Source organism: Pseudarthrobacter raffinosi, assembly GCF_023913835.1.
In the GTDB taxonomy this organism is placed as follows: domain Bacteria; phylum Actinomycetota; class Actinomycetes; order Actinomycetales; family Micrococcaceae; genus Arthrobacter; species Arthrobacter raffinosi.
Map to the genome: position 1 here is coordinate 1 of NZ_JAMXBG010000025.1, position 54,879 is coordinate 54,879.

General features: G+C 66.2%; 49 protein-coding genes and 4 pseudogenes. 28 read left to right on the forward strand and 25 right to left on the reverse strand.

The features are described 5' to 3' along the window. From NG697_RS18700 to NG697_RS18730, 7 genes and pseudogenes are all read right to left on the reverse strand, one after another. A pseudogene (locus NG697_RS18700) lies at window positions 1-540 on the reverse strand (DUF222 domain-containing protein); the annotation flags it as partial. Between the two features lie 130 nt (window positions 541-670). Beyond that, the gene (locus NG697_RS18705) at window positions 671-1,987 is read right to left on the reverse strand and encodes an ATP-binding protein (RefSeq protein ID WP_252599605.1); all 1,317 of its coding nucleotides are present in this window, start codon (window positions 1,985-1,987) and stop codon (window positions 671-673) included. Window positions 1,988-2,194: 207 nt separating this feature from the next. Next, window positions 2,195-2,443: an SCO4226 family nickel-binding protein gene (locus NG697_RS18710; protein ID WP_252564463.1), complete on the reverse strand. Its 249-nt coding sequence runs from the start codon at window positions 2,441-2,443 to the stop codon at window positions 2,195-2,197. A gap of 180 nt (window positions 2,444-2,623) precedes the next feature. Further along, window positions 2,624-4,159, reverse strand: coding sequence for an amino acid permease (locus tag NG697_RS18715; RefSeq protein ID WP_252614927.1), 1,536 nt, complete (start codon window positions 4,157-4,159; stop codon window positions 2,624-2,626). A 39-nt stretch (window positions 4,160-4,198) separates the two neighbouring features. Then, a complete protein-coding gene (locus tag NG697_RS18720; RefSeq protein ID WP_252611120.1) occupies window positions 4,199-5,653 on the reverse strand; it encodes an aspartate ammonia-lyase in 1,455 nt (484 codons plus the stop codon). Window positions 5,654-5,661: 8 nt separating this feature from the next. After that, complete coding sequence (locus NG697_RS18725) at window positions 5,662-6,762, reverse strand: asparaginase (protein WP_374209952.1); 1,101 nt, start codon at window positions 6,760-6,762, stop codon at window positions 5,662-5,664. An 18-nt stretch (window positions 6,763-6,780) separates the two neighbouring features. After that, window positions 6,781-7,515, reverse strand: a complete 735-nt coding sequence (locus NG697_RS18730; RefSeq protein ID WP_252599602.1) for a FadR/GntR family transcriptional regulator — start codon at window positions 7,513-7,515, stop codon at window positions 6,781-6,783. Between the two features lie 285 nt (window positions 7,516-7,800). Between NG697_RS18730 and NG697_RS21430 the strand changes: the two are divergent. The 4 genes and pseudogenes from NG697_RS21430 to NG697_RS18745 all read left to right on the forward strand — a co-directional run. Then, window positions 7,801-8,124, forward strand: a pseudogene (locus NG697_RS21430) (PAS domain S-box protein); the annotation flags it as partial. 213 nt (window positions 8,125-8,337) lie between these two features. After that, window positions 8,338-10,557 (forward strand): PAS domain-containing hybrid sensor histidine kinase/response regulator, encoded by a 2,220-nt coding sequence (locus NG697_RS18735; RefSeq protein ID WP_374209953.1) that lies wholly within the window; start codon window positions 8,338-8,340, stop codon window positions 10,555-10,557. 146 nt (window positions 10,558-10,703) lie between these two features. Continuing rightward, window positions 10,704-10,970: a helix-turn-helix transcriptional regulator gene (locus NG697_RS18740; RefSeq protein ID WP_252599601.1), complete on the forward strand. Its 267-nt coding sequence runs from the start codon at window positions 10,704-10,706 to the stop codon at window positions 10,968-10,970. After that, window positions 10,967-12,211 carry a type II toxin-antitoxin system HipA family toxin gene (locus NG697_RS18745; protein ID WP_252614928.1) on the forward strand — a complete coding sequence of 415 codons (1,245 nt, stop codon included), beginning with the start codon at window positions 10,967-10,969 and terminating at the stop codon, window positions 12,209-12,211. The genes NG697_RS18740 and NG697_RS18745 overlap by 4 nt, the downstream gene beginning before the upstream one ends. Before the next feature lie 34 nt (window positions 12,212-12,245). On the opposite strand, the gene NG697_RS18750 is transcribed toward NG697_RS18745, so the two are convergent. Beyond that, the gene (locus NG697_RS18750) at window positions 12,246-12,863 is read right to left on the reverse strand and encodes a uracil-DNA glycosylase family protein (protein WP_056342023.1); all 618 of its coding nucleotides are present in this window, start codon (window positions 12,861-12,863) and stop codon (window positions 12,246-12,248) included. Between the two features lie 118 nt (window positions 12,864-12,981). On the opposite strand from NG697_RS18750, the gene NG697_RS18755 reads away from it, so the two are divergent. Then, window positions 12,982-13,488, forward strand: coding sequence for a hypothetical protein (locus NG697_RS18755; protein WP_252599599.1), 507 nt, complete (start codon window positions 12,982-12,984; stop codon window positions 13,486-13,488). On the opposite strand, the gene NG697_RS18760 is transcribed toward NG697_RS18755, so the two are convergent. The 6 genes from NG697_RS18760 to NG697_RS18785 all read right to left on the reverse strand — a co-directional run bounded on the left by NG697_RS18760 (window position 13,485) and on the right by NG697_RS18785 (window position 19,572). Beyond that, window positions 13,485-14,948 carry an amidohydrolase gene (locus tag NG697_RS18760; protein ID WP_252614929.1) on the reverse strand — a complete coding sequence of 488 codons (1,464 nt, stop codon included), beginning with the start codon at window positions 14,946-14,948 and terminating at the stop codon, window positions 13,485-13,487. The two genes, NG697_RS18755 and NG697_RS18760, sit on opposite strands and share 4 nt — an antisense overlap. A 109-nt stretch (window positions 14,949-15,057) precedes the next feature. Continuing rightward, window positions 15,058-15,444, reverse strand: a complete 387-nt coding sequence (locus NG697_RS18765; protein ID WP_056342031.1) for an RNA-binding S4 domain-containing protein — start codon at window positions 15,442-15,444, stop codon at window positions 15,058-15,060. 99 nt (window positions 15,445-15,543) lie between these two features. Next, a complete protein-coding gene (locus NG697_RS18770) occupies window positions 15,544-16,197 on the reverse strand; it encodes a GntR family transcriptional regulator (protein ID WP_252599698.1) in 654 nt (217 codons plus the stop codon). Between the two features lie 116 nt (window positions 16,198-16,313). Further along, entirely contained in the window at window positions 16,314-17,321 is a 1,008-nt protein-coding gene (locus NG697_RS18775) for a transketolase family protein (RefSeq protein WP_252599597.1), read from the reverse strand. Continuing rightward, window positions 17,318-18,184: a transketolase gene (locus NG697_RS18780; RefSeq protein ID WP_252614930.1), complete on the reverse strand. Its 867-nt coding sequence runs from the start codon at window positions 18,182-18,184 to the stop codon at window positions 17,318-17,320. The genes NG697_RS18775 and NG697_RS18780 overlap by 4 nt, the downstream gene beginning before the upstream one ends. A gap of 50 nt (window positions 18,185-18,234) precedes the next feature. Then, a complete protein-coding gene (locus tag NG697_RS18785) occupies window positions 18,235-19,572 on the reverse strand; it encodes an MFS transporter (RefSeq protein WP_252614931.1) in 1,338 nt (445 codons plus the stop codon). Between the two features lie 187 nt (window positions 19,573-19,759). Between NG697_RS18785 and NG697_RS18790 the strand changes: the two genes are divergently transcribed. The 4 genes and pseudogenes from NG697_RS18790 to NG697_RS18805 all read left to right on the forward strand — a co-directional run bounded on the left by NG697_RS18790 (window position 19,760) and on the right by NG697_RS18805 (window position 23,681). Then, a complete protein-coding gene (locus tag NG697_RS18790; RefSeq protein ID WP_252614932.1) occupies window positions 19,760-20,584 on the forward strand; it encodes a sugar phosphate isomerase/epimerase family protein in 825 nt (274 codons plus the stop codon). Between the two features lie 25 nt (window positions 20,585-20,609). After that, the gene (locus NG697_RS18795; protein WP_252599593.1) at window positions 20,610-21,386 is read left to right on the forward strand and encodes an SDR family NAD(P)-dependent oxidoreductase; all 777 of its coding nucleotides are present in this window, start codon (window positions 20,610-20,612) and stop codon (window positions 21,384-21,386) included. Between the two features lie 44 nt (window positions 21,387-21,430). Then, window positions 21,431-23,175 (forward strand): annotated as a pseudogene (locus NG697_RS18800) (dihydroxyacetone kinase family protein). Beyond that, window positions 23,172-23,681 (forward strand): RpiB/LacA/LacB family sugar-phosphate isomerase, encoded by a 510-nt coding sequence (locus NG697_RS18805; RefSeq protein WP_305884358.1) that lies wholly within the window; start codon window positions 23,172-23,174, stop codon window positions 23,679-23,681. Before NG697_RS18800 ends, NG697_RS18805 begins: the two are co-directional and overlap by 4 nt. Here the strand turns inward: NG697_RS18805 and NG697_RS18810 are convergent. The 3 genes and pseudogenes from NG697_RS18810 to NG697_RS18820 all read right to left on the reverse strand — a co-directional run bounded on the left by NG697_RS18810 (window position 23,678) and on the right by NG697_RS18820 (window position 26,667). After that, window positions 23,678-24,682, reverse strand: a complete 1,005-nt coding sequence (locus NG697_RS18810; RefSeq protein ID WP_252599592.1) for an aldo/keto reductase family protein — start codon at window positions 24,680-24,682, stop codon at window positions 23,678-23,680. The two genes, NG697_RS18805 and NG697_RS18810, sit on opposite strands and share 4 nt — an antisense overlap. 81 nt (window positions 24,683-24,763) lie before the next feature. Then, a pseudogene (locus NG697_RS18815) lies at window positions 24,764-25,608 on the reverse strand (aldo/keto reductase). A gap of 171 nt (window positions 25,609-25,779) precedes the next feature. Then, the gene (locus NG697_RS18820; RefSeq protein ID WP_252599590.1) at window positions 25,780-26,667 is read right to left on the reverse strand and encodes a hypothetical protein; all 888 of its coding nucleotides are present in this window, start codon (window positions 26,665-26,667) and stop codon (window positions 25,780-25,782) included. Between the two features lie 230 nt (window positions 26,668-26,897). On the opposite strand from NG697_RS18820, the gene NG697_RS18825 reads away from it, so the two are divergent. Then, the gene (locus NG697_RS18825) at window positions 26,898-27,299 is read left to right on the forward strand and encodes a YchJ family protein (RefSeq protein WP_252599589.1); all 402 of its coding nucleotides are present in this window, start codon (window positions 26,898-26,900) and stop codon (window positions 27,297-27,299) included. Here NG697_RS18825 and NG697_RS18830 read toward each other — a convergent pair. From NG697_RS18830 to NG697_RS18845, 4 genes are all read right to left on the reverse strand, one after another. Continuing rightward, entirely contained in the window at window positions 27,296-28,102 is an 807-nt protein-coding gene (locus NG697_RS18830; protein WP_252599588.1) for a M48 family metalloprotease, read from the reverse strand. The genes NG697_RS18825 and NG697_RS18830 overlap by 4 nt on opposite strands. Window positions 28,103-28,153: 51 nt before the next feature. Beyond that, window positions 28,154-30,184, reverse strand: a complete 2,031-nt coding sequence (locus NG697_RS18835; RefSeq protein ID WP_252599587.1) for an acyl-CoA dehydrogenase family protein — start codon at window positions 30,182-30,184, stop codon at window positions 28,154-28,156. Window positions 30,185-30,247: 63 nt separating this feature from the next. Further along, entirely contained in the window at window positions 30,248-30,547 is a 300-nt protein-coding gene (locus NG697_RS18840) for a hypothetical protein (RefSeq protein WP_252599586.1), read from the reverse strand. Between the two features lie 172 nt (window positions 30,548-30,719). Continuing rightward, window positions 30,720-31,124 (reverse strand): PepSY domain-containing protein, encoded by a 405-nt coding sequence (locus tag NG697_RS18845; RefSeq protein ID WP_252599585.1) that lies wholly within the window; start codon window positions 31,122-31,124, stop codon window positions 30,720-30,722. A 150-nt stretch (window positions 31,125-31,274) separates the two neighbouring features. Between NG697_RS18845 and NG697_RS18850 the strand changes: the two genes are divergently transcribed. The 3 genes from NG697_RS18850 to NG697_RS18860 are packed head-to-tail and all read left to right on the forward strand — an operon-like array spanning window position 31,275 to window position 37,173. Beyond that, window positions 31,275-32,735 (forward strand): DUF3375 family protein, encoded by a 1,461-nt coding sequence (locus tag NG697_RS18850; protein WP_252599584.1) that lies wholly within the window; start codon window positions 31,275-31,277, stop codon window positions 32,733-32,735. 2 nt (window positions 32,736-32,737) lie between these two features. Then, complete coding sequence (locus tag NG697_RS18855; RefSeq protein ID WP_252599583.1) at window positions 32,738-33,697, forward strand: DUF4194 domain-containing protein; 960 nt, start codon at window positions 32,738-32,740, stop codon at window positions 33,695-33,697. Next, window positions 33,694-37,173 carry an ATP-binding protein gene (locus tag NG697_RS18860; RefSeq protein WP_252614933.1) on the forward strand — a complete coding sequence of 1,160 codons (3,480 nt, stop codon included), beginning with the start codon at window positions 33,694-33,696 and terminating at the stop codon, window positions 37,171-37,173. The genes NG697_RS18855 and NG697_RS18860 overlap by 4 nt, the downstream gene beginning before the upstream one ends. Before the next feature lie 107 nt (window positions 37,174-37,280). Here NG697_RS18860 and NG697_RS18865 read toward each other — a convergent pair whose 3' ends face one another. Next, window positions 37,281-37,820, reverse strand: coding sequence for a TetR/AcrR family transcriptional regulator (locus tag NG697_RS18865; protein WP_252614934.1), 540 nt, complete (start codon window positions 37,818-37,820; stop codon window positions 37,281-37,283). Beyond that, a complete protein-coding gene (locus NG697_RS18870; RefSeq protein ID WP_252614935.1) occupies window positions 37,817-39,802 on the reverse strand; it encodes an MFS transporter in 1,986 nt (661 codons plus the stop codon). Before NG697_RS18870 ends, NG697_RS18865 begins: the two co-directional genes overlap by 4 nt. Before the next feature lie 208 nt (window positions 39,803-40,010). On the opposite strand from NG697_RS18870, the gene NG697_RS18875 reads away from it, so the two are divergent. From NG697_RS18875 to NG697_RS18895, 5 genes are read left to right on the forward strand one after another with little or no spacing between them, the layout of a single operon-like run. After that, a complete protein-coding gene (locus NG697_RS18875) occupies window positions 40,011-41,108 on the forward strand; it encodes an iron-siderophore ABC transporter substrate-binding protein (RefSeq protein WP_252614936.1) in 1,098 nt (365 codons plus the stop codon). 10 nt (window positions 41,109-41,118) lie between these two features. After that, window positions 41,119-42,258 carry a FecCD family ABC transporter permease gene (locus tag NG697_RS18880; RefSeq protein WP_252614937.1) on the forward strand — a complete coding sequence of 380 codons (1,140 nt, stop codon included), beginning with the start codon at window positions 41,119-41,121 and terminating at the stop codon, window positions 42,256-42,258. 23 nt (window positions 42,259-42,281) lie between these two features. Next, complete coding sequence (locus NG697_RS18885; RefSeq protein ID WP_256473088.1) at window positions 42,282-43,361, forward strand: FecCD family ABC transporter permease; 1,080 nt, start codon at window positions 42,282-42,284, stop codon at window positions 43,359-43,361. 1 nt (window position 43,362) lies between these two features. Then, window positions 43,363-44,178, forward strand: a complete 816-nt coding sequence (locus NG697_RS18890) for an ABC transporter ATP-binding protein (RefSeq protein ID WP_104063674.1) — start codon at window positions 43,363-43,365, stop codon at window positions 44,176-44,178. Beyond that, window positions 44,175-45,215, forward strand: coding sequence for a siderophore-interacting protein (locus tag NG697_RS18895; protein WP_252614939.1), 1,041 nt, complete (start codon window positions 44,175-44,177; stop codon window positions 45,213-45,215). The genes NG697_RS18890 and NG697_RS18895 overlap by 4 nt, the downstream gene beginning before the upstream one ends. Window positions 45,216-45,476: 261 nt before the next feature. Here the strand turns inward: NG697_RS18895 and NG697_RS21215 are convergent, their stop codons facing one another. Beyond that, on the reverse strand, window positions 45,477-46,391 hold the full coding sequence (locus NG697_RS21215; protein WP_308293048.1) for a glycoside hydrolase family 16 protein: 915 nt from the start codon (window positions 46,389-46,391) through the stop codon (window positions 45,477-45,479). A 404-nt stretch (window positions 46,392-46,795) separates the two neighbouring features. On the opposite strand from NG697_RS21215, the gene NG697_RS18905 reads away from it, so the two are divergent. The 5 genes from NG697_RS18905 to NG697_RS18925 all read left to right on the forward strand — a co-directional run bounded on the left by NG697_RS18905 (window position 46,796) and on the right by NG697_RS18925 (window position 51,802). Further along, the gene (locus tag NG697_RS18905; RefSeq protein WP_252614940.1) at window positions 46,796-47,659 is read left to right on the forward strand and encodes an SGNH/GDSL hydrolase family protein; all 864 of its coding nucleotides are present in this window, start codon (window positions 46,796-46,798) and stop codon (window positions 47,657-47,659) included. 220 nt (window positions 47,660-47,879) lie between these two features. Then, entirely contained in the window at window positions 47,880-48,971 is a 1,092-nt protein-coding gene (locus NG697_RS18910) for an extracellular solute-binding protein (RefSeq protein WP_252614941.1), read from the forward strand. Window position 48,972: 1 nt separating this feature from the next. Next, entirely contained in the window at window positions 48,973-49,857 is an 885-nt protein-coding gene (locus NG697_RS18915) for an ABC transporter permease (RefSeq protein WP_252599573.1), read from the forward strand. Beyond that, on the forward strand, window positions 49,844-50,671 hold the full coding sequence (locus NG697_RS18920) for an ABC transporter permease (RefSeq protein ID WP_252614942.1): 828 nt from the start codon (window positions 49,844-49,846) through the stop codon (window positions 50,669-50,671). The genes NG697_RS18915 and NG697_RS18920 overlap by 14 nt, the downstream gene beginning before the upstream one ends. Before the next feature lie 9 nt (window positions 50,672-50,680). Next, complete coding sequence (locus tag NG697_RS18925) at window positions 50,681-51,802, forward strand: ABC transporter ATP-binding protein (RefSeq protein ID WP_252614943.1); 1,122 nt, start codon at window positions 50,681-50,683, stop codon at window positions 51,800-51,802. A gap of 69 nt (window positions 51,803-51,871) precedes the next feature. On the opposite strand, the gene NG697_RS18930 is transcribed toward NG697_RS18925, so the two are convergent. Then, window positions 51,872-52,159, reverse strand: coding sequence for a YciI family protein (locus NG697_RS18930; protein WP_252614944.1), 288 nt, complete (start codon window positions 52,157-52,159; stop codon window positions 51,872-51,874). An 82-nt stretch (window positions 52,160-52,241) separates the two neighbouring features. Here NG697_RS18930 and NG697_RS18935 point away from each other — a divergent pair, with 82 nt between their 5' ends. The 5 genes from NG697_RS18935 to rpsN all read left to right on the forward strand — a co-directional run bounded on the left by NG697_RS18935 (window position 52,242) and on the right by rpsN (window position 54,536). Continuing rightward, window positions 52,242-52,733, forward strand: a complete 492-nt coding sequence (locus NG697_RS18935) for a MarR family winged helix-turn-helix transcriptional regulator (RefSeq protein ID WP_056342119.1) — start codon at window positions 52,242-52,244, stop codon at window positions 52,731-52,733. A 75-nt stretch (window positions 52,734-52,808) separates the two neighbouring features. Beyond that, window positions 52,809-53,570 carry an SGNH/GDSL hydrolase family protein gene (locus NG697_RS18940; protein ID WP_252599570.1) on the forward strand — a complete coding sequence of 254 codons (762 nt, stop codon included), beginning with the start codon at window positions 52,809-52,811 and terminating at the stop codon, window positions 53,568-53,570. A 252-nt stretch (window positions 53,571-53,822) separates the two neighbouring features. Next, window positions 53,823-54,059: a 50S ribosomal protein L28 gene (gene rpmB / locus NG697_RS18945; RefSeq protein WP_056342125.1), complete on the forward strand. Its 237-nt coding sequence runs from the start codon at window positions 53,823-53,825 to the stop codon at window positions 54,057-54,059. Beyond that, window positions 54,059-54,226 carry a 50S ribosomal protein L33 gene (gene rpmG, locus NG697_RS18950; protein WP_013602737.1) on the forward strand — a complete coding sequence of 56 codons (168 nt, stop codon included), beginning with the start codon at window positions 54,059-54,061 and terminating at the stop codon, window positions 54,224-54,226. Before rpmB ends, rpmG begins: the two co-directional genes overlap by 1 nt. A gap of 4 nt (window positions 54,227-54,230) precedes the next feature. Next, window positions 54,231-54,536, forward strand: coding sequence for a 30S ribosomal protein S14 (gene rpsN / locus NG697_RS18955; protein ID WP_026266887.1), 306 nt, complete (start codon window positions 54,231-54,233; stop codon window positions 54,534-54,536). Window positions 54,537-54,879: the final 343 nt, after the last annotated feature.

Genomic DNA, 54,879 nt, shown 5'->3' on the forward strand with positions numbered 1-54,879 from the left:
GATGAGCTCACCGGCGCGGCCACGTGCCGGATTCACGACGAAGGGGTCCAGGAAATGTGCCTCCAACGCCTGCGCCCCGGTGAGGTCAAGGTTGGTGGTTTCGGCGACCATGATCCGGGCGTGCTGCCACGAAATCGTCCCGGCCTGCAATGCCGCGAACGTCAGCGGCAAGGCCGTGGTCAGTACGTGGGATTCGGCGAGCAGGGCACCGGCACTGCGTTCACTCACCGTCAGGGCGCAAGCGACCTCAGCGACGACAGCCATCTCCTGACCTGTGTGGTCCTGCGGCGACTCGGCCGGACCCGCCAGGGCCTCGGCAGCGGCGCCGTAACCGGCAGCCAGCCAGGCCTTCAGGGCGGCACTTTTCGCGTCCAACCGCGAGATCTCGGCCAGCCCGTCCAGGAAACCACCCACCACCCGGCGCAACGGATCAGCCTCCCAGGGACCGGAGGCTTCGGCACCTTCACTGATCACAACAGCCAGCCCTGCGAAAGACGTCGAAAGGGCCTCCGCCGTCGCCACAGCTGCTCTGCTACCCATACTCAAAGCATCCCAGCAGGGTCTGACAAAGACCGCGCGGGTGAGTCCCTATGTGGAAAACTCCGCTGACATCATGTCCAACTGGCCACTCAAAAAAACACCCAAAATCACAAAGTAAATGGCATTGGGTCTAGACCCGCCCCAGTGCGTCGATGTCCTCGAGGAACTGCTCGTGGACCTCCTGGCTCACGGTGGTCCGGGTATCGCCGATCGCGTCGAGGTAGTCCTCGGTGCAAGGCCCCTTCCGGACCGCCTCGCGGACTGAAACGCTGCCCGCGGAAGCCGCGCCGCCGTCGTCGTACACTGCCTTTTCCAGCGCGCGCTGGGAGGCGCTGCGGGCGGCGTACTCAATGTCCGCTGGGGAGAAGCCCTCGGTCCGTTCCACCAGGAGCTCCACATCCACATCGTCCACCACGGCGGCCGGGATGAAGCGCTGCCACATGGCTTCGCGGGCCTGGCGGTCCGGGAGGCCGATGGGGATGACGTAGTCGAACCGGCCGTGGCGCAGGAAGGCGGTGTCCAGCGCGCGGATGAAGTTCGTGGCGCAAACCAGCAGGCGGCCGGGCTGTTCGCGGAACGCCGGGATGATCTTCAGGAGCTCGTTGGTGACGCCCTGCAGGGGCGACGGCGGTTCACCCGAGCGCTGGGAGGCGATCTCTTCCACCTCGTCGATGAACACCACGCAGTGCTCCAGCTCCGCGATCTCGAGGAATGTTTCGCGCAGGGCGCCGGCGAGGCCCTTGGGATCTGAGGCCAGACGGGACGGGAAAACCTCCACGAACGGCCACTCGAGCCGGGACGCGATGGCCTTCGCAAACGTGGTCTTGCCGGTGCCGGGAGGACCGAACAGCACCACGGCACGCGGCGGCACCACACCGTATTCATCGGCGAGGTCGGCCTCCGCGAGGGGCAGGACCAGCCGGCGCTCCAGGAGTTCCTTTTCCTTGCGCATGCCGGCCACGTTCTCCCACAAGTCCCGGGCTAGGATCCGGCCGCCCAACTGGCCCAACGCGCCGAGCTCCTGACGCTGGACGGGGATGGTCCGCTCGAAATAACGCAGGTTCTTCTTGAGCGCGAAGCCGCGGCTGAGGAACGCCTCCACCCGGGTCTCCGCTTCCGGCATCAGCGCGGAGAGCTTGTTGAGCCCATGCGGGGCCATGCGGTTTTCGACGGCGGCGAGCAGTGACGTGCCGATCCCGCGCCCGCGATATTCAGGGAGAGTGGCCAGGAAGACGATCCAGCCCTGGTCATGCGCGGCGCGTCCGACGGCGGCGCCCACCACCTGATCGCCCTGCACCGCCACCACCGCGTGGTCTTTCTCGCAGGATGCCAGCACCTCGGAGAGGGCATAGACGGGCTCCACATCAGTGGCCTTGAGCGACTCCCAGAGGTGCAGGATCCCGTCCAGGTCTGCTGAATGGAAATCCCTGATGCGCCAGTTGGTCATGCCGTGTCTCCCGGGTGGTTCGTCATTGAACGGGTCATTGAGCTTCGTCGTCGAACTGCAAAAGGCGCTGTGAGGCGCTCTGCTGAGCATAGGCGATCAGCCCTCGGCGAAGGGTTGCGGGAGCGTTGCATTACAAAAAGTACGACGGCGGCACCTGGGTTCCGTGTCCACAGAACCCAGGTGCCGCCGTCGTACTCTGCTGCCTGATCAGACCTTGATCGGAACGGGGTGGACCTCGTCGGCGGGGTGGCCCGCGCGCTCGTGGATACGCCGTACAGCTTCCTCTGAGGGGGCCTCGGACAGGCAGTAAACCAAACCTGACTCGGGATCTGCCCAGGCAGATTTGAAGTCAACGCTCTCGTCGCTTTGAATGGCGAGATCGGCGTCGTGGGCTGCTTGCAAAGCTTCCTGGGTGATTCCGACCATGTTGCGATGAACGTCCATGAATTCCGGCATGATACTGATGCTCCTTAACTGGGTTCGACGTTGAAACAGCAGGATGCGGCCGACGTTAGACCTGCGCCTGTCAGGCGTCAAGAGGACTGCGGAAGTGACGACGGCGGCGGCACCCGGGTTCCGTGGAAACAGAACCCAGGTGCCGCCGTCGGACGTCACGGCCAGCTGGCCGGCAGGGCGTTACTTCTTGAAGGTCTCCGCGGGCGGGTTGGCGATGACGGGGGCGGTGCCGGTGAAGCCTTCGCGGGTTTCGGCGATCTCACGGATTCGTTGGCGGCAGGCGTACCAGCCGACGACCATGAGTGCGGAGGCGATGGCGGTGACGAGCATGGTGAGGGGTGAGTCGATGAAGACCATCACCAGGACGCTGACGAGGAAGAGCAGTGAGAGGTAGCCGGTGTACGGGGCGCCGAACATCCGGAAGGAGGGGCGTTTGAGCCAGCCTTTGTTCGCCCAGCGTTGGAGCTGGATCTGGCAGAGCACAATGGTTGCCCAGGTCATGACGATGCCCACGGATGCGACGTTCAGCACGATTTCGAAGGCCTGTGCGGGGACGAGGTAGTTCAGCGGGACGCCGAGGAGGGAGACGCCGGCGGTGATGGCGATGCCGCCGTAGGGGACGCCGGCTTTGTTCATGCGGCCCGCGAATTTCGGGGCGGAGCCGTTGACGGACATGGACCGGAGTATGCGGCCGGTGGAGTATAGGCCGGCGTTGAGGGAGGAGAGCGCGGCGGTGAGGACCACCAGGTTCATGATGACGTCCACGCCCTGGATGCCGATGGAGCCGAAGAATGTCACGAACGGGCTGACGCCCTTTTCGTAGGAGGTGTAGGGCAGCAGGAGGGCGAGGAGGATGACGGAGCCGACGTAGAAGACCGCGATCCGGAAGACTACGGAGTTGATGGCCTTGGGCATGATCTTTTCCGGGTTTTCGGTTTCGCCGGCGGCGGTGCCGACGAGTTCGATGGAGGCGTAGGCGAACAGGACGCCTTGCATCAGGATGATCATGGGGAGCAGGCCGTTGGGGAAGATACCGCCGTTGTCCGAGAGGAGGCTGAGGCCCACGGGCTGGCCGTCGACGGGGGTGCCGAAGATGACGAAGTAGGTGCCCACCACGAGGAAGACCACGAGGGCGGCGACCTTGATGATGGCGAACCAGAATTCCATCTCGCCGAACACCTTGACGGAGACGAGGTTCAGGGCGAGGACCACCAGCAGGGCGATGAGGGCCCAGGCCCACTGCGGGACGGCGGCCATCCAGGGGATGTAGTTGCCGAAGAAGTTCATGTAGAGTGCGGCGGCGGTGATGTCCACGATGGTGGTGGTGGCCCAGTTGATCCAGTAGAACCAGCCGGAGACGAACGCGGCTTTCTCGCCGAAGAATTCGCGGGCGTAGGAGACGAACGAGCCCGACGACGGGCGGTGCAGGACCAGTTCGCCGAGGGCGCGCAGGATAAGGAACGCGAAGAAGCCGCAGACGGCGTAGGCGATGACGAGTGACGGGCCGGCGGCGTTGAGGCGGCCGCCGGCGCCGAGGAACAGGCCGGTGCCGATCGCGCCGCCGATGGCGATCATCTGGATCTGCCGCGGCTTGAGGTTCTTGTGGTAGCCCTTATCCTCCGCGTGCAGGGCCGATTCAGAGGCGTGCGCCTGGGGCGGCACCGTGTGGTCCGTGACGACCTGCTTTTGGGCAGTGTCCTGTTGGGGAGTTGTCATGCGGTGTCCTTTGGGGGTGGTTGGGCGGGCGGGTAGGGACTATTTGCTGAGATTCGCCAGGCGCTCAGGACTGAGGAGTTCCTGGAGCTGGGCGGCGGTTAGCAGGCCATGCTCGAGCACGAGTTCGGCCACACCCTTGCCGGTGGCGAGAGCCTCCTGGGCGATGGCGGTGGCGGTGGTGTAGCCGAGGTGGGGGTTGAGGGCTGTGACCAGGCCGATTGACTGTTCCACGGTGATGCGGAGGTGTTCGGTGTTGGCGGTGATGTCCCGGACGCAGCGTGCCGTGAGGGTGCGGCAGGCGGCTTCCAGGTGGGAGATGCTCTTGTGGAGGCTGTGGACGATGATGGGTTCGAAGGCGTTGAGTTGGAGCTGCCCGGCTTCGGCGGCCATGGTGATGGTGACGTCGTTGCCGATGACCTCGTAGGCCACCTGGCTGACCACTTCGGGGATTACCGGGTTGATCTTGCCGGGCATGATGGAGGAGCCGGACTGGACGGCCGGCAAATTGATCTCGCCGAAGCCGGCGCGCGGGCCGGAGGAGAGCAGGCGGAGGTCGTTGCAGATCTTGGAGAGTTTCACGGCCACGCGCTTGAGCACGCCGGAGAGGTGCACGAAGGCGCCCACGTCCTGGGTGGCTTCGATGAGGTCGACGGCGGTGACCAGGGGGAGGCCGGTGACCTCGGCCAGGTGCCGGCAGGCTGCCTCGGCATAGCCGGCGGGGGCGTTCAGGCCAGTGCCGATGGCGGTGGCGCCGAGGTTGATTTCGTGGATGAGCAGCTCCGCCTCGGCCAGGCGCAGCCGGTCCTCGCCGATGGTGATGGCGTAGGTGCCGAACTCCTGGCCCAGCGTCATGGGGACGGCGTCCTGCAGCTGGGTGCGGCCCATCTTCACCACGGTGCGGAATTCCAGTGCTTTGGCGGCGAAGGCCTCTTCGAGTTCGGCCAGTGCGTCCAGCAGTTCCCGGCCGGCGAAGATGGTGCCCAGTTTCACGGCGGTGGGGTAGACGTCGTTGGTGGACTGGCTGAGGTTGACGTGGTCGTTGGGGTGCAGGCGGGCGTATTCGCCTTTGGGGTGGCCGAGGATTTCGAGGGCGCGGTTGGCGATGACCTCGTTCGCGTTCATGTTCGACGACGTCCCGGCGCCGCCCTGGATCACGTCCACCACAAACTGGTCGCTGAGCTGGCCGTTCATCACGTCGGTGCACGCCTGCTCGATCGCCTGGCCGCGTTCGGCGTCCAGCAGTCCCAGTTCGCGGTTGGTGCGGGCGGCGGCAAGCTTCACGGCGGCCAGTCCCCGGACCAGGTGCATGTTGGAGGACAGCGGCTGCCCGGTGATGGGGAAGTTTTCCACGGCGCGGAGCGTGTGGACACCCCAGTAGGCTGCGGCGGGGAGGTCACGGTCGCCCAGCAGGTCATGCTCGGAGCGGGTTGCGGCCGAGGTGCCGGCCGCGTTGGTGCCGGCGGCTGACGTGGTGGCCTTGTTGGCAGTGGTCATGGGGGTCCTCACAGGGCTTCGTTGACGGGCGTGGACAGGAAATCGGTGGCCTGCAGCAGGCCGACCCGATGGCCGCCTCCCAGGACGGGCGCGGTGCCGATCCCTGCGAGCGGCGCGGTGTCCACGCCGAGCGCCTCCAGCATGCGGACGGTGACGGGCATCCTGGCGCGGTCGCCGCCGTCGGAGATCTTTACCGCGATGGCGCGGCCGTCCGGCAGGCCCACCAGCTGCACGCCTTCAAAGCCGTCCTTCGCCACTATGCCGGGGGACAGGCGCATCAGTTCGGTGACGTCCCGGCGCTCACCGGCCACCATGTCGGGGTGCTGCTGCATGGCCAGGCCGACGGCGGCTTCCGCGGTCAGTGGCGCGTGCCCGCCGCCGTCGGAGGTGCTGTTGGCGGTGTTGCCGGCGGCGCTGTTGCTGGCGGCGGCGATGCGCCCGAACGCGCGGGCCATGCCCCGGAGGGTCAGGGCGAAGAGCGGGGTGCCGCAGCCGTCCGTGCTGAGGGCCAGCGGCGCCTCGCCGGTCAGCTCGGCGACGGTGCTGGCGATCAGCTGCTGCAGCGGATGGGACGGGTCCAGGTAGCCCTTGACCGGCCAGCCGTTGATGACGCAGGTGGCGGCCATGGCGGCGTGCTTGCCGGAGCAGTTCTGCGTGAGCCGGGTGGCGTGCCCGCCGGAACGCAGCCATTCCTCGCGCTCGGTGGCGCCGTACGGGAGGTCGGTGCTGTTCTCCAGGTCGCTGGGGGCCAGGCCGTGGAGTTCAAGGATGCGCAGGGCCCCGTCGCGGTGCCTGGCGGCGCCGGAGTGGCTGGCCGCGGTCAGCGCCAGGAGGCCGGCCGGGAGGTCCAGGCCGGCACGGACCAGGGCCACGGCCTGCAGCGGCTTGAGCGAGGAGCGCGGGTAGAAGGGGGCCAGCGGATCGCCGGCCGCTGCCAGGGTGGAGCCGTCCGGCGCGGTGGCGATGACCGAGCCGTAGTGGATGCTCTCCACCAGGCGGTCGCGGGTGGCCACGGCCAGGGCGGCGTGCTGCGGGAGACCGCTGGATAACTGGCCGTCCATTGCGTCGAAGGGAGCCGGCAGGGCAGCGGGAATGGCAGGGGCTGGCATGGGGTCCTTGGGTGGCGGTTACTGGTTGAGGATGGAATCGAGCGCGACGCCCACGGCGTGCAGGTGCGCGGCCATGGCGGCGCTGGCTTCGTCCGCGGAGCCGGCCTCGATGGCGGCGAGGATCCGCTGGTGTTCCACGTCCGAGGCGTGCTGGCGGTCCGCTACCATGTTGAGCGTTTCGGACTGGTGCGCCAGGGCGCCCCGGATGTCCCCGACCACGCTGGCGAACACCCTGTTGCGGCTGGCGCGGGCGATGGCGGCGTGGAAGCTGGAGTCCAGGGAAACCCAGGATTCGGGGTCTGTTTCCGCGGTCATGGCGTCCACGATGTGCCGGAGCGTTTCCAGCTGTTCGTCGGTGCGGCGCTGGGCGGCGAGTCCGGCGGCGGGTACCTCGATGTGCGGCCGGGCTTCGGTGAGGTCCCGGGCGGAGTATTGGCCCAGCGTTAGGTCATTGGCCACCTTGTCGGCCACCACGAAGGTGCCCTTGCCGGTTTTGGTGACGGTGAGGCCCAGGGCGGTGCAGGAACGGAGGGCCTCGCGGATGACGGAGCGGCTGACCCCGTACTGCTGGGCGAGGGTGGCTTCGGAGCTGAGCTTGCCGCCCACGGCCGCCCTGCCGGACTCGATGTCGGCGCGGATGGCGTTGAACACCGCTTCGGCAGCGCTGAGCCGGGCCAAGGGCTGGGCTCGGAGGGACTGCTCGCCGGGGGATTCCGCAGGCTGTCCTGCTATCCGGCTGTCTGACAGGTTCATGCTTAAAATATGGCACGGGTCACACGGGCTGTCAATCGGGCACGGGACGGGGTTTCACGGCGCAGGCTGACTCCAGGATCAGGGGCCGCGGGAGCGACGTCGCTGTCCAGCCTCTAGGGCGCATCCGGGGCTGGCGGATAAGCTGTGTGTGGGGAGGCCCGTCCGGCCGACCGGGTGCGCGGCGGCGAAGGCCGTCGACGTTTGTTGGGGGCTGAAATGGAACAGGCAGTCAAGGGAAACGATCATGCGGATTTCTACCAGGAGCTGGTCTAGGCGGCGCCGGATGCACTGCTAAGGGTCGGTGCGGACGGTTCTATTGTCTTCGTCAATAACCAGACGGAACAGCTCTTTGGTTACCGGCGGGACGAGTTGCTGGACAGGCATTACGGGATGCTCCTGCCCCAGCAGTTCGAAGGCCAGTTTGCCGGCACCAGTGATGATTTCGCCTCCGGGCAGCGGATACTCCGGATGGGGACCGGCCTGGGCCTGTTCGGCGTGCACCGCGACGGGACCGAGTTCCCCATCGAAATCAGCGCCGCCGCTCTCGGGGACGGTCCGGGCGCGGACATCGTCGCCTCCGTCCGGGACGTGAGCGAACGCCGCCGCACCGACAGCGAGCTGCGGGATGCCCTTTCGCTGCTCGGCGCCACCCTGGAATCCACCGCCGACGGCATCCTGGTGGTGACTGCCGACGGGAGGATTGCCGGTTCCAATGAACGGTTCGCCGCGTTGTGGGGCATCCCGGCGGATCTGCTGGATTCCCATGACGACGGCAAACTGATCGGTTTCGTCCTGGACCAGCTCTCCGATCCGGGCAGCTTCATGCGCAAGGTCCAAGAGCTGTATGCCGATCCGGGAGCGGAGAGCCTGGATGTGCTGGAATTCCGTGATGGCCGGACGTTTGAGCGCTACTCCCGGCCCCAACGGGTGGGGGATGACATTGTCGGCCGGGTCTGGAGCTTCCGTGATATCACGGCCCGCCGGCGTGCACAGGACCGGGCCCGTGACGCCATCGCAGAGCTGGAGGGTCTCGGCGCGATCGTTAGTTCCTCTGTCGACGCGATCATCGGCATCACCCCGGAGGGTGTGATCACCAGCTGGAATCAGGGCGCCGAACGGCTGTACGGGTATGGTGCGGACGAGGTGGCAGGCCGGGACGTCCAGTTCCTGATTCCGGATCATCTCCGCCTGAGCGAGGAGGCGTTGCTCGCTGATGTCCGGGAGCGCGGTGTAGCGCGGAGTTTCGAGGCGGAGCGCGTGCGCAAAGACGGGACGACGGTCCCCGTTTCCGTGACTATTTCACCCATCCGGGCCGAAGGCGGGGGCGTGCGCGGGATGGCGCAGATTGTCCGCGACGTCACCGGACAACGGCTCGCAGCGGCAGAGCTCCTGGCTGCGCGGGAGGCGGCGCTTGAATCGAGCCGGTTGAAGTCCGAATTCCTGGCGACGATGAGCCATGAGATCCGGACACCGATGAACGGCGTCATCGGCCTGACCGCTTTGTTGCTGGAGACCCCGCTGGATGAGACGCAGCGCCGGTATGCCGAAGGGGTGAGGGGCGCGGGCGAGGTGCTGCTGGCCCTGATCAACGACATCTTGGATCTGTCCAAGCTGGAGGCCGGGAAGGTCGATCTGGACATCGCAGCCTTTGATCCGCGGCTTCTGGTGGAGGAGGTGGCGGGCCTGGTGAGCGAGTCCGCCCGCGCCAAAGGACTGGAACTCATCGCCTACTGCCGCCCGGAGGTGCCGGCGCAGCTGTCCGGAGACGTCGGACGCATCCGGCAGGTCCTGCTCAATCTTGCCTCCAACGCCGTAAAGTTCACGCCGACCGGGGAAGTGTCCGTTCGCGTGCAGCCCGTTGACCTTCATCCCCGTGGGCCTGCGGTGCGGTTTGAAGTCCGTGACACCGGGATCGGAGTTGAGCCAGAAGATCATCTGCGCCTGTTCGAGTCCTTTTCCCAGGCCGATTCCTCCACCACGCGCCGGTACGGCGGGAGCGGTTTGGGGCTGGCGATCTCGCGGCGGCTGACCGAAATGATGGGCGGGGAAATCGGGCTGACCAGCGCTCCAGGTGAGGGCAGCACCTTCTGGATTGTGCTCCCGTTGCAGCCCGCGGTGGACGCCGGGGGCATCGACGAGGCGGCGGTCCGCTTCCCGGATCTGCTGACCGGAGTCAGGGTCCTGGTTGTGGATGACAACGCGACCAACAGGCTGGTGCTGGAGTCCCAGCTCAGGACGTGGAACATGGACCCGGACACCGTCGGCGATGCGCGCGCTGCCCTGGACCGGTGCCGGGATGCGGCCTTCGCCGGACGGCCCTTCGACGTCGTCGTACTGGATATGTGCATGCCGGAGATGGACGGGCTGGAGCTGGCGCGGGCCATCAGCGCCGACGGAGTTCTGGCTCCTACCTCCCTGATTATGCTGACGTCAACGCCGCAGATGGATCCGGCTGAGCTGGCAGCTGCGGGTGTCCGTGAATGGTTGATGAAACCGGTGCGCAGTTCTGAACTCTACGACCGTCTTCTGCGGCTGAGGGGAGGAACGCAGGTGGCCGAACGGCTTTCGGCCCGTGGTGTGCCGGAGAAGCAGAGCATCCCTTCCCGGGGACGCGTACTGGTAGTGGAGGACAACGAGGTGAACCAGCTCGTTGCCCGGGAGATGGTGAAAAGACTGGGCTACCTGGTTGACGTTGTGCCCGACGGGGCGGAAGCCGTCTCGGCCATTGCAGCCGTCTCCTACGCGGCCGTGCTCATGGACTGCCACATGCCGGTGATGGACGGTATTGAGGCCACCAGGACCATCCGCAAGGGGGAGGTGACGGGGCATCTGCCCATCATTGCTATGACGGCAGGCGCCCTGGACGAAGACCGTGAGCGGTGCCTCGCTGCCGGCATGGACGACTACCTCACCAAACCCGTCGACTCCGCCGCCCTGGAGGCGACCCTCGACCGATGGGTTCCGCCGGCCCCGCGGCTGGCGGGGGAAGCGCCAGCGGTGGATCCGACGGCGCTAAACCAGGCACTTCCGCCGACACCGTAAAGTCCACGTCGTCGGAGCAGGGGAAGGTTCCCTCGTGATTATAGGCACGGTACGTTCGTTCCGATTTTTCTCTATGCTGGAGCGAGTTGCCGGTCTAGAATCAGAACACAGCTAGAACGGCACGATCGTACCTATTGGAGATGCCCATGGCGAATGCATTCGGGGACCGGCTCGCAGGTGAAGTCCGGACGCGCCGGGCAGCTTTAGGCCTCACGCAGCAGGATCTCGCCGACATGGCCGGGGTCTCCGAGCGCTTTGTCCGCTTCGTTGAGCAGGGCAAGCCCAGCATCCAGCTGGACTCACTCACCGCCGTGCTGGAAACCCTGGGCCTGGAGCTCCGGCTAGCCGCCCGGGCCAGCCGCGCCGCCCGCGCCCTTGCCGGCCACGGCAAGGCCCAAGAAACAAACCCATGAAGCACCGCGTCGCCGACATCTACAAGGCCGGGGTGCTGGCTGCCCGGCTCGAACGGCACGACGGCGGCACCCGGTTCAGCTATCTGCCGGCGTACCTCGCGTCCGGGGGACCCGCCGTCGCCAGTTCCCTGCCGCTCACCGCCGCGCCCGTCGATTCAGCGGCGGGGGCTGCACCGCCCTATTTCACCGGGCTGCTGCCGGAGGGCCGCCGGCTCAACGCCCTGCGGCGGTCCATCAAGACCAGCGCGGACGATGACCTGTCGCTGCTCATCGCGGCCGGCGGCAACTCGGTGGGCGACGTCCAGATCGTGGGGCACGGAGAGCCGCTGGATCCCGACGAGCATGCTGTCCAGCTGGACCCCAAGCTGCCGGTGGACTTCGACCACCTCCTGGGCGATCCGGACCTGATCGACCCCGTTGCGCTGGCGGGCGTGCAGGACAAACTCTCTGCCGGGATGATCTCACTGCCCGTGGCCAGCGCGGGCAAACGCTTCATCCTCAAACTCAACGCGCCCGAGTTCCCGCATGTGGTGGAAAACGAGCTGGTGATGTTCCGGTACGCGGCCAAATTGCGGATTCCGCTGAGCCGGGTCCAGCTGATCCGGGACATCGCGGGCCGGCCCGGGCTTCTGGTTGAACGTTTCGACAGGGTGCCCATCCCCGGCGGCGGAGCCGACGACGTCCAGCGGCTGTCGGTGGAGGACGGCGCCCAGGTGCTGAAGCTCTACCCGGCAGACAAGTACAACGTGGCTTATGGCCAGGTCTGCCACGCATTGGCAGACTACTGCTCGGCGCCGCTCCCGGCCCTCCGGAACCTGGCGGTCCAGGGGGCGTTTGCGTGGCTGAGCGGCAACGGGGACCTGCACGCCAAGAACGTTTCCATGGTCCAGCAGCCGCATGGCGAGTGGACCATCGCCCCGGTCTACGACATTCCCTCCACCGTGGTCTACGGGGACAAGACCCTTGCGCTGACGCTGAACGGGAAGCGGAGCGGGATCTCGCGCCGGCACTTTCTTGGCTGGGCCAAGGACCTGGGACTGAGTGACCGCACGGCAGCCCAGGTGATGGAGCTCGCCCTGAAGGCGTCAGGTCCGCTGATCGCCGACCTGGAGGCAGGTACCGCGTTCGCCGGGCTCGGAGGTCCGGAGAAGAACGACGACGGCGGCTCGCCGTTCCCGGGCATGGTCACCAGGGCGTGGGTGAAGGAGCTGAAACACCGGCGGAGGCTGCTGGAAGGCTGAGGCACCCGCGGTGACTGCCGCCGTCGTGCGTTGGTTAGAGGTGCTGGATGCCTGCCCGCTGCATGGCGTCCTTGTAGACGTCCACGCTTTTGGCGAGGAGATCCTCCTGTTTTGCTTCGGAAACAGCAAAGGCCCGCCCGCCGAGCGCGCTGGCCTTGTAGATCTTGATGCCGCTGTTCTTCAGGGAAGAATGGTAGGTCTTCTCGAAGAGGGTGAGGAACGTGGAAGCGTCCGTGCCGTGGGCGATGACTGCGGAGACACGGCGGTTGATCTTCAGGAACTGCCGAAAGGGCCGCAGGCCGTCAGTCTTCTCCTGGACGTTCAGCGCCGACGGAAGCTCCGGATCCCGCACCCACGGGTACGCGTTCCACGGCATCACATAGCGCGGATCAAGCTCGGCAAGTTCGTAAATCTGGGTGGCGCGGCGGGCGGCTTCGTCGTCGTTGAAATGGGAGACGAAGCCGGATTCGGTGCCCTTGCCCGGACTGACGTGGAGGCTGACGATCCGGCATTCGTCCTCGTCGTGCACGGGGTCGATGTAGGGGACGACGGACCCTGGCTTCTTTTCCATCAGTTCATCGCAGAGCTGCGTTACCGCCGCGATGTTTGGTTCCTGTAGCAGGGCCTTTTTTTCGTCCCAGTCAATCGTCACGATCTCTCCCTCAGCAGCACGGCGTCCAGAAACAGGCGTCTTAACCCACTCTACGCTTTTGGGCGTATGGGTGCGCAGTGCAAGTTTGCTCCGGACCGGCGCCTGGCCGGGTAACGTCATGATGATGAACAGGAAAACGCTCAAGTCCGACGGCTTTGCCGGCTTCCGGAGCTTCGACAGCCTTGAGATCATCAGGGTTCCGCAGGGCACCGGGGTGTTCGCCGTTCTTCGGCCGAATGAGTTCGAGCCGCACTTCCTGAAGATCAGCACCGCCGGGACCTTCAAGAAAAAGAATCCCACTCTGCCGGCGGACGCCATATGGGCGGAATGGGTGGACGGCGCCGACATTCTCTACCTTGGCAAAGCCGGGCCGGGAAGCAAGGGCAACCGCGGCCTTCGGAATCAGATCAAGGAGTTCCTGGATTTTGGGCGGGGCAGGCCGCCGGGGCATTGGGACGGCCGCCTCATCTGGCAGCTGATCCACACGGATGAACTCATCATGGCGTGGAAAGAGGTGCCCGCCGAAGAAGTAAACCAAGCCGAGGCCGCGTATCACGCAGCCTTTATTGCGGAGCATGGCCGGCTGCCGTTCGCGAATCTCGTGCAGGCCAAGGTGCGGAACTAAGCCAGGCCGCCGTCGTACGTGAAGCGGCCGGCCACCAGCGTTGCCGCAACCGGCATGGCGGCGAATTCCGGGTCCGGCGAGGCCAGCGGATCGGCGTCGAGCACCACCAGGTCCGCCGGGTCCCCGGCCCGGAGCCGGCTCCGGCCCCTAGCTGAAGCGGCAAGTGCCTGCCGTCGGCTGATGCATTCCTGGGGATGCCACGGCCCGCGGGTGTCCTGCCGGGACCGGGTGCTGGCCGCGGACATCGCAGCCCAAGGATCCAGCGGCGCAACCGGCGCGTCCGAACCCAGCGCCAACGTGGCTCCGGCGTTGAGCAGCGACCTCAGCGGAAACGCCCGCTGCGTGCGGCCGCCCCAGTTGGCCTCCGCGGCGTCGCGGTCATCCAGTGCATGCACCGGCTGCACGCTTGCCGTAACCCCCAGACGCCCAAAGCGGGCCAAATCCTCCGTCCGGACAAACTGCGCGTGTTCAATCCGGCCGCCGATCCCTGCTCGCTCGAAGGCATCCAGCGCCACCTGGTTGGCGCCATCCCCGATCGCATGGACCGCCGGGACAAAGCCGTACTCCCGCGCCCGGCTAAGCAGGGACAACAAGTCATCAACGTTGACAGTCAGCAGCCCGTAGCCGCCGTCGGGGTAGGGATCCACACAAAACGCCGTCCGGGTGTTCAGCGAACCGTCAACGAGCACCTTCAGCGGGCCGGCGCGCAGGAGCCCCTTGCCGCCGTCGAGCTCCAGGCCCGTGCGCATGCCGTCGTGGCGGGCCCGCTCCAGGTCCTCCGGGTAGACACCGGCGTCCACCCTCAGGCTGTTGAATCCACCGGCAAAGCGGCGCAGCCAGACGTCACGGTTCCAGGTCATTTCAAAATCAACGACGCCCACAATGCCCCGGGCGGATGCTGCTTCTGCGGCATCGCGGACCCAGCCGTCCACCACTGAGTCCGGAAGTTGGCCCAGCTCACGGGTCAGCGCAAAAGCAGGTTCCTCCCGCAGCAGGCCGCCGGCGTCAACCTCCACCCCAAACCGCCGGGCGGCAGCGCTGTTCAGCCAGACAGAATGCAGGTCGTGGCTGATCAGGGCGGTGGCCTGGCTGCCGGTGGCGGCGTCGAGCATTTCCAGGGTGGGGACGTCCGCCCACAGGGCGTCGCGGAAGCCCACCCCCACCGTGGTGACCGAAGGATCGGCGTCGCGAACAGAAAGTCCGACGTCGGCCGCCGCCTCTCGCGCGGATGCGGCGGCGGACAGGTCCAGCCTGCTTGAATGCAGCGCCCACTGGGTCATGTGGACGTGCTCGTCCCAGAGCCCCGGAATGACGTAGCGCCCGTCCAGGCTGACCACGCGGGCGTCGCCCGGGATCCCGGCGCCGGCACTGATCCGGGTCACCACGCCGTCAACGATGTAAAGGTCCGAGACTGTGTCCTCGCCGGGCTGTCGGACGGAGGTCAGGACGATGTTGTTCACAGTTTCAATTCTGATAGCTCAGTCGCGGAGCAGGACTCTGACCCGACGGGAACATTGATGAAGGGTTTCGCAGCAGTCTCCACGTACCGACGCTGCCGGCCTCGAGGGCCTAGGTTGCGGGGCCCTTGAGCCGTTCCATCTCGCGGCGGTCCTTCTTGGTGGGACGTCCCGCGCCACGGTCGCGCTGCGGGAGGCCCAGTGCCGGCGCCACCGGCCTTGGCGGCGTGTGGTCGGTGAAGCAGTGCGAAGCCACCTCTGCGCCGACGCGTTTGGCGATCAGGCGGCGGACTTCGAGGGTGCGTTCGAAGCCGGACATCCGCACGGTGACGGTGTCGCCCGTGACCAGAGTGGCCGAGGCTTTGGCCGGGCTTCCGTTCAGCCGCACGTGCCCGGCCCGGCACGACGCGGTGGCGGCAGAGCGTGTCTTGTAGGCGCGGATCGCCCACAGCCACGCATCAATGCGGACGCTGGCGGGGGAGGACGGAAGGATGGTCATGGCTGGCACCGAGTATACGGCGTCGGTCTCCTACGGTCCCTCCCGGAAAATACACAGCCGCGAGCGGCAGGCTGCCCGGGCTGTTCTAAGTCCGCTGCCCTACGCCACAAGGTTCGCGGCAGCGGTGTCCATGTGCTCGCGGATTGTGTTCCGGGCCAGCGAGGCGTCTCCGGTCTCGATGGCGGTGACGATGTCGTAGTGCCGGTCCACGCTCATGTTCTTCACACCCTTGTCCCGGCCCGCGAACATGATGGACATGCGGATGGACCCTTCCAGCGACTCCCAGGAATGCAGCAGGGTTTCGTTGCCGGTCAGGCGGCACAGGGTCCGATGGAATTCCAGATCCGATTCGATGCGTTCCTGCAGGCTGGCCTTCTCTGCGGCGGCCATGGCTTCGATGGCGGCCCGCAGCGAGGTGATGACGTGCTCCCGGTCCGGGAGTTCGCACAGGGTGCGGGCCGCCAGGGATTCAAGTGCTGCCCGGACGGAGTAGATGTCGCGGATTTCCTTCTCATCCAGGTGCCGGACGGAAAGCCGGCCCCGGGGCCCGGGGGAGAGGAGGCCTTCCTGTTCGAGTTGGCGCAGCGCTTCCCGCAACGTGCCGCGGCTGATCTGGAGCATTTCCGACAGCTCGGTTTCCACCAGATGCCGCCCCGGTTCCAGCTCGCCGCTGGTGATGGCGGCGCGCAGTGCCGAGAGGGCCTGCTCGCGAAGGCTCTTCTTTTGCAGTCCCAGCAGCGTTGCTCCGGCCATCATGGTACTTCCTCAATGTTAGTGGTCAACTGTCTACAGTCGATGTGTTAACTGTCGATGGTACGCCAGAAGCGCGGCGCCAGCTGGTGCGGCCCCGCGCTTCCGGCGAAACGCTTCTACTTCAGCTCGGCGAGCACTTTTGCCACGATCTTCTGGACCGTGAGTCCGTAGCGGTCGTGGAGCGTCGGGAGCGCGCCGGCGTCGAGGAACTGGTCCGGCAGCGCCACCGGCACCACGCGTTTGCCAAGTCCGGCGGTGACGATGGCGGACGCAACCGTTTCGAAGAGGCCTCCGATCACGCTGTGGTTTTCCAGCGTCACGGCGAGGCGGTCGGTGTTGATTTCGGCCAGGACGGTGGCGGCGTCGAACGGTTTGATGGTGGGTGTGTGGACGACGGCGACGTCCACGTTGTGTGCCGCGAGGGCTTTCGCTGCCTGCAGGGCGCGCATGGTCATCAGCCCGGAGGAGATGAAGACAACGTCGTTGCCGCCGCGCAAAACCTTGGCTTTGCCGAGCTCGAAGGTGTAGTCGTATTCGTCCAGGACCGTGGGCACGTTGCCGCGGAGCAGGCGCAGGTAGGTGGGTCCGTCGCTGGCGGCGAGTTGGGGGACGGCCTGTTCGATGTCGATCGAGTCGCAGGGGTCCACGATGGTTAGGTTGGGCATGCCGCGGAAGATGGCCATGTCCTCGGTGGCCTGATGGCTGGGTCCGTAGCCGGTGGTAAGGCCCGGGAGCCCGCCGACGATGTTGACATTCAGGTTGGGTTCGGCGCTGTCGAGGCAGAGGAAGTCGTAGGCGCGGCGTGCGGCGAACACGGAGTAGGTGGAGGCGAACGGGATGAGCCCGGTTTCGGCCATGCCTGCGGCGGCGCCGAAGAGGAGCTGTTCGGCCATGCCCATCTGGAAGAACCGTTCGGGGTACGCCTGGGCGAAGATGTGCATGTCGGTGTATTTGCCGAGGTCCGCCGTGAGGCCGACAATCTTGTCGTTCTCCTGCGCGGCTTTGACGAGCGCATGCCCGAACGGTGCGGAGGCAGTTTTCTGGCCGGGGTCGGCGAAGGACGCGATCATTGCCGACGTCTTCAATTTCGGTGCGGGTCCCGTGGAAACAGCTGCGGCGCTCATAGGGCGTCCTTTCCTTCGTAGCCGGCGGTCAGCTGTTCGCGGCACGTCTTCCATTCGTGTTCTTCGATGCGCATGAAGTGCGCCTTTTCGCGCTCCTCCAGCAGCGGGACGCCGCGGCCCACCTTCGTGTCGCAAAGGATCACGGAGGGACGTCCGACGGCGGCGGCCTGGGCGGCTGCGTTGTCGAACGCTGCGAGCAGCGCGGCGATGTTGTAGCCGTCGATGCGCTGGGTGTACCAGCCGAATGCTTCCCACTTCTCGGTGACGGGTTCGGTGCGGAGGACGTTGTCGGTTTTGCCGTCGGCCTGGAGGGCGTTGATGTCCACCATGGCGGTGAGGTTGCCGAGCTGGTGGTGGTGGGCGCCCATGGCCGCTTCCCAGGTGGAGCCTTCGTCGAGTTCGCCGTCGGAGAGGAAGTTATAGATCCTGGCCGAAGAGCCTTGGTAGCGCAGGCCCAGGGCCATGCCGACGGCGATGGGGAGGCCGTGGCCCAGGGATCCGCCGGAGATTTCCATGCCGGGGGTGTAGGTGGACATCCCGGACATCGGCAGGCGGGAATCGTCCGAGCCGTACGTTTCGAGTTCGGTCACGGGGATGGTGCCGGCTTCGGCGAGGGCCGCGTAGTGTCCGATTGCATAGTGCCCGGTGGAGAGCAGGAACCGGTCCCGGGCCTCCCATTCGGGGTCCTCGGCGCGGAAACGGAGCTGGTCCGAGTACACGGCGGCCAGCATGTCGGCGGCGCCGAGAGCCTGACCCACGTAGCCCTGGCCCTGCACCTCGCCCATGTTCAGGGCATGGTGCCGGATCCGGAACGCCGCGGCGCTGACGCGTTCGAGGCGTTCTGAATCGGTTTCGTGTGACATTCGTTCCTTCTGGGGGAGTTCGTGCGTGTTCAGTTCGTGAGTCACGGTCATCATGCGCTCACCGACTGGGGCGTGCTTTTGGTGGCCTCATCCGCGAGCTGGCGCTCGCGCTTGCCCCAGGTCTCCCGGGTGACCAAGGCGGCCCACAGGCCGATGGCCGCGTAGAAGCTGAAGAGGATCGCAGGACCCATCCAGCCCGAGGAAACGAAGAGCAGGGTGGTGACGAAGGGCGTGAACCCGGAGACCATGGCCGAGATCTGGTAGGCAAGCGAGGCACCGGAGGAGCGGGTCTTGGCCTGGAACAGTTCAGGGAACCACGCGCCCTGGGCCCCGGCAAGGGAGTTCTGGCAGACGGCGTAGGAGATCACAATGGTGGCGATCACGAAGATGAACATTCCGGTGTTCACCAGCAGGAACATGGGGATGCCGAACAGCACGGCGAAGGCTGTGGACCAGATGTATAGGGGCCGGCGGCCGATCCTGTCCGTGAGCCGGGCCCAGGCCATGGTGGCGAAGATGCCGATGGCCGAGGCGATGCAGAGGGCCACCAGGGTCTGGGTCTTGTCAGCCAGCTGCTGGGTGTGGAGGTAGGAAATCATGTATGTGATGGACACGGCGTAGCCGGCGGTCTCCGCAATACGCAGGCCGATGCCTCGGACGATGCTTCGCCAGTCCGTCTTGATGACCTCCATGATGGGGTTCTTGACGATGGAGCCGCTCTCCTTGACCTCGTCGAAGACCGGGGACTCCGGGACCTTCGAGCGGATGATCAGGCCAACGGCCACCAGCACGATGCTGGCCAGGAACGGGACGCGCCAGGCAAGTTCGCCGCCCAGGTTCACGCTGACCAGGAAGACGAGGTTCGCCAGGAGGAGTCCAACGGGGAAACCGGCCTGGACGATGCCGGTGTACTTGCCTTTGGACTTCCAGGGCGCGTGTTCGTAGCTCATCAGGATGGCGCCGCCCCATTCAGCGCCGAAGGCGAGGCCCTGGACCACGCGGACGAAGACGAGCAGGGCCGGAGCGAGCAGACCAACCTGCTCGTACGTGGGCAGGAGGCCGATGAGGAACGTGGCGACGCCCATGAGGATCAGGGAGGCCACCAGGACGGGCTTGCGGCCTACCTTGTCGCCCAGGTGGCCGCCGATGATGCCGCCGATGGGGCGGGCGGCGAAGCCGACGCCGAGGGTGGCGAAGGCTGCCAGCGTGCCCGTCACCGGATCGCCGGTGGGGAAGAACGCCGTGCCGAAGTACAGTGCAGCCGCGGTGCCGAAGCCGATGAAGTCATACGTCTCGATAACGGCGCCAACGCCGGACCCGATTGCGACGCGCTTTGCGTCCTTTGTGCCATGCACGTGACCGCGCATTTTGAGAGCCTCATTGCTCATTGCTGAATCCCTTTCGAAGAGCGAGGAACGCTTCCGCACCGTCGCTGTCGACTGTTAACAAATGATATGCCAGTGTGACCCGCATCATGCGTCAATGTCAACAGTCAATGTTTGAGGTTGACTGTCAACAATGAAATCATCTACAGTGATTCACATCACCACCCACTCGTTCAGAGGATCAACGACGATGTTCAATTCCCGACTCGGCTGCTCGTCCATCAGCTTCAGGCACCAAGACCTGCCGGCCGCTCTGCGGACCATCAGCGGCCTGGGCTTCGACGAAATCGATCTCGGCGCCCTCCCGGGGGTGTGCGACCACGTCCCGTACAACCTCGATGACGCGGCCGTCACCGCTGTGACTGCGGAAGTTGCCGCTTCCGGGCTGCGCGTCCGTTCCGTCAACGGAGATATCGGCGACCTCAACGTAGTGCTCGACGACGGCCAGCAGGTTTCCCGCGAACGGCACCTCGAGGCGCTGCTCACGCTCGCCGCCAACACCGGGGCGAAGGCGCTGGTCCTTCCGTGCGGGGCGCTGAGCCACGAACCGGTTCGGAGCGTCGACGAGGACCTGGACCAAATTGCCGCCCACCTGATCCATGCCGGACATCGGGCGGCGGAGTTCGGTGTCGAGCTCTGGACCGAATCCCTGCACTTCCTGAGGTTCTGCTGGAACCTGGAACGCGCGGAACTGCTGGCCGGGCGGCTGGCGGATACCGGCGTCGGAATTGTTATGGACTTCAGCCATATTGTCGCCGCCGGCGAAGATCCGCTGGAGTACCTCTCCCGCCACGAGGGCCGGATCTCCCACGTCCACCTCCGCGATGCCGTGCCCGGCAACATCAACCTCAGCATCGGCAACGGCCAGGCAGACTTCGCCGCCGGGCTCAGCGGCCTCGCGGCGAGCGGCTACACCGGCCACTTCTCCCTCGAGCTCGAAACCAGCGACGTCACGCACGACGAAGGCCCCGCGGCCGCCGCCAAGGCTGCCAGCTACATCACCGACCTCATCTGACACAACACACCATCCAAGGAGCATCATGAACACCGCCATCCAGCGCACCGCCGTCCTCACCGGGGCAACCTCGGACCGGGGCATCGGCATCACCACGGCCCGCCGCTACGCCAGCAAGGGCTGGGCGGTGGTGATCCTGGACCTCGATGGCGAGAAGTCCGCCAAGGTCGCCGCCGACATCGGCAATGAATTCAACGTGCCTGCCTTCGGCCACGAGATCGACGTCGCCAACGAAAGCTCCGTCAACACCGCCTACGCGGCGGTCAAGGCGGAGATCATTGCCGGCATCCTGCCCCCGGTCGGAGCCCTCGCCAACATCGCCGGCATCACCTCCCCGGTCCCGTTCCTGGAGACCACGCTGGAGCTCTGGCACAAGGTGATGGACGTCAACGCCACCGGCACCTACCTGGTGACCAAGGCGTTCCTGCCGGACATGATCGAGAACGGCTGGGGCAGGATCGTCAACATGTCCTCGGTCTCCGCCCAGCGCGGCGGCGGCGTGTTCGGCAAGGTCCCCTACTCCGCCGCGAAGGCCGCGATCCTGGGCCTGACCAAGGCGCTGGCCCGCGAAATTGGCGCCACCGGCGTCACCGTGAACGCCATCACGCCCGGCGCCGTGGATACCAACATCCGGGTGGGCAGCACCGACGAGCAGGAAGCCGCCATCAACGCCGGCATCCCCCTGGGGCGGAACGCCACGACCGAAGAGATCGCGGCCGTCATCACGTTCCTGTCCTCCGAGGAATCCGCGTACCTCACCGGAACCACCATCGACATCAACGGCGGAAGCCACATCCACTAACAGCGCTCCACCCAGAAGACTAAGTCCACGTCAGAGAGCCCACCATGACCAAGATTTTCAACAATCCCTCCGAATTCGCAGAAGAGGCCCTGGCCGGATTCTGCGACATCCATTCCGGGCTGGTGCGTCAGGTCCCCGGCGGCGCCGTGCGGCGCCACCGCCCCGCCGAGCCCAAAGTGGCGGTCCTCGCCGGCGGCGGTTCCGGACACTACCCGGCGTTCGCCGGGCTGATCGGCACCGGACTGGCCGACGGCGCCGTGGTGGGCAACATCTTCACGTCGCCTTCGGCGCAGCAGGCCTACGCCGTGGCCAAGTCCGCGGATTCGGGCGCCGGCGTCATCTTCACCTACGGCAACTACGCCGGGGACGTGATGAACTTCGGCATGGCCAGCGAACGCCTCGCCGCCGAAGGGATCCAGGTCGAGAACGTCCTGGTCACCGACGACATCGCCAGCGCACCGCCGTCGGAATCCGACAAACGCCGCGGCATCGCCGGTGACTTCACGGTCTTCAAGATCATGGGCGCTGCAGCTGAGGCGGGCGCTGACCTGGCCGTCGTCGTCCGCCTGGGCCGGAAGGCCAACAGCCTGACGAGGACCATCGGCAGCGCTTTCCACGGCTGCACGTTTCCCGGCGCCGACGCCCCGCTGTTTACGCTCCCGGACAAGCAGATGGGCCTCGGCCTGGGAATCCACGGCGAACCCGGCCTGTTCGACACCGATTTGCCGTCCGCCAAGGAACTCGGCCAGGAATTTGTGGCCCGGCTGCTGGCCGAAACCCCGCCCGGCGCCGGCGACCGGCTCGCGGTGATCCTCAATGGGCTGGGGTCCACCAAGCACGAGGAGCTCTTTGTCCTCTGGCTGACCGTGGCCCCGCTCCTGCGGGACGCCGGCTACACGCTGGTGAAGCCCGAGGTGGGCGAGCTCGTCACCAGCCTCGACATGTCCGGCGTCTCCCTCACCATCACCTGGCTGGATGCGGAGCTGGAACCGCTCTGGACGGCGCCCGCGGAAACCCCTGCGTACCGCCGAGGAACTACCGCCGTTCAGTCAGGGGACGCCTCCGGCGAGGAAACGTCCGACGCCGACTCCCGCACCTACGCCGTCCAGTGCGTTGCGGCGCTCGAAGCCGTCCGCCAATCGCTGCATGCGGCCGAGTCGCGGCTGGGGGACCTCGATGCCGTGGCCGGCGACGGTGACCACGGCCGCGGAATGGTCCGCGGGATCGACGCCGCCGCCACAGCAGGCGCCGCGGCCGGTACCCGAGGTGCCGGGGCGGGCTCGGTCCTGGTCGCCCCGGTGACGCCTGGGCAGACAAGGCCGGCGGCACCTCCGGAGTTCTATGGGGTGCGGGGCTGCGGGCGTTGGGCGAATCCTTGGGGGACCAGAGGGTCCCTGGCGCCGAGGAACTGGCGGCCGGAATGAGCGCCTTCGCTGCCAGAATCACTGACCTGGGGAAGGCCGGACCGGGCGACAAGACAATGGTGGATGCGCTCCTGCCGTTCACGGAAGCCTTCACCCGGCTGGTGCAGGAGGGTGCAGAACCGCGTCAGGCCTGGGCCTCCGCGGCCCTTGACGCTGTGGCGGCGGCCGAGGCCACGGCCGCACTCCGCCCACTGAAGGGACGGGCGCGGCCACTGGCGGAGAAGAGCCTGGGCACGCCGGACCCCGGAGCCACGTCCCTCGCCATGATTTTCACGGTCATGGGGCCCTTCCTGGCAGGTTCGGGCCAGCCCGGCTCCAGTCAATCACGCATCACATCCAACCAGACCGCAAGGGCACTTTCATGACCATGGACCCAGCAACCCCCACTCCAGCAACCCCGGGACTGCGTCTGGTCCTGGGCGCCGATGAGGCCGGCGTCGACTACAAAAACCGCATCCTGGCCGACCTGCAGGACGACCCGAGGATCAGCGAAATCATCGACATCGGGGTCAACCGGAGCGACGCCCCGGCGGACTTCGTCAGGCCCTACCCGTACGTTGGTATTGCGGCGGGAGAGCTGATCCGCGACGGGCGTGCCGACCGTGCCATTCTGTTCTGCGGGACGGGAATCGGTGTGGCGATTGCCGCCAACAAGGTGGACGGAATCCGCGCCACGACGGCCCATGATTCGTTGTCCGTGGAGCGGTCCGTACTGTCCAATGACTGCCAGGTCCTCGCCATGGGGCAGCGCGTTGTGGGAGTGGAACTGGCCAGCAGGCTGGCCCGAGAATGGATCGGCTACACGTTCGACCCCAGCTCGGCCTCGGCGGACAAGGTCAAGGTGCTCACGGACTTCGAGGGCTGCTCCTAGGCTTCCCGGGTGGCGGGGGACTTGGTCTGCGCCGGATCGCGTTCCGCGAGTGAGCCGATGGCGTCGTCGATCTTCTTCAGGACCTCAGGCTCCAGCGTCACACCCGCAGCGGCCACGGTGTCTGCGAGCTGCTCAGGGCGCGACGCCCCGACGATGGCGGAGGCCACGTTCGGGTTCTGCAGCACCCAGGCAACCGCGAGTTGGGGCATGGTGAGCCCGGCTTCCGCGGCGATCGGCTTGAGGTCCTGGACACCGGCGAGGACGTCGTCACGCATCCAGCGCTGGATCATCCTGGCGCCGCCCTTGTCATCCGTGGCGCGGCTGCCTTCGGGCGCAGGCTGGCCGGGCAGGTACTTTCCGCTCAGCACACCCTGCGCCATGGGGGACCAGACGATCTGGGATACGCCCAGCTCCTCCGACGCCGGCACAACCTCGGCCTCGATGACGCGCCACAGCATGGAGTACTGCGGCTGGTTGGAGATCAGCTGGAAACCCAGTTGCCTGGACAGGGCATGGCCCTCGCGGAGCTGCTCCGCGGTCCACTCGCTGACGCCGATGTACAGCGCCTTGCCTTGGCGGACAATGTCCGCGAACGCCTGCATGGTCTCTTCCAGCGGCGTTTCGAAGTCGTACCGGTGGGCCTGGTAGAGGTCCACGTAGTCCGTCTGGAGCCGGCTGAGCGAGCCGTTGATCGACTCCATGATGTGCTTGCGGGACAGGCCCAGATCGTTTTTGCCCTTGGGGCCGGTGGGGCCGAAGACCTTGGTGAAGATCTCCAGGGACTCCCGGCGTTCGCCCTTCAGTGCCTCGCCGAGGACTGTTTCCGCTGCTGTGTTGGCGTAGACGTCCGCCGTGTCAAAGGTGCTGATGCCGGCGTCGAGCGCGGCCCGCACGCACTGGGTGGCGACGTCGTTCTCCACCTGTGAGCCGTGCGTCAGCCAGTTGCCGAACGTGATTTCCGAGACTTTGAGGCCGCTGTTTCCGAGGTATCTGAATTCCATGGTTTCCACGCTAGCGGAGAAAGTTATTGAGGGAAAGGGCTTTCCGCAAACGCACGACGGCGTTGCGGCCGCCCCCCGCGATCAGCGGCGGCGGAGTTCCGCGTACTCCAGGGACGGCACTATCGCCCCGGCGTCGCGCTCCACGAAGTTGGTCCCAGGCGGCACCAGTTCGTCGATCGCGTCCAGCACGGACTCCCCCAGGAGGGTGTCCGCGGCCTTGAGATAGGCCTTGAGATGGTCCTCGGTGCGCGGGCCGATGATCACACTGCTGACGGCGGGGTGGTTCAGCGCGAACCCGATGGACAGTTCCACGAGCGAGATTTCCAGCTTGTCGGCCAGCCGGGCCAGCGCGTCCGCAGCCAGCAGCTTCCGCTCGCTGGACGGCCCGGAAATGTCGGAGCGTCCCGGAAGTGAGTGCACTCGGGTTGGCGGTTTCCCGGCATCGAGGACGAACTCGCCGGACAACCAGCCCCCGGCCAGCGGACCGTAGGCGAGTACACCCAGGCCGTACTGCTGCGCAACGGGCAGGACATCGCGTTCGTTGCCGCGGACCAGCATCGAATAGGGGACCTGGTTGGCTACGGGCGGGATCAGGTGGTTGGTGGTGGCCAGCCATTGGGCCTCCACGAGCTGCGCCGGGGTGAACACCGAGGTGCCGTAGTAGAGGATCTTTCCCTGCCGGATGAGGTCGTTCAGGGCGGTGATGGTCTCGAGCACGTCGGTGTTGTAGTCCGGCCGGTGCGCCTGGTACAGATCGATCCGGTCTGGATGATGCGGATGCTTTCATCCGCGCCGGTGGGGGCGCCGCCTGCCTGGAGGCCGCCGGCTGCGCCGCCCGACCCTTAGCCAAAGTTCATGGTGCCCAGTATGAGCGGGCTAATGGGCGTGCCGGACCGCCCGAACACGCGAAGTTCGCTGAGGCTCATCCCCGGCTCCTCACAATCGATTTCCCACGCGGATTGCTCTGGATCGTCACGACGCTACACAAATTCGGGGCCAGCCCGCAGGAAGATGCCACAGTGCTTCGCTTTTCGTAGCACGGGGTAACGCGGGCCGGGGCAGCGACGGTTTGTGACGGCCCGGGAGCCGCACGGTCCTCAGCTCCGGTCGGCAGGCAGCTTGGCCTTGAGGACGTTCGCGTGGCCGGACAACGACACCAGCGATCCGGTGTCCAGCAGGGACAGGGGCGCGGGGGTGGGCGGCTTCGTGAAGGAGCGGGCGGCTCCAAGGCCGGCGCTCTCACGGCTGGGGTCGCGGTTGGAATTGTCCCGCGCAGGGTTGTCCTGGTGCAGCGCTGACTCCACCAACGGAGCCACCGCTTCCACCTTCGCCGCGGGAACGGAGGGACCGGGAAGATCGCGGACCGAGATCTTGATTTCGGGGGCGGCCGCCCGGGCGCGCGCCATGGCCCGGGCATCTGCTTCGGCCACCGCGGCAGCCCAGTCCTCGGCGAGCACCGGGGGTTCCTTGCGGGCCGCGGTGAGCAGCGGGTGATGCTCCACTGCATGGTGGAAGCGGGGCCGGAGTTCGGAGGGTTTCAGGAAGGTGCGGGCGTCTTGAAGGGCTTTGCGCCAGCTGCCCGGCGCGCTCACTGCGGCCACGGCGGCCGCGCTGTGGGCAAACATCGTGGACAGGGCTGCGCCGGTTGTCGTCCGTGGGGCGCCGGCCCGTGCCACCAATGCTGCCCGCAGCACCCCGGCGCGGGCCGGCTGGCCGGCAGACGGGGCGGCAGCGCCGTCGTCGTGCGTTCCGTCGGGGGCGCCCGACGGCGGCACGGACTCCCCGGTCAGGCGGACCAGGGGGAGGGTTTCGTGTTTGGGGAGCCGCCCAAAGAGGGCCATTACGGTCAGCACAAACAGCCGCCCGGCGCCGGCAAGCAGCAAGGTGATGACCACCAGCAGGAACAGGCCCAGGAACATCAGGAGCGCCAGGCCGAGCGTGCCGAAAAAAGTCAGGTTGAGAGCGATCGTCGTTGAATCTCCCACGTCATCTCTCCTCTCTGCCGGCGGCGGAGTCCGTCCCGGCACTCTTTACCACGGGCAACAGCCCTCCTCCACCTTACGGACTATTTTTCGGTCCTGCCGCTCCCGGGCGGGGTTCGTCCGAGGTTGTTTCGAAGCTGTTACCGGATATGACAACACCGGCTGCGGCCTATAGTCGGAAGGGACCCACGAGGCCGCCGGAAAGCGGTCCGGACAACCGCGACAGGAGCACCATGCCCGAGAATCCGATCAACGCCGGCCCGTGCGTTTGCCTGTCCGGCGAGGCCTACGCGGACTGCTGCGGACGGTTCCATAATGGCGGGGCCGAAGCCGCCACGGCGGAGCAGCTGATGCGCTCCCGCTACAGTGCGTTTGTCCTGCGGAACGCCGAATATCTCCGGAAAACCTGGTATCCGGACACCGCCCCTTCGGATCTGGAGCTGGATCCTGCCATGGAGTGGCGCCGCTTGGACATCCTGTCCACGAGCCGCGGCGGCCCGCTGGATACTGAGGGGACCGTGGAGTTCAAGGCCCACTTCCGGCACGACGGCGAACGCGGAGTCCACCACGAAACCAGCCGTTTTGTCCGCGAGAACCGCCGCTGGTACTACGTCGACGCCGTGATGCTCGCCTAGCCCCCGTTGTACGTTTCGTCCGGCGTGAAGCCTGCCCGGTCCACCTTGCGGTGGAAGTGCATGCCCGCCAGGCCGCCGAGCACGGCACCCACCAGCGCGACCAGGGCCACCACAACGGCGGCAATGATGCTGGTGAGCGTCAGTTCGCCTTCGTTGATGGGGATCCGGGGGAAGCTGTTCAGGTTGGCCAGGACGTTGAACTGCTGGCCGGCGATGATGCCCAGCAGAGCAATCACCACCGCGGCAATAAGCGCCCAGATCCACACCATAAAACCCTGCCGGGCGCCGTTGAACCGGGCCATCCGGCCGGCAACGTAGCCGCCGGAGTAGTAGGAGACGAACAGGACCACCAGCAGGACAATGATGCCCACCAGCCCGACGGCGCCGTTGGTCGTCACCTGGTTCACGGCCTCGTTCACGTCGGTGTTGTTCGCCAGGCCTACCGCGGTTCCGGCTGCGGCCACAAAGGCTGTGAGCAGGACGGCCATGCCGGTGGCAGCGAGCCAGCCGAAAAAGGCCGAGCCCACTTTGATGCCGCCGAACTGTTCCTTCTCCCTGGCTACGGCCGTCTGCTGGTCGGTCAGGCGCGGATCCGTCAGGCGTGGATCCAGCACCGAAGCGTCGGCCATCGGCGCTGGGGCTGCCCGGGCATATCCCGGCTCGGCATAGGACTCTGGCGTCTGATCGAAGGCTCGCGTGGGCTCGCCACTGGCGAAGGATTGATCACGAGCAGTTTCATTCCGTAGATTCGCGTTCCGCGTCGTCGGCGGAAGCCTGTCCTCTGGGTCCGTTTGGTTGCTCATGGGTCAACTCAACCACTGGTGACCAGCGATAACAAGGATGCTTATGAGTTGCTAGCGGTACTTCCGGTGCAGGTTCTCCTTGGTGGACGCCCCCGGCGTGGCATCGGCGATCCAGGGGCCGGTGCCCTCCGACGGATCCAGTACGCCCGCCTCAAGCCAGGTGTAATCCCCGGCCAGGACCTTGCGCGAAAGGATGTGGTCGACGTCGTCCGTGTTCCGCCACAGCTGGTCAAAGTACTCGTCAATGCGGACGCGGGCCTGCTCGCAATATGCCTCTGCAAGTTCGTAGGCACTGGCGGCACGTTCGGGCGTGGTGCGAAGGATCATCTCTGCCCGGGAACAGCAGGCGGCCATGGCGAACAGCTCGGCGCCGATATCCACCACCCGGCCCAGGAACGCCTGCTTGTACTCCAGCTTCGCCTGCCAGCGCCCCATGCCGTAGAACGTCTGGCGGGCCAGCCGGCGCGAGGACCGTTCCACAAAGCGCAGTTGCTTGGCCAGCCTGCCGAAGTCGCTGTAGGACCGGGGGTCCATTCCGGCGCCGGCCACCAGTTTGGGCAGCCAGCGGGCATAAAAACCTGAAGCCCCGACGGCGGCCCTCGCTTTGTCCTGGAGGCTCGCGTCCACGGACGCAAGGTCGCCCGCGGCGGCCAGGTGGGCGTCCACGGCTTCCCGGGCGATGAGGAGTTTCATGATCTCCGAGGAGCCCTCGAAGATCCGGTTGATCCGGAGGTCGCGCAGCTGCTGCTCGGCCGGAACCGCGCGTTCTCCCCGGGCTTCCAAGGACTCCGCCGTCTCGAAGCCACGGCCGCCGCGGATCTGGACCAGTTCGTCGGCGATCCGGTAGCTGATCTCGGAGGACCACAGCTTGGCCAGGGCAGCCTCGATCCGCACGTCCTTCTGCCCGGCGTCGGCGAGTTCCGCGGACAGTTCGAAGACGGCGTCCAGGGCGAAGGCCGATGCGGCGATAAAGGCGATCTTCTTGCCCACGGCCTCGTGCTTGCCCACCGGCTGACCCCACTGGGTGCGGGCGTTGGACCATTCCCGGGCGATCTTCAGGCTCCAGCGGCCGGACGCGACGCACAACGCCGGCAGGGAAAGCCGGCCCGTGTTCAGAGTGGTGAGGGCGATCTTCAGGCCCTGGCCCTCGCGGCCCAGCCTGTTTGCCGCAGGCACCCGCACCTGGTGGAAGCGGGTGACACCGTTTTCGATCCCACGCAGCCCCATAAACGTGTTGCGGTTCTCCACGGTGATGCCGGGGGAGTCCATTTCCACCACAAAGGCGCTGATGCCGCCCTTATGTTCGGTGCCGTCCTTATCGGTGTGGGCCGGCACCACGGCCATCACCACCACCAGCTCGGCGATCACACCGTTGGTGGTCCAGAGTTTCACGCCGTCCAGGACGTAACTCCCGCCGTCGTCCGTGGGAACGGCGGTGCTGCCCATCCGGGCGGGATCGCTGCCCACATCCGGTTCCGTCAGGAGGAAAGCCGTGATGGCGCCGGCGGCGCAGCGCGGCAGGTACTCGCGTTTCTGGTCCGGCGTGCCAAAGACCTTCACGGGCTCGGGGACGCCGATGGACTGGTGCGCGGAGATCAGGGCGCCAATGCTCGGGTGGACACTGCCGAGCAGCGCCAGGGCCCGGCCGTAGTAGACCAAGGACAGGCCGAGCCCGCCGTACTCCTGCGGGATTTTCATGCCAAAGACGCCCAGGCCCGCCAGGCCCTGGAGGTACTCGTCCGGGATCCGGGCCTCGCGTTCGATCACGCGCCCGGACATGGTGCGGGCGTACGCGGTGAGGCGCTCCATGAAGGCCTCACCGCGTACCACGTCATCGGCGTTCGCTTTCGGCCAGGGGTGGATGAGGCTGAGGTCGAAATTCCCCAGGTAGAGTCCCTTGGCGAAGCTGGGCCGGTCCCAGTCGAGTTCGCGGGAGGCTTCAGCAAGTGCCCGGGCGTCCGCCGCGGTGGCTTCGGGCCCAATATTGGCCGCGGCGACGGGGACTTCGGCGTCCGGGGCATCCGTGGCAGGAACTTCGGTGGCAGGTGGGTTCGTGGCGGGACTGTCAGTGGCGAAGCTCATGGGGTATCTCCTCTGACCGGGATGGCCGGTTCAAGCCATGGATCCGCCGGGTTGGAGAACCCTTCAGCTGTCTCTCAACATTACCCGCGGGTAGCTTCCAGTGCTAGGGGATGGCTGGCCCTGGAAGTCCCCCGGGGATCCGGTGGAGGCGTGGTGGACCAGCCTGTCCCAGCCGCTGTTGATTCCGTGGACCACCGTCAGCAGCGTCGTGGAGGCGAGGAACCAGGCGAACTTGCCTACCCCAACCATGACCAGGGCCAGGAAGCCCGCTGTCAGGACGAAGGCCACCAGGACCAGGCCAAACACCAGGGTTCCGATGAACACCATGGTGGCCGTCTCCACTGCACTTAAGTCGAACTGCATTGTTCCCCCTGCTGCGCCGTTGCTTCGGTTGAGATCAGTAGCATGAGCGTAGGGGGTGCTGAGGCGTCCCAGCCAGACCTGCCCCGCCGTCACGGCGGGTTGATGCGGGATCGCAATGCTACCGGGACGTAGGTCACGGAGCGGTCGCGGAAGTCACTGTCCGCGCTTGCCTTCAGTCGTCGTCGAACTCCGGGGCGGCCTGGTTCAGGACCGCGAAGTCGGCGCCGAGCCCCACCTCAACCTGGGAACCGTTGTCCAGCCTGACTTCAACCTCGTACGCGACGTTCCCGTCATTTTCCCGTTCCACCTCGATGACACTGCCCTGGCCCACCCTGGCCAATGCGGCGTTCGCGGCCTGGTCATGGTCCGCAGTGTTAAGTGGTGCCAGATTGGAATCGTCGTCCCGCTCAGGCCCCGGGACGGTGGACACCGGCACTGACCGGTCGACGTTGACCCCGATCTTGCTCAAGGGCTGATCTCCGCTGGTCCCGGTGCTCGCGGCGACCGCCACTGTCGCGCCACCCAGAATGACAGCCGCAGCCGCCAGGCCGGTGATCAGTGCAGCTTTTTCACGCATGACAAACTCCTCTCAGGTGATCTAAACATTGTGCTCCCGCGGCCAGCAAGGTACAACGATTATTCGGTCGCGGGGCCTGCGTTAACCTTGTAGTTGGCAGCTTCGCGATCCGCGCTGCCCAACCATCCCCCAGCAGCTGAAGGAGAGTGCGTGCCCCGCTCCGCCAGGTCATCCGCTGACGCGATCAGTGCCCGGCTCCGGGACCTCGAACTCCTCACAAAGGGACCCGCCTGGGCCCTGACGCGCTCGGCGCCCTGGGTGATCGCGGTGCTGCAGGCATCCTTTACCCGCACGCGTCCGCAGCTTCCGCTCGAGGAGTTCCACGCCGACGTCGACTCCTTCCTTGAACAGCTCCGGCGCCAGGAGCCCGGGCCGGGTGGTGCCGCCATCGGCACGTCGTCCGGCAGGAACTATGCGGACGAGTGGACGCGCAAGCATTTCCTGACCCGCCGCAACCAGTCGGGGCAGATCGTTTACGAGGTGACCGAGCCGGCCGCCCGCGTGCTTGCCTTCCTGGACAGCCTTTCCAGCGAGCGTTCCACACTGAACGGTTCGCGGCTGGGTACCCTCCTCGGCGACGTGGAGAAGCTGGCCAATGAGACCAATCCGGACCAGAGTGCCCGGCTGGAATCCCTTGAGGACGAGATCGGGGAACGGCAGCAGCTGATCCAGGACATCAGCTCCGGCGACTTTGACGGCCTGCTGGACGACGACGAAGCGGTGGAAGCCGCCGGGAACATCCTGGACCTCGCCGCCAGCCTGCCCGCCGACTACAAAAAGATGCGCGACCGCATCGAGGAACTGGTGGGCGAGCTGCGCAACCAGATCATCGAGGAGTCGCTGAGCAAAGGCGCCACCATGGCGCAGGTGCTCGACGCGGACAAGCGGCTGCGGCAGAGCCCCGAAGGCAGGACCTTCCGCTCCTTCACCGCATTCCTGGAAGACCCGCAGCAGCAGCTCCGGTTCCGGTCGGCCATCGGTGAGGTCCTCAGCCGGCAGTTCGCCGACGACCTTTCCCCGGAGGACCGCGAGACGCTCAAGAACCTGGTGGCCGAGCTCCGCCACCAGCACAGCCAGATCCAGCGGATCTACGGCAAGCTCAGCGAAAGCCTGAACACCTACGTCCAGAGCGACGACTTCCGCCAGTCCGTCCGCCTCCGGAAGGTCCTGCGCGAAGCCGAGCAGGCCATCAGGACCCTGCCGTATGAACGCGAACGGCCTGGCCTGGTCCGCGGTCCGGAGCTGTTCAACGCCGGGTTCGAATCGCTGGCCATGGTCAAGCTCTACGACCCGGACGAGTTCGCCGTCCCGCCCAAGCTGGCCGACCCCATCGCCTTCAGCGACTCCGACCGCGTGCGCTCGCCGAGGACAGGCAAGGCCCGTCCCGAGGCCATCCGGGCCGCCGTGGCCGGCGCGTCCACCCTGGCCGAGGCCTGGGGACAGCTCCCGCCGGAGGAACAGCACATCAACTCCATCCGCGCACTCCTCTCGCACGCCCTCCAGGAAGGCGCGGCCTTTGACCGCGACGCCTGGCATGGCCTGGACTACGAACAGATCGACGGCACCACCCGCACGGCGTACCTGCCGGTGGTCACCCTCAAGAAGGATTGACGATGACTGAAGAAATTACGACGGCGGCACCCCCCGTTGAGGAGGCCGCACCGGCGGTTGAGCCCGAGATCCAGGGGATTTCGACAGGCTCAATCACCAGGGGCGCCGGAGTCACGCCCCGGGACACGTTTGTGGACGGCGCGGCACTGTTTCCCGGTGACACCGGCGTTCTCTCGATGAAGGTGCGCCAGGCGCTGGTCAAGCTGCTCAAGGGCCCGTACGTCGACGGCGGCCGCGACGAGAAACTGTGGACCACGCTGCTGGACAACCAGATCATCCTGCGCAGCCGCCTGTCCGAGCTGTTCCTGACCCTGCAGCTGGACCACGAGCGCAAGATCGCCGTCCTGCGCCCGGTGGATCCTGAGGCCATCGGGGGCAGCAGCCGGTCGAGCATCCTGCGCCAACAGCGTGCGCTGAGCCGGGTGGAGACCATCGTGCTGCTCCGCCTGCGGATGCTGCTGGACCGCCACGTCACGGCCCAGACCGATGCCACCATCACCCGCGAGGAAATCGCCGACCTTGTGGCCCACTACCAGCCCGCCGGCCAGCAGGACGCGCTGCGGGATTCGGACGTGGTCACCCGGGCCATCACCAAGCTCCTGGCCCGCCAGCTGCTCCTCACCACGGGCCTGGACGACGTCTACACCATCTCCAACGCCCTCCCGCTGGCTCTCCCCTTCGAAAACATCGGCGACATCCCAGCCCAAATCGAAGCCCTGGTAGCAGCAACCACAGACCCAACAGGCACAGAACCCCTGCTGGAGCTGGACGGCGACAGTGGTGCCGAGGATGACGACGCCGGCGATGACGTACCAAACGACGACGGCGATGCCGCCCAGGGAGTGGCATCGGGCCTATCGGAGCCGCGCGCTGAGCTGATCGAAGATCAGCGGCGCGGCGAAGGGGCGGGGGCGGCATCGTCGTCGGCGTCCCCAGCCACGACAACGGAGGAAGCCAAGTGAGCATCGCAATCATGCTGCCCATGGGCGACCTCACGAACCCCGGCCAGATGCGCCTGGCGTTGGTGCAGGTGGTCAACTGGGGCACGTTCCATGGGGCGCACACGATGCACGTGGACCGGAACGGAACCCTGCTGACGGGCAACTCGGGCGTGGGCAAGTCCACCCTGTTTGACGCCATGCTGCGGGTGTTTGATGCCCGGCCGCGCTCCAACGAGGCCGCGGCCCAGCGTGCCGGCGGTGCTGTGGAGGACAAGAGGACCACCTTCACGTACATGCGCGGCAAGGTGGGCGACAAAGCGGTGGGCGAGGGCTCGGCCAGCGCGTTCCAGCGCCCCGGTGCCACCTGGTCCGCCGTCGCCCTGACGTTTGATAACGCCGCGGGCACCCGCATCACGGTGTCCGCACTGTTCGACCTGCCCAAAAACGGCACGGAGTCCAGCGTTGGGCGTTTCTACGTGATCGACAGCAAGCCGCTGGACCTGCCGGCCATCGAGGACATCGCCGACAAGCGCTTCACCAAGGCTGCGCTGGAGACGATCTTCCCGGACGCCCAGATCTTCGATGTCCACAAGGCCTTCGCGGAGCGTTTCCGCCGGCTCCTGGGCATCAGTTCGGACCAGGCTCTGCCCCTGCTGCGCGTGATCCAGGCCGGCAAGGGCCTGGGCGGCAGCGTCAATACCTTCTTCCGCGACCAGGTCCTGGACGCCCCCGCTACCCTCGCCGCTGCCGATGACGTGGTGGAGGAATTCAGCAACCTCATGTCGATCCGGCAGCGGCTGGAGGACGTGCGGCAGCAGCGGGACCAGCTGGCCCCCGTGCCCGGCCTGAACAATGAATACGCGCAGTCGCTCCTGGACGCAAACCGGCTCCGTGAGCTGTCCGGCGAGGAGTTCGACGCCTACAAGCAGCAGCTCGCCGTCACGGTGCATCAGAAGACACTGGCCCGGTTCAAGGAGCTGGCCCAGGCGAAAGCCAAGGAGCTGGGCGCGGAACGCTCGGTCCGCGACGGGCTGGCCAAGGAACTGCGCCAGCTGGAGACCGATTACAACAACCAGGGCGGCAACGCGATCTCCGCGATCGAGCAGTCGCTGGACAACGCCAAGGTGGGTCTGCGGCTGCGCGAGCAGGTGGAGGAAGCGGCCCGCAAGGCCCTGTCCGACGCCGGCCTGCAGCTGGAGTGGACCGCTGACGGTTGGGAACAGGCCCACGAGCAGGCTGCCGCCAGGTCGGCCGAACTCAAGGACGACTCCCAGGCCCTGCAGGAGCTCCGCTTCGAAGCCTTCGACGGCCACGCCACCAAAAAGCGTGAGCTGGCGGCAGCCCAGCAGGAGCTCGTGTCGCTGAAGACGCGCAAGTCCCTGCTGCCGCCGTCGAGCATTGAAAACCGTGCGGCCATCGCCGCGGCCACCGGGGTTCCTGAGGACCGGATGCCGTTCGGCGGCGAACTGATGGACCTCGCCGAAGGGGAGGAACACTGGCGGCCGGCCGCGGAGCGTGCCCTCCGGAACCTCGCCACCACGTTGCTGGTCCCCGGCGAACATTTCGCCGCGGTGACCCGCTACCTGAACGACAACAAAGTGCGTGGCGCCCTGCGCGCGGTGGACGTATCCAAGCCGATCGCGGGCGGCGCCCTCGCCGTGGAGGACGCGCGCGACGGCGATCTGCTCACCAAGCTGGACATCCTCGCCAGCGGCGCGGTGGTGGACGCCGGGGAATGGATCCGGGAGCGGATCGCCCTCGATTTCGCCTTCCCGTGCGTCGAGGACCCCAACGAGCTGGCCACCCTGGACAAGGGCCTGAGCCTGGGAGGTGTGGTCAAACGCAACCGGCACACGGTGGAGAAGGACGACCGTTTCACCAGCCGCCAGGACTACGTGCTCGGGTTCGACAACGCCGCCAAGCTGGAACTTGTGGCCGCCCAGGTGGAGGACCTGCAGCAGGAACTCGCCAAGGCCGCCGAGCTGGCGCAAAGCCGTGAAGAGTCGCACCAGGGCATGAGCCGGCAGCTCGATGCCCTCCGACGAATCGCGGAGGACCACCGGCCCTGGGAACAGGTGTCCGCTGCCGTCGCAGCCGATGAACTCACCCGGATTGAACAGCGGCTCAAGGATGCCCTCGCGGCCCAGGCCGACCTGGAACCGCTGCGGGCCAACATCGAAACGGCCCGGCAGAAACACCAGGCCAGCACCGAAGCCGCAGCAGTCCTGCAGAGCGAATACAAGGCCCTGGACCGGCAGCTGAGCGCTGCCGATTCGCTGCTGGAAGCCGCGCGTGCCCGCCTGGAGCAGGCGCCGCCGTCGGACGCCACCGTCAGTGCGCTGGAGCCGTACTTCACCGACTTCGGCGACGTCAGCGAGATGCATGAGCTGGACAACCTGGCCAACCGCGTCCGGACGGCGCTGCTCGGGGAGCTGCACGCCGCCGAGACGCGCGGTCAGGCAACCTCCGAGCGGCTGACCCGGATCTTCGAGGGCTTTGTGCGCGAGTGGGGCTCCGCGATCTCGGCGGACCACGGCACCTCAATCGGTGCGGCCGGGGAGTTCGAAGGCCGCTACCACGCCATCATCAGCGACGGCCTGCCCGCCCAGGAGTCCGAGTTCCGGCAGTTTTTCAACCAGCGCACGCATGAATCGTTCAGCACGCTGCTGCACCTGCTGGACGAGGAGCGGCGGTCCATTACCAGCCGCATCCTGCCGCTCAACGGCATCCTGTCCGAGGTCAACTTCCATGAGGGCAGCTTCCTGGAACTGGACATCAAGCAGACCCTGCCGGCCGCGGCCAAGCAGTTCAAGGACGCTATCCAGAACGCGCTGAAGGCCCGGCACACTCGGCCCGCCCGCGCCGGATCCGGCCCGGGTTCCGGCCCGGAAAGCGGGGGAGGCGACGACGCCGAGCTCACCGCTCGGTACAAGACCCTCGAAACGCTCGTAAAGCGGCTCGGCTCGCCCACCCCCGAGGACCGGCGGTGGCGCGCCGAAGTCCTGGATGTCCGCGGGCACCTGTTCATCCAGTGCAAGGAGCACCGGGAGGTGGCCGGGCCGGCCTCAGGCAGGAGGGGCGGCGGCAAGCGGACCGACGTTTACATGCATGCCGACACCGGCTCCATGTCCGGCGGCGAGCGGCAGCGCTTCACCGCGTTCATCATGGCCGCGGCGCTGAGCTACCAGCTGGGCATCGCCGAGCAGGGGTTCACCACTTACGGCACCGTGATGATGGACGAGGCGTTTGTGCTGGCATCGGAGGAGTTTGCCGGCGCCGGGATCAAGGCGCTGCACGAGTTCGGTTTCCAGCTGCTGCTGGCCGCTCCGGAGAACGTGATCGACCTGTCCCGGCACCTGGGCTCGGTGACGGAGATCCTGCGGGACAAGCGCACCAACCGCTCCGGCGTGCTTACCGCCCCGGTGATCCGGCCCAGGCCCGGCGCGGAAGGCCAGTGGCGGTCCGAGGCGAACCCCGTGGACATCGTGCTCCGCTGACCCGGACGCTCTCTCACTTGATACGGGTTTTTTACCAACGCTCTCTCACTTTCTTGAGGAAAGTGAGAGAGCGTTGGTGTTTTTTCTGGGTTAAGTGAGAGAGGGTTTTAGAGGGCAGCGGTGCAGGCGTCGATCTGGGCCTGGACGATTGCGCCGTAGTGTCCCACCAGCTCGTCAAAGTTCCAGCCGTCGAAGAGGCCCAGGGTGCGGACGGACTCGCCGAATCCGGTCATCAGGGCCACCACGGTGGAGGCGAACCGCCGCTCCGGTGTTGTGTCCCCGATCAGGCTCGCGATGGCGGCGAGGTATCTTTCGCGGACATCCGTTCGAGCTGCCTCGGGGTCGGGAGAGTCCAGCACGGCGAACGGGATGATGGCCCACGGCTCCTGCGTTCCGCGTTCCCGGCGCATCAACACACGGAACACCAGCGCCCTGCCCAGTTCCGACGTCGGGACCTCCAGTTCGGCGAGCTGCGATTCGTCGGGCCGGACGGCGGCATAGAGCTTTTCCTTGGAGACGAAGAGTTTCATGACCAGGGCCGCCGAAACGCCAGCGTCCGCGGCTATGTCCCGCACCGTGACGGCGCGGTATCCGCGTTCCCCGAAAAGCCGCCCGGCGGCGCTGACGATCGCGTCGTGGCTGCTCATGCGCCCACCGGCTCCATGGACTTTTCCTCCACACGCGGCGCGGCGAGATGAACGGTGACAGAGCGGTTGTCCACCGCGAGCTTCCGCGCCATGGCCTGGTGCGTCGCCGGATCAACCATGCTCACGACGTAGCGGCCGGCGAGGGGCAGCGGAAACGCATACGCGCCGTCGTCGTCCGAAAGGGTGGTGTGCACGTAACCCCCGCTTGCCTCAAGGAGCGTCACCACCGCGCCGGCCACAGCCGCGCTTCCGGCCGTGACCAGTCCGCTGATCTTTAGCCGGTCCCGAAGAAGGAAGTTCTGGTGCCGGGTGCGGCCGTCGAAGTCGAAGACCTCGGCCATCGGCGCCCAGCCGGCTGCATTGGTCACCATGAGGTACTTCCCGGCGCCGGGGAGGGCCACCGAATAGTTGCCTTCCGTATCGACCCGGCTCCAGTCCACCGGCTCGCCGGCGGTCTGAAGTACGGTCACGACGGCGGGAGTGACGGGGCGGTTGTCCGGTGCAAGGACGCGCCCCTGCACCACGATTTCGGCCGTATTGACGGAGGCGGCGGTGTCAGCTGCGGATGGCCGGCGGGCTGCCGTGGCCTTCGGGATGAAGACCGTGGCCACCACCGATGCTGCGGCTGCCAGCGCGGCCAGCCAGAACACGTCCTTGAAGGCATCGAAGGACGGACGCTGCACGGCCCCCACCGTCATGCTGACCGAGGTGAGGACCGCGGCAACCGCTGCGCTCGACGTCGAGGTGCCGATGGACCGGACCAGGCTGTTCAGCCCGTTGGCCGAGGCCGTCTCGGTGATCGGCACCACGCCCATGATCAGTGTGGGCATGGCCGCGTAGGCGATGGCGGTGCCCACGCTGACAACGGTTGAACCGATGATTACCCATGCGATGGAGTCGTAGAAGAAGACCCGGCTCACGTAGCCCACAATCATCACGACGGCGCCGGCGATCAGCGCAGACTTACCGCCGAAGACGCGGATGATACGTCCGGAAACAGGCGCGAAAATCACCATCGCGAGCCCGGAGGGGACCATACACAGCCCTGCGGTGATGACGTTCAGCCCGAATCCGTATCCCGTGGCGGTAGGCAGCTGGAGCTGCTGGGTGGTGAGGAGCATGTTGGCGAACATGGCGAAGCCGACGAGCAGCGAGGCCACGTTGGTCATGAGCACCGGCCTGCGGCCCGATGTCCGCAGGTCAACCATCGGCTGGCTGACTTTCAGCTCGTACGGGACCCAAGCAGCCAGGAGTATTGCGGCCGTGAGGAACAGCAGCAGCACCGGCTCCGAGCCCCAGCCCCAGGCGCCGCCTTTGGAGATCGCCAGCAGCAGGGCAGCCAGGGCTGCGGAGAGCACCAGCGCCCCCGCGTAGTCGAAGCGCCCGGGCGTGCGGACCTTGGATTCGGGAACCACCAGCGCCACGGCAACGAGCAGCAGTGCGCCGGCAGCGGCGGACACCCAGAAGATCGAGGCCCACCCCAGGCTCTCGTACAGCACTCCGGCGAGGGGCAGGCCCATGGCGCTGCCGATTCCCAGCGTGGCGCTCATCAAGGCAACGGCGGAGCCCATCTTCTCCTTGGGCAGCTCATCGCGCATGATGCTGATGCCCACCGGAATCAGGGCCGATGCGAACCCTTGGAGCGTCCTGCCGATGACCAGCCACAGGAAGGATCCGCCAACCGCGGCAATGACCGAGCCGGCCACCATGATTGCCAGGCAAACCACCATCATCTTGCGCTTGCCGTACATGTCCGCGCTGCGGGACACGATGGGTGTTGCCACGGCGCTGGCGAGCAGGGTGGCGGTCACCAGCCAGGAGGCGTCGTCGGCGGTGATATCCAGGATCCGGGGGAAATCCGGAAGGAGCGGCACTACGAGCGTTTGCATGAGGGCCACCACCGTGCCGCTGAGGGCAAGTACGGCGGTGATGGCGGACGGGGACGGGCCCCGGGTGTTGTTCAGGGCGTTGGAACGCGGCATCAGGTGCTTTCAAATGTGGACTGGGATGGAGCGCGGCACGGTGAACGCGTGTTTACCCCTTGAGAGTGAACCACCGTTCACCCCTGCCGGCAATGACCTGGCGCTATACGTTGCGTCACATGATCAATTACGCAATACAAAGCTTTTCTAATTCAGAGCAGGCTAGGCTACCCTTACTTAGGTTCGCATCATTCACCTAAGGAGTTCCGTGACTTCCCCCCTCTTCTCCGGCCCAAGCGCCACCCGCCGCACGCTGTTCAAGTCAGCCGGCAAGGCAACGGCCGCGCTGGCCGCCGCGGCACTCACACTGTCCGCCTGCTCCACCGGCCCCGCGTCCTCCACCTCGGACGCCAGCAGCTCCAGCTCCAGCTCCAGCAGCTCGCAGTTCCCGGTCACCATCAAGCACGCCTTCGGTGAAACCACCGTCAAGGAACAGCCCAAGCGCGTAGTCACCGTTTCCTGGGTCAACGACGACGTTGCCCTTGCCCTCGGCGTGGTCCCGGTGGGCGTCCCCAAGAACGAATGGGGCGGCAACGAGCAGGGCTCCACGCCGTGGAAGGACGCGGCGCTGAAGGAACTCGGCGCGGGCTTCGGTTCCGACAAGGCTCCGGTCCAGTTCTCCGAGGCTGATGGCATCAACTTCACCGAGATCGCCAAGCTCACCCCGGACGTCATCCTGGCCGCCTACTCCGGCCTTACCGAAGAGGACTACAAGAAGCTCAGCGAGATCGCCCCCGTGGTGGCGCACCCCGAGGTTGCCTACGGAACCTCATGGCAGGATTCAACCTCCATCATCGGCAAGGCCCTGGGCAAGGAGGCTGAAGCTACCAAGCTCATCGCCGACACTGAGGCCACCGTCAAGACGGAAGCTGCCAAGTACCCGCAGATCGCCGGCAAGAGCTTCGTCTACGGTTACACCGATCCCTCGGACCTCACTGCCACGGGCTTCTACACCGCCAATGACAACCGTCCGAAGTTCCTCTCAGCGATCGGGATGAAGCTGGCCCCGGTCGCCGAGAAGGCTTCAGCCGGCTCCAAGGACTTCTTCGTGCCGTGGGCCGCCGAGAAGGCCAACGAGCTTGAGGCCGATATCTTCCTGAGCTCGGTTGAGGATGCCGCGACCGCCGCGGCCGTCAAGAGCGACCCCTTGCTGGGCCAGATTCCGGCAGTCAAGAACGGCGGGTTCGTTGCCGACGCGGACAAGAGCCTGGTCCTGGCAATCTCGGCCTCCTCGCCGCTGAGCCTGCCGTGGGCGCTGGACACCTTCCTCCCGCAGCTCGCCACCGCCGCGGATGCAGTGAAGTAAGCACCGCTCCATGACGGAAAGTACGACGGCGGCACCCGCCGGACAGCGCGAACGGACAGTTGGGGCCCCGATCGGGTCGCAACGAGGGCCCCAAGTGTCCGTTCGCGCCGGTCGATTGGCTAGCGCCGGTGGATTGGCCCGCACCGGTGGGAAGGCCAGAACCAGGCAGGTTGCCTGGCTGCTGGCTACCGTCGTCGTACTTTCTTTGTTAGCCGCCGCTTCCCTGGCCATCGGCGCCCGGGGCCTTTCCGTGGCCACCGTGTGGCAGGCCCTCACCCAGTTCGATCCCGCCAACGGCGACCACGCCGTGGTCCACGCGCGCATCCCCCGCACCGTCCTGGGCATCCTCGTTGGCGGTGCCCTGGGCCTCGCCGGCGCCGCCATGCAGGGCGTTGCCCGCAACCCGCTGGCAGACCCGGGCATCATGGGCGTCAACGCCGGGGCCGCGCTGGCCGTGGTGACCGGCATCTATCTTTTCGGCGTCACTTCCCTCAGCGGCTACATCTGGTTCGCCTTCATCGGCGCCGGAGCCGCCGCCGTCGTGGTTTACCTCATCGCGTCGATGGGCAGGGACGGTGCGACGCCGGTCAAGCTCGCCCTCGCCGGCGCCGCGCTCAGCGCCGGGCTCTATTCCCTGATGAGCGTCATTCTCGTCTCCAGCCAGGACACCCTGGACCGCTTCCGTTTCTGGCAGGTGGGCGGAATCTCCGGCCGCGACTGGGCAGTGGTGCTCCCGGGCCTCCCGTTCCTGGCCGTCGGGGCACTGATTGTTCTTGGCACCGGCCGCATCCTGAACAGCCTCGCGCTGGGTGATGACATTGCCCGCGGCCTGGGCCAGCGTGTGGGCCTGAGCCGGGGAGTCACCGCCCTGGGGATTGTGCTGCTCTGCGGCTCCGCGACGGCATTGGCAGGGCCCATCGGCTTTGTTGGCCTGGTCATTCCGCACGCGGTCCGCTCACTCGCCGGCCCCGACTACCGCTGGATACTGCCGTTCTCCCTGGTCCTCGCGCCGGCACTTTTGCTCGGCGCGGACATTATCGGCCGCGTTGTGCTGCTTCCCGGCGAGGTCCCGGCCGGCATTATGACCGCACTCGTGGGTGCGCCCGTCTTCGTCTGGCTCATCCGCCGCGGCAAGGGGGCCGGCCTGTGACCACGCTCGAATCCCCCGCCGAGATGGCACTTGACGGCAATCGCACGCGCAAACATTGGCGTGAACTGCCATCTCGCGTGCTGACCCGGACCGCCGTTCTGGCCCTCGGCGTCGTGGTTATGTTCGCCATCTACGTGCTCCTGGGCAGCTACACCGTGACCATCCCGGACTTTTTCAAGATCCTCATAGGACACCTGACCGGCGGCGAAAGAATCCCGGGCGCAAGCTTCATTATTATGGAGAACAAGCTGCCCCGGGCCGTCATCGGCGTGATGATCGGCGCTGCGTTCGGCCTCTCCGGCGGCCTGTTCCAGACCATGCTCCGCAACCCGCTGGCCAGCCCCGACGTGATCGGCATCAGCTACGGAGCCAGCGCGGCCGCGGTCACCGCCATCGTGATCTTCGGCGCCACAGGTCCCGCCGTGTCCGGAGCGGCGCTAGGCGGCGCGCTGGGCATCGCAGCGCTGATCTACGCCATTTCCCGCGGACCGTCACTGGGCTCAGGCGGCGGCAACCGGGGGAACGCCGCGGGCAACCGGCTGATTCTGGCCGGTGTGGGCATCGCCGCCGCCCTCCACGCGGTGGTCAACTTCATGATGACCCGCGCGGACATCCGCACGGCAGCCGACGCACTCGTCTGGCTTAACGGCTCCCTCAACTCCGCCAACTGGGACCGGGCGGGCATGCTCTCCTTGGCGCTGCTGGTCCTGGTCCCCGCCGTCATCGCCCTTGCCGGGCCGCTGCGCATCCTGGAACTCGGCGACGACGCCGCGGCCGGGCTGGGCATCCGCGTCGGGTTCACGCGCCTCGCCGTGGTGGTCACCGCCGTCGCACTGGCCGCAGTGGCGACGGCGGCTGCCGGGCCGGTCTCGTTCGTCGCCTTCCTGGCCGGTCCCATCGCCCGGCGCTTCACCCGTAAAGCCAGCCTCCCGGCGTCGGCCCTGGTGGGTGCGCTGATTGTCCTCACCGCCGACTACGTCGCGGCCAACCTCGCCCCCTTGCTGCTGGACGGCACCGTGCTGCCCGTCGGTGTTATCACCGGCGCGCTCGGTGCCCCGTTCCTGCTGTGGCTTCTGGTCACGGCTAACCGAAAGGATGCCTGACATGGCCGTTCTCAGCGCCCAGGACCTCACCCTCAAATACGACCAGCGCTGCGTGGTGGACGGCCTCACGGCGGAAATCCCCGAGGGCAAGGTGACTATGATTGTGGGCGCCAACGCCTGCGGCAAGTCCACGCTCCTCCGTGGCCTGTCCCGCCTCCTTAAGCCCGCCTCCGGCACGGTGACCCTGGACGGCAAGGACATCCACGCCCGCCCGGCCCGTGAATTGGCGCGCACCCTGGGGCTCCTCCCGCAGCACCCCACGGCGCCGGACGGCATCGCTGTCCGCGACCTCGTGGGCCGCGGCCGGTATCCGCACCAGGGCTTCTTCCGCAGCTGGAGCACCGAGGACGACGCCGCCGTGCAGCGCGCGCTCGAAGCGACGGAAACGCTGGAACTCGCTGAGCGGAACGTCGATGAACTGTCCGGCGGCCAGCGCCAGCGCGTCTGGATCGCCATGGCGCTCGCCCAGGAAACCGACGTGCTCCTGCTGGACGAACCCACCACATATCTGGACCTGGCGCACCAGGTGGAAGTCCTGGACCTGGTCACGGATCTGAACCGCAAGCGCGGCACCACCGTGGCCATCGTCCTGCACGACCTGAACCTGGCGGCACGCTACGCGGACCATGTCATCGCCATGAAGGGCGGCGAGATCGTGGCCCTGGGTGACCCCATAACTGTTGTCACCGAAAAGCTGGTCCGCGACGTTTTCGGCCTTGAGTCCCGGGTGATTCCCGATCCCGTCTCGGGCACACCCCTGATCATCCCCATCGGCCGCCACCACACCGCCGCAACCGAACTGGAGCTCGTTTCATGAAGACCCGCGACATCGCCGCCACCGAGCCCATGACCCTGGCTTTCGAGGTGACCGTTTCCTCGGTGCAGGAGCTGAGCCCCACCTTCCGCCGGATCACCTTCGGCGGCTACTCGCTGCGGGACTTCGGCGTTAACGGCGATACCCTTGACCTGCGGATCAAACTGATGATCCCTTCCCTGGCGTCCGACGGTACAAAGCTGCCGCTGCCGGTCTTCGAAATGGCGCAGGCCGGCTGGTACCAGGAATGGCTGGCCATGGACCCCGCAGTCCGCGGCTCGATGCGCACGTACACGGTCCGCCAGTCCCGGCTCGATGCCGTTTATCCCGAAATTGACGTTGACTTTGTGATGCACTTCGACGCCGACGGGCACGGCGGTCCCGCCGCGAACTGGGCCCAGAACGCCCAGCCGGGCGACGCCATCACTATAATCGGCCCCAACAGCCGAGCCGCCCAGTGCTACACCGCCGAGGTCTACGGGGGCATCGAGTGGCGGCCCGGAATGGCCCAGCGCGTCCTGCTCGCCGGCGACGAAACCGCCATCCCCGCTATCTCCGCCATCCTCGAAAGCCTGCCGTCCTACATGACCGGCCACGCCCTCCTGGAAGTACCGGAAGCCGGCGACTTCCTCGACCTCACGACGGACGCCGACATCGATATCACCTGGCTTGCCCGCGGCGCCGCCATTGGCCGCTCACGCCCGCACGGCGAGCTGCTGCAGCAGGCAGTGCGCACTGCAGTTCCCGTTCCCGGCTGGGTGGGAATCAAAGCGTCCGACGCCGGCGCGGGCCCGGAGCCCGAAGACGTCAATGTGGACGTGGACATCCTCTGGGAGACCCCCGCGCGGATGGAAACAGCCGAAATCGAGGCCACCAAGAACCCCGCCATGCCGGCCGGCGCCATGCCTTTCTACGCCTGGATCGCCGGTGAGGCTGCCGTCATCAAGGACATGCGGCGGTACCTTGTGCGGGACGTGGGGATCGACCGGAAGCAGGTTGCTTTCATGGGGTACTGGCGTCAGGGTAAGGCCGAGGTCTAAAGCCTTCCGTCGTATGCGGCGGTTGGGTGCGCCGCAACCGCCGCCTTGCCGTCGCTTAGCGGTTGGACCCGTCCCAAACTTCGCAAGCTCAGTTCGGGGCCCTCGGGTCCGCCCTTCCTCCCGACGCTGCGCTCGGCCGCGGGCGGCCTTGCTCCGCTCTGGTCGGCGATGCGCTCCTACGCAAGACAGGGGCTGCGGCTCGTTGGGCCTGTCACGTCCAAACGCTCTCTCACTTCCTGTGGGTTTTTTCCAAACGCTCTCTCACTTGTAGACGCGGACCCAATCGACCTGCATCTGCGAGGGCTTGGTGGCGGAGCCGTCCGGGAACCAATCCAGCTGCAATGTCTGCTTCATGGCGACAGAGGGCTGGTGCGCCGGGTTCGGGTCAGTGAAGGTCTTTACTCCGTCGACGTATCCGCTGATGCCGGCCGGGGTCCACTCCACCGCGTAGTTGTGCCACTGTGTGCTATCGACGGGCGTCGCCGTTGTGGTCTGGAAATCCGCTCCACCACAGGCGTAGTGCAGGAAGAACCTCATCACGGAGGTGACTGTGCTGCCCTCGGCATAATCGATCTCGGCACAGTTCGGGGCAGCGTTGTTGTTGAGGATCAGGACCGGGTGGTATTTCGGGTCCCGTGAATTGGTTTTCATGCGCGTTTCCCAGCGACCATACCTTTGTTCCGCGAACTTTGCCGACATGCCGCCCGTGGTGCCGGCTGCGTCTCCGTTAACGGTGGCCACGCCGTTGGCAACCGACCAAGCCTGGGGACTGCGCAGGCCTTTGCCGGCATGCCCAGCACTGTTATAGACACTCCATTTTGTCCGGTCCGGTGCGCCGGTGTTGGAGAATTCGTCGCCCGTCAGGACCGGGCCCCAACCGAAGGCGGCAGCTGCCTGCGCACCGTCACCCGTCGTGGCGAGAGCCTGGCCGGCTGCGGGCCCCGGCTGGGCCGGGGCCGGGGCAGCGGCCAGCGCGGGCGCCGGGGGGACGGCTGCCGCCGGGGTTTCCGCCGCCGAAGCGGGGGTCTGGCCGCTGCTCGAAGCCGTGGGCGCCGGAGATGCTGCGGCAGTTGGGGCTGGAGTGGCAGGTGCGGACTCGCGGCCAGCCGAGGATGGGGCAGACGCCCCATTGGTCGTAGGGGCTAGGCCGCATCCTGTCAGGGACAAAGCACCCATGGTCGTTATGATGGCTATTTTCTTGAACAAGATACCTCCGGGCTAGGACTGGAAGAAAAGACTGATGCACTTGAGACGATGACGAGTGCGGAAAGCATCCTTGGGCCCCTTGGCAGGGCCGGAGCTAGCAGGCGCCGAAGGGGCGCATCGGGGGTCCAGTGATCGGGCGCCCGGGGCCCTGCATTGGGGCCAGCCGCCAACGTTACCTGATCGTGACCATCGGTCGCAATAATGTGACAAAGGCTGAGGAGCTGCCGATGATCAGAGGCGGCGGCTTGATGGAAACGCCTAGCACCCGGCACTGCAAACGCTCCCTTGCACTCTGCCCCTAGATCTCAACCCTTCTGCACATCCTGTTGCTGTCCGTTTACCTTGGTGTTTCTTTGGGCGGTTACTTTCAGTGGATGGGTTCTAATCCTTTACTCTCGGACCGTGAGGGCCGGCGGGTGTTTGCCGCTTTGGGGGACTCGTTTACAGAAGGTGTTGGGGACCGGGATGAGCGGCTGCCCAACGGGGTCCGGGGGTGGGCTGACCGGGTGGCCGAGAAGCTGGCCAAGGCTGAGCCGGGGTGGGAATATGCCAACCTGGCCATCAGGAGCAAGCGCCTGCGTCACGTCATCACCGAGCAGCTGGAACCGGCGCTGGCCATGAGGCCCACGCTGATCACGCTGTACGCCGGCGGAAACGACATCCTGGACATCGGCACGGACATGGCTGCCCTGATGGATGAGTACGAGGATCTCGTGGCGCGACTCGCCGCGACCGGGGCCACGGTTGTCCTGTTCACAGGCTTCGACGTCAAAGTCTCGGCCGTTCTGGAGCTGCTGAAGAAGCGGAACACGGTCTACAACCAGCGCGTCCGGGAGATCTCTGCGAAATACGGGACAGTCCTAGTGGATTACTGGTGCCTGGACGCCTTCCATGACCGGCGGATGTGGGACTCGGACCGCCTCCACATGTCCAAGGCGGGCCACAAGTACCTCGCCGGGCAGGTGCTGGACCAGCTCGGGGTGCCCCACAAAATCCGGCTCAAGGACTGGGACCCGCCGGCGCGGCTCAGCCTCCGGGAGTGGGAACAGCGGCAGCGGCGTTGGGTTAACGACTGGGTGCTGCCGCTTTTTGGCCGCAAAATCAGGGGCGTCACCCTCGGGGATGCACTGGCGCCGCGCTGGCCAGAACCCGTCAAGGTGCCGCGGAAGCGCGGGCTGAAGAAGCTGATGGACCGGGACGCGGTGCTCAAGAACAGCCCGAAAGCAAGCGGTTTGTAAACATCTGTTGACTTGTGTGCAACATCACAGATACTGTTGCGGCACTGACGACGACTCAACGCGTCAGTTCTAGTCCGCTCAGCGCTGCGTGGGCCGTTCGGGGCATGAACCGCCGCCGTCGGGATGCCAGCGTGAACGCGGAATCCCCAACCTGCCCCTTCGGCACACGGCGTCCTTTGCGTGCGCCGGGAGGGCCCCAGCCTTGAGAGGCACCACCGCGATGACTGACAGTTCCCTTCATTTTGACCGCAGGAAACTCCTGAAAGCAGCAGCGTTGACCCCATTCGCAGGCCTGGCACTGTCCGGCTGCGGGGCAAAGCCCGCCGATAGCGCGGCAGCCAACAAGACAGTCACGGTCACCTCCTACGGCGGCTCCTACAATGACCAGCTGACCCAGACGATTCTGGACCCCTTCTCCAAGCAGTCGGGGATCCAAACCACGCTGCTGGCCAACACCAGCCTGGCCTCCCTCAAGGCCCAGGTGCAGTCCGGGGACGTGCAGTGGGACCTCGTGGAAATCACCGCCCCGGAATACGAAACGGCCGTGGCAGAAGGCCTCCTGGAGCCGTTCGACTACAACATCATCAGCGACAAGGGCCTGCCCGGCTACGCCAAGGCGGAGTACGGCATCAAGTACCTGAGCTTCCTGTTCGTGATGGCATGGGACCAGAAGGCCATCCCCGATGCGCAGGCCCCCAAGGACTGGGCGCAGTTCTTCGACCAGGGCAAGTACGATACCAAGCGCTCGGTCTACAACCAGCTCTCGGACAGCTCCGTGCTGGAGGCGGCACTCCTGGCCGACGGCGTGCCGTTCGACCAGATCTACCCGCTCGACGTCGACCGGGCCCTGCGCGTGCTGGGCCACCACCCCGGCAAGGACCGCCTGCTTTACCACGCGGCCAACCAGGAGCCCATCCAGCAGCTCACCTCGGGCGAGGTCTCGCTGTCCACGAGCTTCAACAACCGCATTAACGCGGCCCGCAACGACGGCGCCAAACTGAACTTCAGCGCGGAGAACGCAGTGCTGGCCGGCGACTACTTCGTGGTGCCGAAGGGGGCCAAGAACAAGGAAGCCGCCTTCAAACTGATGAACTTCATGTCCAATGACGCCGAGGCCGGCGCCGCCTTCGATACGGTCACCAACCTGACCCTGGCCAACACTCCGGCGCTGTCCAAACTGCCTAAGGAAGTCGCAGACACCCTGCCCACCAGTCCGCGCCTGGCCGACAAGATCCTGGTCCGTGACGACAAGTGGTGGTCGGAGAACCTGAAGAAGACCGAGCAGCAGTTCAAGCTGTGGCAGGCCAGCTGACATGAGCAACGCAACCTTGCAACGCGCGCGTCCGGAGGGACGCGCCCCGGCACCGGAGCAGGAGAAACCCCGACGGCGGCGCACCACCTGGTGGCTGCTGCTGGCCCCGATCCTGGCCTTCGACGTCGTACTGTTCCTCAGCCCGCTGGGCAAACTGGTGGGCTCGAGCTTCACTGGCAACGCCTACCAGCGCGTCCTCGAAGACCCGCTGGTGGTCCGTTCCCTGATCAACACCCTGAGCATCAGCCTGGCATCCACCGTCGTCACCGTGGTCCTGGGCTACGTCATTGCCCTGGTGCTGTGGCGCTCCGGCACGGTGACCCGCGTGATCCTGTTCGCCGTGGTGCTGCTGCCCTTCTGGACCGGCATCCTGGTGAAGAACTTCGCGTGGGCCGTGCTACTTCAGGACAACGGCATCGTGAACTCCTTCCTCCAGACGGTGGGCCTCACCGATGCTCCCATTGAGCTGCTGCATAACCGGCTGGCCGTGATCATCGGCATGGTTCACTGCCTGCTCCCGTATGCGGTGTTCCCGATTTTCTCCTCGCTGACCTCCATCGATGACCGGCTTGCCCTGGCGGCGCGTTCGCTCGGGGCCAAGGAAGCCTCAATCTTCCGCCGGATCATCCTGCCGCTCAGCACGCCGGGCATCTCCGCGGCAGGCTTGCTCGTGTTCATCATCAGTACCGGCTTCTTCATCACCCCGGTGGTCATGGGCGGACCCGGCGACATGATGATCGCCAACCAGATCGACTACTACGCGCGCCAGCTCACCGACTTCTCCGGGGCCGCGGCCCTGGCCGTGATCCTGACAGTGCTGGTCAGCATCCTCGTTGCCATCTACCAGCGAGTGCTCAAGGCGGGAGGCCAACATGCAGACAACTAATCCCCGGCAGCGACTGCTGACGCTGCTTTCCATTCCGGTGTTCCTGTTCCTGGTGGTCCCGACGGCGATCGTGGTGCCTGTTGCCCTTAACGACAGCCGCTACATCACTTTCCCGCCCGAAAGGATCTCGTTCGCCGCCGTCGCCGGCTTCTTCGCTGACAAGGCTTGGACCTCGGCACTGACGGCCAGCCTCCAATCTGCAGCGATCGCCGTCGTGATCGGTGTGATTCTCGGCGCGACCGCGGCGATCGGCCTGCACGGACGCAAGTTCCCGGGCCAGCAGGCTGTCGTCGGGCTGATCCTGGCGCCGATGATCGTCCCCACCGTGGTGCTGGCGCTGGCGTTCTACCAGTTCTTCATCTCCCTCGGCGTGCTGGGCAGCATCCTCCCCATCGGCCTGGCGCATGCCGTCATCGCCACCCCGTACGTGTACCTGACCACGCGTGCCAGCCTTGCCGGACTGAACCCGGCGCTGGTCAATTCGGCGCAGAGCCTGGGCGCCGGATGGCTGTCCGTGTTCCGGCACGTCTACCTGCCGGTCATCCTGCCCGGGCTGGTTTCCGGGGCGCTGTTCGCCTTCTCGGTCTCCATCGACGAGACCGTCATGTCCCTGTTCATGCAGTCGCCCAGCGCCACCACCTTGCCCGTGAAGATGTTCACCGACATCCAGTTCAACCTGACCCCCAAGATCGCGGTGTCCTCGGCTCTGTTGGTCACCGTGGCCACCTTGGGGCTGTTGTTCCAGGTCATGTTCGTTCTCAAACGGCGTTCCACCGCCAGGATGCTGCCGCTGGCCGTGTCCGCACCAAACTAAGGAAGGCCCATGTCTACTTCAGTGATTTCCGCAGCAGCAAGCACCAGGACGACGGCGTCCGCACAAGGTTCCATTGAACTCCGGCAGGTCCGCAAGACGTACGGCGACGTGGTTGCCGTCGACGAACTGGACCTGGTGGTGGAACCCGGCGAATTCGTCACCCTGCTGGGACCAAGCGGATCCGGCAAGACCACCACCATGATGATGGTGGCCGGCTTCGAGGAGCACACGTCCGGGAGCGTCCTGATCGACGGCAAGCCCGTGGATTCGCTCCCGCCCCGGGACCGGAACCTGGGCGTCGTGTTCCAGAACTACGCCCTCTTCCCGCACATGAGCGCCCGCGAAAACGTGGAGTTCGCGCTCCGGATGCGCAAGGTGCCTAAGGCTGAACGGCGTCAACGCGCCGATAGCGCGCTGGAACGCGTGGGCCTGGGCACGATGGGCGACCGCAAGCCCCGCCAGCTCTCCGGCGGGCAGCAGCAGCGCGTGGCCCTGGCCCGCGCGCTGGTGTTCAACCCGGCCGCGCTGCTCCTGGACGAGCCCATGGCCGCCCTCGACAAGCGGCTCCGCGAACACATGCAGGAAGAGATCAAGACGCTGCAGAAGAGCCTGGGCATCTCCGTCCTTTTCGTCACGCACGACCAGGACGAGGCGATGGCCATGTCCGACCGGATCGTGGTCATGAAGGACGGCAGGATCGTCCAGTCGGGCCCGCCCGAAGAGGTCTACAACCACCCGCTCACGGATTGGGTGGCCAGCTTCCTTGGCGACACCAACCTCATCCCGTGCACCGTCCTGGAACGCAAGGACGGCGAGGCGCTGGTTGACCTCGGCGGCCTGGGCCTGGGCCGTGTGCGCGACCGCGGCGTCGCCGGCGAGAACTACGCCGTGTCCATCCGTCCCGAACACCTCAAGTTCAGCTCCGAGGCAAGCGCGGACAACTGCGGCAAGGCGGCGCTGGTCTCCTCGACCAACCTGGGCGCCACGGTGCGCCACCGCCTCACGGCCGGCGGCCACGAGCTCCAGGTGCGCGAACTCAGTTCAGATGCGACGAATCGGCCCGCGCCAGGCGCGGAGCTGTTCGTGACCTGGGAGCCGGACAAGGCCCAGCTGCTGGTTCTGGAGCAGTAGGTGCTTCCGGGGAACTGCCGGGGATGCCGGGCATTTCCCCGGCAGCCTGCTGGCGCGGGGGCCAGGGGCCTAGGTGTCCAGCAGGTTTTCGTAACCCTCTGCCACGGTCGTGGCGGTGAATTCGATAACTTCGAACTCGGCCACTCCGTTGCTGTAGAAAGGATCCTTGGCCAACGCGGCATCCAGCGTGGTTCGGTCCGCCTTGGACAACAGCACACCGCCCACCACCGGAACCAGGCGTCCGGACGCAAGGAACACGCCGTCGTCGAACGCCTGCTTAACCCACGCCATATGCGCAGGGCGGTGATAGTCCACGATGTCTTCGGGCACCTTGTAGGTCAGCGATACAACAAACATAAAGTCAGCCTACCCGGATGGGTCCACGGGAACTGGTGCGTCACTTGAACGCTCAACCACGCTCTGCTTCTAGAATGGACGCATGACCGAACCGCGCTGGCTCAACGCCGACGAACGCCGTGCCTGGCTGGCACTCCTGAGCATCAACACGCTGCTGCCGGCTGCCCTGGACAACCAGCTCCACACCGCCGGCAAGGTGTCACTGTTCGATTACAACGTCATGGCCATGCTGTCCGAAGCCGAGGGCCGCTTCCTGCCGATGAGCCAGCTGGCCGCCCGTACGAGTTCGTCGCTTTCCCGGCTCTCGCATGTGGTTGCCAAACTGGAGAAGCGCGGATGGCTGGAGCGGCGTCCGCACCCCCGCGATGCCCGGGTCACCACCGCACACCTGTCCGACGTCGGGATGGCCACTTTGGAGGCACTCGCACCGGGGCACGTGGAGGCGGTGCGCACTAAGTTCCTGGACGCCCTGACGGAACGCGACGTCAACGACCTCGCCCGCATCGGCGAAAAGATCGTGGCCCGGCTGGACGATGACCACTGGATCCTCCGCGAGACCGAAAGCCGGCCATAAGCCGTCGCCCTGATGGACACCGTCCGGACAGGCCCCGCCTTGGTTGCTCCCGGCAACAGATGAAAGACTGACGCCATGGACTTTTCGACCCGGTATGTAGCGCTCGGCGATTCCTTCACGGAAGGGGTCGGGGATGACGATCCCAGCCGCCCCAACGGCGTGCGGGGCTGGGCGGATCGCGTGGCGGAGCAGCTGGGCGCGGCGGATCCCGGCTTCGGCTACGCCAACCTGGCCATCCGCGGCAGGAAGCTCCGCCAGATCATGGCAGAACAGGTGGACGCCGCCGTCGAACTTAACCCCACCCTGGTGACCATTTACGCAGGTGCCAACGACATTCTGCGGCCCAAGATCGACATCGACGATCTGCTGGCGGAGTACGACGCCGGCATCCGCAAGCTGGCGGCCACGGGCGCCACAGTGGTGATGTTCACCGGCTTCGACGCGCGCGGTTCGAAGGTCTTCAGCACTATGCGCGGCCGCACCGCCATCTACAACGAACTGGTCCGCGGCATTGCCGGGGACCATGGAGCGTTGCTGGTGGATTACTGGCGCTTTAACGAGTACTACGACTGGGGCATGTGGGCCCAGGACCGGATGCACATGTCTGCCGCCGGGCACGCCAACATGGCCAAACGCGTCCTTACCGTCCTGGAGCACGACCACTCGATCGAGGTCCCACCCATGACCCCGGTGCCCGAGCTGAACCGGGCCGAAGCTCTCCGCGCCAACGCCCGCTGGGTCCGCGAATTCGCCGGCCCCTGGGTGGTCCGCCGTGTTACCGGCAAGTCCTCGGGCGACGGACTGGCGCCCAAGTACGCCCAGCTCACGCGCCTCTGAAGCAGGCCCCCTTATACACCGTCCGAGCACGGATTGGTCTTTAATTGCGTGAACTCGTAGACTTGGTGAGCGCTAAGTGCGCGGAGCGTGCGCAATTGCTCCGGTGGCCCGGTAATTTTCTCCAGGGTAGCCGGTAGTTAGGGGCTCAAGTTGCGTGACTAACCGTTCACCCTGATCACTTTGGGTCGCACTTAGCCGCATGATCCTGCAGCAGATATGCGGATCATTACATTCAATTCTTGAGGAGAAGTCATGGCAGCACACTGCCAAGTGACCGGAGCCGAGCCGGGCTTTGGGCACAGCATTTCGCACTCGCACCGTCGCAACAAGCGTCGGTTCGATCCGAACATCCAGAAGAAGCGCTACTGGGTTCCGTCCCTGCGCCGTAACGTCACTCTGCAGCTTTCTGCAAAGGGCATCAAGACCATCGACGTGCGCGGCATCGACGTAGTCGTCGCCGCCATCCTTGCTCGGGGAGTGAAGCTCTAATGGCTAAGGACAAGGACGTGCGTCCGATCATCAAGCTCAAGTCGACTGCGGGCACGGGTTACACCTACGTGACGCGGAAGAACCGTCGTAACGACCCGGACCGTATGGTTCTGAAGAAGTACGATCCCAAGATCCGTCAGCACGTCGAATTCCGAGAGGAGCGCTAAACACATGGCTAAGAAGTCAATGATCGCAAAGAACGAACAGCGTAAAGTCATCGTTGAGCGTTACGCTGCAAAGCGCCTCGAACTGAAGAAGGCTCTGGTTGACCCCAACTCGACCGACGAAGTTCGCGAAGCAGCACGCCTCGGCCTGCAGAAGCTTCCCCGCAACGCGTCGCCCGTCCGTCTGCGTAACCGCGACATCATCGACGGCCGTCCCCGCGGTACCTTCCAGAAGTTCGGTATCTCCCGTGTTCGCTTCCGCGACATGGCTCACCGCGGTGAGCTCCCGGGCATCACCAAGTCTTCCTGGTAATCCAGCACCGCTGATTCCAGCTGCTTGAGAAGGGCCGGCAACCGTTTGGTTGCCGGCCCTTCTGCGTTTAAGGCCTGCGGTGATCGAGCCCATCGGTGATCGAGCTTCCCGGTGAAGGGCTTGTCGAGATCCGTGAGAGGCGTCGGCCGTTGTGCCGCAGCACACAGAACTCACTTACGACGGCGGCGCCCGAATTTGGGTGCCGATACCGGCTTTGGGCCCGGAATGGCGGGGTTTCGACCTGTTGTGGGGGTGGATTTGCGGTGGGGGTTGGGTGGGTGTATTGTTTTCTAAGTCGCCGCGAGGGGAACAGCGAAGAGCTGGTTACCGCGGGCGGCCAAAC

Excerpts from the sequence above, each read along its gene's own strand:
- NG697_RS18705 (WP_252599605.1), bottom strand. The coding sequence starts at position 1,987 with ATGACCAACTGGCGCATCAGGGATTTCCATTCAGCAGACCTGGACGGG.
- NG697_RS18710 (WP_252564463.1), bottom strand. The coding sequence starts at position 2,443 with ATGCCGGAATTCATGGACGTTCATCGCAACATGGTCGGAATCACCCAG.
- NG697_RS18715 (WP_252614927.1), bottom strand. The coding sequence starts at position 4,159 with ATGACAACTCCCCAACAGGACACTGCCCAAAAGCAGGTCGTCACGGAC.
- NG697_RS18720 (WP_252611120.1), bottom strand. The coding sequence starts at position 5,653 with ATGACCACTGCCAACAAGGCCACCACGTCAGCCGCCGGCACCAACGCG.
- NG697_RS18725 (WP_374209952.1), bottom strand. The coding sequence starts at position 6,762 with ATGCCAGCCCCTGCCATTCCCGCTGCCCTGCCGGCTCCCTTCGACGCA.
- NG697_RS18730 (WP_252599602.1), bottom strand. The coding sequence starts at position 7,515 with ATGAACCTGTCAGACAGCCGGATAGCAGGACAGCCTGCGGAATCCCCC.
- NG697_RS18735 (WP_374209953.1), top strand. The coding sequence starts at position 8,338 with ATGCGCAAGGTCCAAGAGCTGTATGCCGATCCGGGAGCGGAGAGCCTG.
- NG697_RS18740 (WP_252599601.1), top strand. The coding sequence starts at position 10,704 with ATGGCGAATGCATTCGGGGACCGGCTCGCAGGTGAAGTCCGGACGCGC.
- NG697_RS18745 (WP_252614928.1), top strand. The coding sequence starts at position 10,967 with ATGAAGCACCGCGTCGCCGACATCTACAAGGCCGGGGTGCTGGCTGCC.
- NG697_RS18755 (WP_252599599.1), top strand. The coding sequence starts at position 12,982 with ATGATGATGAACAGGAAAACGCTCAAGTCCGACGGCTTTGCCGGCTTC.
- NG697_RS18765 (WP_056342031.1), bottom strand. The coding sequence starts at position 15,444 with ATGACCATCCTTCCGTCCTCCCCCGCCAGCGTCCGCATTGATGCGTGG.
- NG697_RS18770 (WP_252599698.1), bottom strand. The coding sequence starts at position 16,197 with ATGGCCGGAGCAACGCTGCTGGGACTGCAAAAGAAGAGCCTTCGCGAG.
- NG697_RS18775 (WP_252599597.1), bottom strand. The coding sequence starts at position 17,321 with ATGAGCGCCGCAGCTGTTTCCACGGGACCCGCACCGAAATTGAAGACG.
- NG697_RS18780 (WP_252614930.1), bottom strand. The coding sequence starts at position 18,184 with ATGTCACACGAAACCGATTCAGAACGCCTCGAACGCGTCAGCGCCGCG.
- NG697_RS18785 (WP_252614931.1), bottom strand. The coding sequence starts at position 19,572 with ATGAGCAATGAGGCTCTCAAAATGCGCGGTCACGTGCATGGCACAAAG.
- NG697_RS18790 (WP_252614932.1), top strand. The coding sequence starts at position 19,760 with ATGTTCAATTCCCGACTCGGCTGCTCGTCCATCAGCTTCAGGCACCAA.
- NG697_RS18795 (WP_252599593.1), top strand. The coding sequence starts at position 20,610 with ATGAACACCGCCATCCAGCGCACCGCCGTCCTCACCGGGGCAACCTCG.
- NG697_RS18805 (WP_305884358.1), top strand. The coding sequence starts at position 23,172 with ATGACCATGGACCCAGCAACCCCCACTCCAGCAACCCCGGGACTGCGT.
- NG697_RS18810 (WP_252599592.1), bottom strand. The coding sequence starts at position 24,682 with ATGGAATTCAGATACCTCGGAAACAGCGGCCTCAAAGTCTCGGAAATC.
- NG697_RS18825 (WP_252599589.1), top strand. The coding sequence starts at position 26,898 with ATGCCCGAGAATCCGATCAACGCCGGCCCGTGCGTTTGCCTGTCCGGC.
- NG697_RS18830 (WP_252599588.1), bottom strand. The coding sequence starts at position 28,102 with ATGAGCAACCAAACGGACCCAGAGGACAGGCTTCCGCCGACGACGCGG.
- NG697_RS18835 (WP_252599587.1), bottom strand. The coding sequence starts at position 30,184 with ATGAGCTTCGCCACTGACAGTCCCGCCACGAACCCACCTGCCACCGAA.
- NG697_RS18840 (WP_252599586.1), bottom strand. The coding sequence starts at position 30,547 with ATGCAGTTCGACTTAAGTGCAGTGGAGACGGCCACCATGGTGTTCATC.
- NG697_RS18845 (WP_252599585.1), bottom strand. The coding sequence starts at position 31,124 with ATGCGTGAAAAAGCTGCACTGATCACCGGCCTGGCGGCTGCGGCTGTC.
- NG697_RS18855 (WP_252599583.1), top strand. The coding sequence starts at position 32,738 with ATGACTGAAGAAATTACGACGGCGGCACCCCCCGTTGAGGAGGCCGCA.
- NG697_RS18865 (WP_252614934.1), bottom strand. The coding sequence starts at position 37,820 with ATGAGCAGCCACGACGCGATCGTCAGCGCCGCCGGGCGGCTTTTCGGG.
- NG697_RS18870 (WP_252614935.1), bottom strand. The coding sequence starts at position 39,802 with ATGCCGCGTTCCAACGCCCTGAACAACACCCGGGGCCCGTCCCCGTCC.
- NG697_RS18880 (WP_252614937.1), top strand. The coding sequence starts at position 41,119 with ATGACGGAAAGTACGACGGCGGCACCCGCCGGACAGCGCGAACGGACA.
- NG697_RS18885 (WP_256473088.1), top strand. The coding sequence starts at position 42,282 with ATGGCACTTGACGGCAATCGCACGCGCAAACATTGGCGTGAACTGCCA.
- NG697_RS18890 (WP_104063674.1), top strand. The coding sequence starts at position 43,363 with ATGGCCGTTCTCAGCGCCCAGGACCTCACCCTCAAATACGACCAGCGC.
- NG697_RS18895 (WP_252614939.1), top strand. The coding sequence starts at position 44,175 with ATGAAGACCCGCGACATCGCCGCCACCGAGCCCATGACCCTGGCTTTC.
- NG697_RS21215 (WP_308293048.1), bottom strand. The coding sequence starts at position 46,391 with ATGGGTGCTTTGTCCCTGACAGGATGCGGCCTAGCCCCTACGACCAAT.
- NG697_RS18905 (WP_252614940.1), top strand. The coding sequence starts at position 46,796 with ATGGGTTCTAATCCTTTACTCTCGGACCGTGAGGGCCGGCGGGTGTTT.
- NG697_RS18910 (WP_252614941.1), top strand. The coding sequence starts at position 47,880 with ATGACTGACAGTTCCCTTCATTTTGACCGCAGGAAACTCCTGAAAGCA.
- NG697_RS18915 (WP_252599573.1), top strand. The coding sequence starts at position 48,973 with ATGAGCAACGCAACCTTGCAACGCGCGCGTCCGGAGGGACGCGCCCCG.
- NG697_RS18920 (WP_252614942.1), top strand. The coding sequence starts at position 49,844 with ATGCAGACAACTAATCCCCGGCAGCGACTGCTGACGCTGCTTTCCATT.
- NG697_RS18925 (WP_252614943.1), top strand. The coding sequence starts at position 50,681 with ATGTCTACTTCAGTGATTTCCGCAGCAGCAAGCACCAGGACGACGGCG.
- NG697_RS18930 (WP_252614944.1), bottom strand. The coding sequence starts at position 52,159 with ATGTTTGTTGTATCGCTGACCTACAAGGTGCCCGAAGACATCGTGGAC.
- NG697_RS18935 (WP_056342119.1), top strand. The coding sequence starts at position 52,242 with ATGACCGAACCGCGCTGGCTCAACGCCGACGAACGCCGTGCCTGGCTG.
- NG697_RS18940 (WP_252599570.1), top strand. The coding sequence starts at position 52,809 with ATGGACTTTTCGACCCGGTATGTAGCGCTCGGCGATTCCTTCACGGAA.
- rpmB (WP_056342125.1), top strand. The coding sequence starts at position 53,823 with ATGGCAGCACACTGCCAAGTGACCGGAGCCGAGCCGGGCTTTGGGCAC.
- rpmG (WP_013602737.1), top strand. The coding sequence starts at position 54,059 with ATGGCTAAGGACAAGGACGTGCGTCCGATCATCAAGCTCAAGTCGACT.
- rpsN (WP_026266887.1), top strand. The coding sequence starts at position 54,231 with ATGGCTAAGAAGTCAATGATCGCAAAGAACGAACAGCGTAAAGTCATC.